The organism is Butyrivibrio sp. XBB1001, from assembly GCF_000424505.1.
GTDB lineage: Bacteria > Bacillota > Clostridia > Lachnospirales > Lachnospiraceae > Butyrivibrio.
The window spans coordinates 1-57671 of sequence record NZ_AUKA01000010.1; the positions used below are offsets into that span (position 1 = coordinate 1).

Here is a 57671-nt window from a genome sequence, read left to right on the forward strand (position 1 = left end):
ATACATCTTGTACCTGCGAATCCATTGATGAAGCATTCCATCACCGATGCCTATAGATTCAGCCACTTTTGAGACTGGCTCGCCAGCAAAGGTCCTTGAAATTAATTCAAGCTTTTGATCAGCTGACCATTCCTTCTGATGACCACTGGCTCTGAGCATCTCTGGTCCATGTAAATCCTCAAGTCTATGCCATTTACGTATCTTGCTTCTAAAACTTTCAGTAGAAACTCCTTCTGGCGTATCAGCCCATATACCTTGCCTGTGAAGTTCTACGCATTCTTTTTTAAATTCATAACTATAGCGCATGAAAATACCCCCTTACTGGATTGTCCAGTAAAGGGGGTACATATCACTCGCAGTTGGGAGGCGGCCTTTTTCTTAGTATCTCACATCAAAGCTGCGTTCATCTTCGATGATAGCAAGAGGCGTCTTATCTATGCGGTCAACTTCAATGAATCTGCCGCGGTAGAAAGTAGCGATGAACTGCTCGATGTCCTCTTCTCTACCCTGAACTTCGCAGGTTACGGAGCCATCGTATTCATTTTTGACGTAACCGGTGAGCCTGTACATATTTGCAGCGTGGGATGCGGTATAGCGAAACCCCACGCCTTGGACTCGACCGTAGAAGCAAAGTCGGTATCTCTTCATAGCTGATCATCCCCATACTCTTTAGATGTCAAAAGAGTATACTTGCCCGCAAACACTTCCTCAAGAATTCTAAGTTCCAGTTCCTGCCTGTGTTTGAAATGATCATATAGAGCCTGCTCTCCTGAAAGTCCCTTAGAGACTGCGTAAGGGCACTCATTAAAGTAGCCCATCATTAGTGGAAACCATAGCTCTTTTCCCTGATCATCGGATCTTTCCTTGCGGATGATTCCGATGTTAGCTGGAATATCCTCTGCCTTAAGGTAGTAAATGTGATACTCTTTGTCTTCGAGAACCTTCCTGATTTCCTTGTAAAATTCAAGAATCTCATCATCGGAAGCCTCTCTGAACAGGATCATATCTTCAACTGTGTTCTGGAAAAGAGAACACTCAAAAATCCCATTCTGTCCATTCCATCTGGAATATCTTCTTGTAAGTATTGTCTTAAACTCATCAAAGTCAACGCGGCCATTGTATATCTCGTACTGCTCAAGATCCCTGTGAAAGCCCGGAACATCAGTGATTATCTGAGTGTAGCAGATAATCACATGGTCATCTTCTTCATAGCTCTTTTCCCGGATCATGTCCTCAATAGAGCTGTACTTCTCAAGGATTTCCGCGTACTTGTCCTTGCTTACATATGCACACCAGGCAAGCTCTACTGGAGAGTAATCCCCCTCGCGGACTGCCTTAAAATCTGGGTGTTTCTCAGAAAGCTTACTTACAAGAGTGCTCTTTCCGCTTCCCTGCAAACCTTCTATAAAATAATTCAAATTAATACCTCCTAGTATTACATTCTATCTTTTGGTTAAATGCTCATACTCATTGTAAAACTCTACAATTTTGGGGTATCCAAATCATTTCTTTGCAACTAATACTGCATCTTTTATGTCGAAGTAGTCCGCTGTGTTGCTGCTAAATCCTGCTGCCTTCCAGGCCTGGTCAAAAGAGATTTCTTCAAGGTTCCATAGGGCACGTAAAGTTTTTCCTCATATTCAATTGCCCCGTAAATATCCTCATCGTCCAGAGGATTTGCAAACTCAAGGCTTTCAAATTTCAGGCTTCCTAGCTCATTATGATTATATATAGCCTGGCCGCAACCACTTACTGCAAGCATTAGTGCCAAAGTGGCAGCTGCTATGCTACTTCTTTTCTTTAGATTTGGGCCCTTCATTTTATCTTAATCTCCATTTTACCGTACCTCACTTTATTATCTATCATTGTACCATATTGCTAAGAGTCTCGAATAATTCAGGCAGTTCCTGCTTCATTCGGATTGGGCGTCCTTCAGTGTTGAGAAATGCATGTGATGATGTTCCAACACTCACAACTTTGCCTTCTTCGTTGGTCATTTCATAGGCAAGGTGGAGCTTTACTCCTTTGAATTCCTTGACGGAAACTGTGATGCTTACCTTATCTGAGAAGGTGGTTGTCTGCTTGTAATCGCAGGTCACCCCGAGAACAGGCGAAATAACGCCCGACGCCTCAAGCTTGGCATAGTCCCAGCCTATCTTTGAAAGGAAATCAATCCTGGCTTCCTCCATCCACCTGATGTAATTGGAGTGGTGCGTGATTCCCATTTTGTCGGTTTCATAGTACTGAACTGTATGAACATAACTCATTTTGCCTGTTCCTCCTGCCTTGCCGGCATCTCAAAAGCGCTGGATGCGCAGATTTACTGATTCTTACTGAATCTCTTTTTCTGATCCAGCTTGTAGACTACAAGCTTCCCTAGTTTAATTGTTGCTTATGTTTGTTGCTATTGTTTGTTTCTACTAATTGGTTACTTGCAGTTTTCATATGCGCATTTTTGCAAGTACACTTCTGCAAATTCCTTACTTGCAATTCCCGTAAACTCATTTATGCAAGTACATTTCACTTACACCAGATCTTCCTTGGAAATTTCAATTGATGGATAGTGCGCAAGAGTAGTCAGATCTGTGTCTACTGGAACTTCGTACTCCATGTAGAAACTCTCGGGATTGGCTTCCTGCAAGGCTTTTAGCGTACTCTTGATCTTATCTGCATCGTTTGAAACGTAGACTACTGAGACTACGCCTACCTTCTCGTCAGGGTTTGCGCGGCTTCCCTCAACGCTTCCGCACAAAATCATTCTTATGTTTTCCATAATTTCCTCCTTGAAATATATCCGCGCCACTAGCACGGATCTTTAATAGCAATTCTTTTGCACCCTATCATTCTGTCCCCGGAATCCATTACTCTTTTAGCCACTACACCCCTGTCCACAGGTTCATCCTAGCCCTGCAAGTCTTATATCATCCAGCTGCTGAGCGCTTAACGCCCCAGCCTGATATAGCAAAAGATATTCATTTTCCACGGAACTGTTGAATATAAGCAAGTCATCCGTGTTAATTGTGACCTTGACGCCATTCTCCACAAGTATCCTGATGGGATGGCTGGCGTAATCTTTAGCAAAGCCCAGCATGACGTTGCTGCTGGGGCATACATTAACCTGAATCTTATTATCCGCAAGGAATCTCATGACCTCCAACGAAGTACTTGCTCCAATGCCGTGGTGGACTTCCGAAAGTCCCAGGACTTCTACAGCTCTTTTGACGTCGCTCGCAGAGCCTGTCTCGCCCACATGCATTTTCTTGGTAAGATGAAAATCCTCAGCCCGCCTGTACAGAGGCAAAAAAGCTTCAAAGGGCTGCACATTCTCGCCTGCGCAGATGTCGATAGCTTTGAAATAGCCTGATGATGCGTACTGCGAAAGTCTGTCAGCCTCAAGAGTCGCATCACAACAGGAAGGATAAGTAAGCTCCGCCTCAAAAACTGTATCTGGGCAGTACTGCATATGAAAGCCCTCAATCGTCTTCTCAAAAGCCTCAATGCCGCCCAGCATGTCCACTTCAGCAATTCCAAAATTCATGGTAAAACGCTTTATGTTGTTGCGCCTTGCTTCTGCAAAGGCTCCTTCCCACCTGATCAAAGCACCATCAAATCCATCGCAATAGGGCTTAATTCTTGACCTAAAATAGTCCTGCATCCCGTCAAGCCCGCCAAGATGCTGCGGAGGCTTTGGAAATTCCACGCCAATCCGCTCTGCAAGCCACTCAAGCCTGCAGCCCTTCGTTGAATGATTGTGAAGATCACTCTTGGGAGCCGCCAGTAGCTTATTTATGTCATTCTCAACTAGTCCTTCTATAAATGTATTAGTCATACATACCTACTATCTGGTAATTCTCTTATTGTCGAAATCACACCGCCCCCATGACTCATTTACGGGAAGATACTTCCGCCGCCCATCATGACTCTGATGGCGCCAATCACAAACAAATGGGCTGGATAATAAATGTAAAAGAGCCACTTCATGCCCTTCCATGAACCTCTCTCGCCGTTGTACTGCTTTAAGACAAGCAGTGACAAAAGCGTGCCAAACTGCAAAAGTCCATATATCTTATCCATGAAGATGAAGTAAACAGCCACGTACATGGAAACCCAGATCAGCATCGTCAAAGACTGCTTTTTGAAATCCCCTCTGTTTATGTACAGGTAAACCGGGCACATGGCTGCGATTGTTGACCAGTCCGCAGGAAAAGAGATAAAGCAGATCGCTATGATCAAGACAATCTTAAGCCACTTTGGCAGGCGATCCGTTGTAAAGACCACCATCAAAACCACTGCCCATGCCAGCGACCACATGACACTTGTAGCATTGAACATGGTATTTGGAATAAAAGGAATTCCTCCGGCAAAGTTATATGCAAAATGAGAAATAAAAGCAAAGACAAATAGCCTTAAAATGTACTTCCCTACGTTATGAGTGTAGTGATAACCCTCAGCAATAAAGAACCACATTATAGGCGCCGTAAGTCTTCCTATCACATGTAAAAGCATTACCCACCACGTATAATTAAAGCCTGGAAATAATAGCCATGTTATATGGTCGATTGTCATGGCAATAATAGCAATCAGCTTAATCTGATTTGAATTGAGACCTCTCCTAACTTGTGACTCCATCTTTATTTCCCCTTAAATGCCCCAAAATACGGAGTTAGCTGGTCACTTTTTTGCCCCCTAAACATCCGTCCCCAGGGGTTACTGCAGATAGAATCCGCAGCTGTCTGTGGTATAGGACTTAACTGCATTTCCAAACAAATCTATCATCTCAAAAGATACTTCGCCATTTGTGACTTTGTCCCAGGCTTCAAGGACCTTTTCGGCGTAATTCCCCGGAAGCTTGTACTCATCATGAGATGCATAAATACAGTCATATTCAGATTCCATGGCAATGAGCTTTTCAAGGGACGCCTTGTATTTGTCAGGTTCTCTCTTTGCTCCGAACATGTATATATGGCCCTTTTGCACAGAATCCCCTGCAAAAAGAGCTCTCTTATTAACATCAAGAATCGCAACACTTCCCTTTGTATGGCCTGGAATATGGATTATCTTAAGAGGCCTGTTTCCAAGGTCCAAAACCTCACCATCAGAAAGCTCCACGAGCCTTACGCCTGGATATCTTGTATTCACTTCACAGCCAGTAAAATCTGCAGGATGAAGATAAATCTCAGAAAAGCAACTGGTTCCTGAGGTATGATCTCCATCACCGTGGGTATTAAGCAAAAACACTGGCTTATCCGTAAGCTCTTTTGCCAAATCCGCTGCATTAGGGCAGTTCACGCCGCTATCTATCATGACAGCCTTCTCTTCCCCAACCAGCACGAAAAATCTGACGAAACCGTCCTCAAATCTCCAGGTATTCTCATCAATCTGTATAATATCCGCCATCACTTTGCCTCCTTGCTCAGGGCTTTGTTTTCATGGTTTAGAACTACCACAAACACCACCTCAAAGATCAGCATCATAATAGCCACAATCTGCGCGGGATAGAGGCATCCCACCACCAGCGCTGCTATAGGGATGATAATTGCGAAAACCCTGTAGCCAACTGACTTGTAGAGCCATGAATAGGGCAGCAAATGTGCGCCGAACACCATGGCATATACCATGACCATTTTCGCTGGAACCGCGCTGAAAGTCCACATAACGATCAGCAGGTACAGGAACTGGTTCAGGGTAAAAAGAAATCCCACGTTGCCAAGTTCGTTGCTCTTATCGAATATATCCACGTGGATGATCTTGCCAATCAGCATAGCCAGCGGCATCAAAGGACATGAGCAGCAAAAAACTATCATGTTCTGGGTTCTGATTGGAAGGTGAAGGGCGCAGGTGATAAGTATCAAAAGCCAGATAACCACTGATGCGCCGATGAAAGGCTGTCCCTTCTTTTGTTTCTTTGCGATGTCTACTCTAAGTTCGTCTAAGCTCATAATGTCATCCTCATGCTCACAATTCCGTCGTTTTCTGCAGTTTCCTCAAAGCCCATTCGCTGGTACAGGCCATATCCCACCTGCATTACAGCTGGTTTGGTGGTAAAAGAAACTTCGCTAAAGCCCAGTTCCTTGGCTTTTCCAAGCATAGCATTCATCATCACTCTTCCGTATCCGTTACCGCGGCTCTCAGGCTTTATGAAAAGACGCTTGGCTTCGCAGTTTTCATCATCTTTCTTTTTGATAGCGATGCAGGCAACTGGCTTTTCGGCATCATACCCCACTAAGATTGCACCGCCACTATAGAAATTCTCAAGATCAGCCAGCTCCTTGTCAAAAGAGACAAAGCATCCCTCCGCTCCTTTGATCTGAGAATATTCCTTAAATAGCTCTTTTACCTCGTCTAAATTCTGATAATCCCTAACATTGAAGTTGCCCATACTCTCTCCTCCTTAAATGATTCTGCGTCTCTGTATAACTAGTTCATTATTATATTAAGGATGTCCTCAGGTGAATAGCCAAGAGACTCCTCAAAAGAAGTCCTAAGTGGTGGCCCGACAAATTTCTTTAACTGGGACCTATTCTCCACCTTGCCGCCCATCTGCTCTATGGCGTAGGTAAAGCTGTTCAGGATTCCAGGGCCTGAATCATTCAAAGTTCCGTCCAGATCAAAAAAAATATACTCATACTTCCCCATGTTGTTATCCTCACAGCTTCTTCATCATCCACCAGGCGTCGGTGTAGGTTCCGTCTGCATATTTCATATTATCCGGGAATCCACCATATTTCCTGGCCTCTTCAAGCACAGTTTCCATCATGATTCTGACAATGCCTGCTCCGCAGTACTCCTGATAAAGAGCTATGGCCACATCGCAGCCAAGTTTGTCTTTTACTGTTATTGGGCCAAATTTCATGGTATTTCCCCCTGTGATTTGAAAACTATTAACTTAAAATCACTGTGATACTCGTTCAACAATCACATGTCCCTTCGCCTTCTGGCCTGAGACGTTAATTGTGTAAGTGCCGCTTTCATTAATATTCACTTTAAAATTTGCGGATTCCATATTATCGCCTTGATAGACAGGCTCTGACTCTCCGCACTGAATGCGAAGTGAGATTTTTCCAGCTTCTTTTGTAGCAGTCACTTCAAGACTCTCACCCTCGTTAAGTTCAAGGTCATGAGAAAAAGAGGTATTGAGTGCCTCAAACTCAATATCAAAATGATCTGCATCCCCAGTTTTACTGCCACTGAAGGTTGCTCCACCATCACATCCCACCAGCACTGTTGCCATAAGCATCACTACTGTCAAACAACAAATTACTCTTTTCATACCACACTCCCCTTTCCAAAATGAACCACTAACCCCGTCCCTGGTTCACTTTTCAAACTCGAGCTTTCACTCTTCTACAGACAGTTTCCTAAACATAACAATGCTATACACTGCAAGAATCAGTATGAAGGCTGCCAAAAGTGCCATTTCAAAGGATTCTTTGCTCATAGCAAAAACACCTGCAATTTCCTCATTGCTCTTTTCAATAGCAGATAAAGCATTGTTGACACCATGGAAAACTATGCAAGGCACCAGGCTTTTTCCCTTGTAGAAAAGAACTACCAAAGTAAATCCAACAAAAACGGCAAAGATGATCTGTACCATAGTTTCAAAGAATGGCTTGCCATTAAGAAGGTTAACAATATGTCCCAGTCCAAATGTGATAGATGAAACGATAATTGCTGCTTTTACATTGTTTTTGGCCATGCCAACAAAGAGAAATCCTCTGAATATGATTTCTTCAAGAAATCCGACGCAGAGCATGCTCACCATATAAAGGATTGTTTCAGGAATAGTGTACTGGAGCTTAACTCCAAAGATAATTCCTAAACATGCCACAATGATAAGTGGTAAAAAGAACCATGCCTTCGCGGCCTTATACTTTGGCGCAAAAAGTCCGTATTTCTCTATAAGTCCATTCTTTTTGATCCATCCAAATATAAACGCTGCAAATAATACATGGAAAACCGCAGGTATTAACTTGGCTATTCCAAGGCTTGCATTTGCTGCCTCAGCAAAACTTGTTCCCACAACATAGATCACAATCATGATGATTGCAAAAGTAACTTCATTTTTCTCGTATAGTTTTTTCATTTTCCCAATACTCTTCCTTTTACCAATACTTTTTTACAAAATTTATCTTCATTTTTTATCCTCAACTATATCTGCTACGGACTAAATCGTCTTTTTCTTCATATCGTCCGTAAATCCCCACACCTGAGCCTCTATATATCTTTCCGGGCCATTTGCTCCATCAGCATTCCACTCTTGTGGCAAGCCGTATTTCTCTATTATTTCCAATATTTCTTCGTAGGTATAAACCTTTTTTCTGTATTCTTTCCCATCATTAACCCGGGGACTGAACGTGGGCATTGAGTCTCCATAGGTAAAAGAGATTTTTCTTGTATCGAGCTTTTCTAAAGGAATCACAACCACTTCCGGCTCTTCGTACCAGGTTCTTAGCCATGGGCACTCCTCTACCACCATGTAATGGGGAGATGGGATATCCATTATTATCCCTTTTTTCCTTGCCTGCTCACGGACTAACGCTTCACAATTGCTTCGCTTTACGACATAATCAATGTCCCGCTGGGCAGAAAAAGAATTTGGCCGTTCAGCCTTAATTTTTTCTAATACTGAAAAGGCCTCTTCATTAGAAAGATTTGTTAAGCTTCGAAATGGTCCGGAACGCTTGTCATAGTAATGATATAAATGCACTTCTATATCCTCTCTTCTTTTTCTTGTATCCTCTTAATCACGCAGTTTCATAGCGTCCTGCCTGAACCCGCCACATCTCAGCATATTTACCGTTCATGGCAAGAAGGCTTTCATGGGTTCCTTCCTCAGCGATTCGTCCATTTTCAAGAAGGATAATTCTGTCAGCATCTCTTGTGGTAGATAGTCTGTGGGAAATATAGAATACAGTCTTTCCCTTTGCCGCTGACTCCATAGCCTTGTTAAGCTCATACTCCGCGATAGGATCAAGGGCGCTTGAAGGCTCATCCATGATCAGGATGTCCGCATCCTTATAAAAAGCTCTTGATATGGCAATCTTCTGGCTTTCGCCACCAGAGAAATTGACGCCTTCTTTATCGAACTCCGCTGTAACCTGGGTATCCAGGCCCTTATCAAGGCTCTTGTATCTTTCCCCAAAGCCTGCTCTTTCAAGAGCGCAGACAGCCCCAAGCTTTAGCTTCTCGAAGAATGATGCATCTACATCACCATCCTCACTCTGTACCATGTTCTCTAACTGACCGGCTGCAAAAGCAGGATCTGCCATGATTACATTCTCTTCAAGATTGGCGCCATACATCTGATAATCCTGGAATACTACCCCAATCCTTCTTCTGTAATCATAGGGCTTAAACTCTTTTATGTTCTGGCCATGATAAAGAATCTTACCTTCCGTTGGATCGTAAAGGCGCATCAGGAGCTTGATAAGGGTTGTCTTTCCTGCTCCGTTGTAGCCAACGATTGCCACCTTCTCCCCAGGCTTAACCTTTAAGCTGATGTTCTTTAGGGTTTCCCCGGCATCTTCTTTATATGCAAAACTAATATTTTCAAGGCTTAAATCCGCATTGCCTTCTGGTACGGACTCCCCTTTCGTCACATCCATCTTTGGCTCATAATCAAGGAATGCCCTGATCTTTTCTATATAGAGGCTGTTTTCCTGAGCCATAGGGAAGACGTCAGCCATGTTCTGGAATCCGCGGCGCAGGCTTCCAGTTCTGTTGAAAAGAACTACCGCATCACTGTAGGCCACCGTATGAAGAACCGCAGCCTGAAACACAAGATATGTGATGTAGAGACCATCCATGATAAAGTCTCCCACCACGTAGCTGTTCAAGAAATTCAGCCACATTCTCTTTATGCCCACAGCTTTCTGTTCTTCAATAATCGCATCATTGGCTTCTTCAAATTCTTTTTCCAGTTCCTCTCCTACCACAGGGTGAAGACGGAGCTCTTTTGCATAGTCATTGAGGTAAAAGACTCTGCTGACATAATTTCTTTTCCTCTCCAAAGGATTAACCTTAAGGCGAACCTCGTAGTTCAGCTTGTTGATCACCCTTGAAATAAGGAATCTAAGAACAAAAGAAGCAAGTACAAACAGGATACCCATGGCATCCGTTGCAATGTAGAACGCACCAGTGGTTACGATAACCGTAATTGCCTGAACAATGAGGTTGCACATGGTAAGGAACCTGTCGATGGAGCTTTCTGCCTCCGCCACAGCAAGTACAAAGTCGTTATAGTACTTTGGATCATCGTAGCACGACAGGTCAATGTCCGCGGCCTTTTGGTACATTTGCTCTTTGAGAGCCTTGTAAAGCTTTGGCTTTGCCCTGTAGGACCAGCCATGAATAAAGTAACCGTCAGGAACTATCTGAATCATATTTATCAGAAGTATCACTCCGATAAACAGTAAAGCCTTCCAAAAAGGTTCATGAAATTCCGCGCAGTGAAGCACATATCTTATTCCAAGAACATGCTCAAGGAAAATGATTCCCTGATATCTGAAGCCGTCGTAAAGGAAATATATCATATATCCAGGGCAGGTTTTATAGCACAGCCTCCATAAAAATAGCTGGTTTTGTAATACTCGTTTCATCAGCAGGCACCTCCGGATATGGCTAAATAGTTCTTAGCCTGTTTGGTATACATGTCCGCGTAGAGACCATGTTTTTCCATAAGCATACGGTGAGTTCCCTCTTCCTTAACGGTCTTGTCAGAAAGAAGATATACCCAGTCCGCATTCTGCACGGAAGAAAGCCTATGGGAAATAAAGACAAGCGTATTGTCCTTACAAGTCTCATAGATATTGTCAAAAAGTGTTGCCTCAGCGATTGGATCAAGGGCGCTTGAAGGCTCGTCAAATACTTTGAAAGGACACTGCTTTACAAAGGCTCTTGCCACAACGACCTTCTGGCTCTCACCGCCAGAGAGCACAGCTCCTTCATCATCAAACTCGTTGGTCAGAGTTGTTCCCATTCCATGCTTAAGGCTCATTACCTTGTCATAAGCTCCGGAAAGCTTAAGAGCTTCTTCCACTCGCTCTGTCTTTTTTGCCTCAGGAATATTCTCTCCCATGACAACGTTATCCGTTACGGACATAGAAAACATCCTGTTGTCCTGAAATGCTGTTGCGAAAAGAGCTCGGTACCTCTTAAGGTCGTACTCTTTAATGTTCCTTCCGTTTAGCAGAATCTCTCCTTCTGTGGGATCATATAACCTGAGAAGCAGCTTAATAAGCGTGGTCTTTCCTGCGCCGTTATGGCCCACAAGGGCATAGGTCTTTCCGCCTCTGAACTCCATGTTTAAGTGTGACAATACTTCTTTGTCCTTATAGGAAAAAGAGACATCTCTAAATTCAAGGGTCTTTATCTCTGTTCCAGGATCGATTCCTTCATAATTCTCAGGAATCTTTTCCTTGTACTCAAGAAAGGTTCTCAGATATTCGATAAAGAGTCCGTTCTTGAAAAGACTTGTCAAAGACTCGGTAAATCCAATGAGAATCCAGGTGGTAGATACCATCATGCTGGTAATAACTGAAAGCTGCGCAAGGGACATACTCCCCCTCACTAAAGTGCAGAAAGCTCCGTAAATAAGAAGTCCCTCAAAGATAAAGGTAAAGGTGAACATTACATATAACCAATGAAGAACCATGGCCTTTTTGGTGTATTTCTTTGTAACATCAGCAAGGCCTGTGATTGACTCTTTATACTGACGTCTCATAAGAGAAAAGACATCCGTAAGCCTCATCTCTTTTGCATATTCAGGAAGGTACATAACTCGGTTGATATAAGCTATCCGGCGGTTATGAGGATTCATATCCTTGTTTCTGTCATAGTCGATATGACTGATCATCCTGTTAAATACGAAATTTCCGATGGCAGGGAAAATAAGGAACAAGACAGAAATCTTGTCCACCTGGAACATAAAGACAAAGGCGCATACGCCTGCTATGGCTCCAAAAATAGTGTTAAAAACAGCATGCACCGTCTCAACAAGACGAGTGTCAGCCTTCTCCATGGCAAGAGTGTACTTATCGTAGAACTCGCTGTTCTCAAAGCACTCCAGCTCTACGTTTCTTGATTTTTTGAACAGAAGCTTATACAGCTCTTTGTTGACGATTACGTTATTGATTGGAAAACGATAGCCAACAAGAAACTTGTCGTAAAAGCTCATTGCGCAGGCAACAACTGTTACAATGGCAACGAATATCATTATTCGTCCAAAGCTGTCTCCTGACTGAAGTGAATTTATAACAAAGCGCATAAAGAACGCACTATAAAACAGCCACTCAAAGTAACCCAGGAACCTGCTTATGGCCCCGTGCACCACCATTGAGGGACAAAGCTTTACCAGCAGCTTTGTCGCATATATATTGTTCTTTATGGCCCTCCCTCGGGAAATCTCCCGCTTTTTCTTTTCTTTTTTCATACCTTTCTCCACGAACTAACTGTAAGATACCCCATGCCCCAAGGGTAGAGTCAACAACTGGCCGGCTAACTGTAATTATTGATATAAGCATAAATATTATTCCAGCCACCAATGTGGTGTGAGTTCAGCAAGTGTTACTATCTTTTCGTTTTCATAGTCGAGCATGATCTCTACAGACTCATACTTTCCCTGCATCAACTGAGCCATAAATTCTCTGCAAGCACCGCATGGCGCCCCAGTCTTTCCATCTGGCATGATTGCAAGCACTCTTCTGATCTCATTTTCTCCGTTCGTAATCATATTGAACATAGCATTACGCTCTGCACATATTCCAAGGGTACTGGATGTATCTATGCATACTCCTGTATATATCTTGCCACTTGTAGACTCTATGGCCGCAGCCACACCACCAGCATATATTCTTTCAGAAAGCTCTCTTGGGTTTTGCACCGCCTTTGCTTTTTCGTATAATTCAGTCCATATCTTTTCCATTTTTTTCATCCTCCGTTAACTCTTCCATAAATTACCATTCGCACCGATATTTCTTTTAACAAAGCTATCTTCTCGATTTCTTCCCTGTCGATTCGGCTTTCCTCAATAAGCGGTAGGTATATTTGTTTCCGGACGAATCTATTGCTAACATGCTTTCCCTTCAAAAATCACCTCTTATGGTCTCAAATATAGTTTCAGCAGCCAGTCGTGAACCTGCAGGGGACGCATGTCTTCTATCTTCATAGTAAAGATCAACGTCAGGATTTCTGTGATATTCTTCCCACCATTTCTCACCTACCGGAGCCACAAGACAGCCATGCTTCTTTGCTAATCTTCTATATCTAGCGGACATTTCAGGTTGAAACTTCTCGTTATCCTCTTCAGTCCATGTCATGTAATAGCAGGGTACTGCCTTTGTCTGCCTGATCCATTCCATGAGGGTATCAGCAGCTTTCTCCATGTCCTCGAACTCGCCCATGGGATGTGCCACATGCTGTAATATTATGAAATCATAGTCTCCGAAAAGGATATTAAATCTGGTCTGCTCATTTTCCACATGATAATCAAGCCCCATGCCGCCCTTTGTAAGCATTGTAACCTGCATATCAATTCCGTTCTCAGCGCAAACGTCTTTAAATATCTTTGGCATATCATTGAAGTAGGTGTGACTATTCCCAATAAAAAGTGTTCTCATAGCTTTCCTCCGTAAATCTAGTTTATGTATCTATTCCTCTACCTCTATATTGAACACAACTGTCTCGCCGCAATCGATGCACTGATAAGGGCCATTCTTGAGATTGCCACCTCTCCTAAATGCATAAATGAAAGGATATATTGCCTGCATTGCGACCATGCAAACATTATCACTGTGTTCCTTATCAAGATCGCTGCCTACAAAGCGAATAACATCTCCGACTTTGTACTTCGGACAGCGGCTTTCAACAACCGTAACCTTTACTTTATTGTCTGTGTAATTCATATGAAGCCTTCCTCTTAATTTCACGCTTTCTTTATTCTAGTATAAAATTCTTTTTCATCTTCGCTTGTCACCTCTCCCCACTTAAGGCCCTCTGCGAAAAGATGGCTTTTCTCTTTTAACTTTGGAGAATAATCAGGATTTGCATGAACTGCATCAGGCGCGACTGCACCTGCCATATATGTCGAATAATCCATTGGAAAATCGAAATATTCCAAGACCCTTTCCCCAACTAAGACATGCGTCATTGTATATGCCATGTTAACAATTTCCTTCCCCCGAATTAGCACTGGCAGTATTTTTGATATTATTTTTATGATTATATCCAAGAAAGAAGCGGTTTACAACCAATTTTTGATTGTAAACCGCCGTAAATTTGGGTTCTCACAAAATCTTTTTTGCCTCAGTGCACCATTTAAGGTATGCTTCATAGGTCTGAATTCCGAAAGTCACTGTCAGATAGTAGTGGAGGTGATCTCTGTTATACAAATGGGCCTTTAAGTTGTCGCGAATTATCTATTTGATACATTAATGCAATACCAAAATCTTATCGTGAAAAAGTTAGCGATATAATGCGTACATACTACTGCTAGAGACAGAGAAAATAAAAAATTATAGTAGCCCGAATTTTGCCTTACTGCTAGATTTGAATAATCTTCGATTTTTTTAGTAACACCGCAACCGATTTCCTTATCATAAACTAGTATAACCGCTGCTTATTACGGCTCTAATACAAGTATTTCAAATTTGCTAGTAAAATAAGACAGAATTACTTTTCAAATCACTTTAAAAACCGCTCAAGGCTACTATAAAATCAGCTATTTTATAAAATCTAGCAGTAACACTTTTTATCGCCTAAGTAAATTTTTGATATTTTCAAAAATAAGCAGTAAAAAGTGCACCGCCAAATATTCTTCCTGTATCCAATGTAATCCTCTCTCCTGAATCTAATAAAAATCTATAACGAATTCGTATGTATATGATACATTCCAAATTCCATTTTTGTTTCAATTCAAATCCCGAGTATGATAAACTTAATCCTATATTTTATCAATAAGTAATGGGGGGCGTATGAAAACTATGACAGTATTGTACATCATCGCGGGGGTAATAATTCTTAACCTGTTATTATCCGTGGTTTTCTTTATTCTCGAAGGCAAAATAGCAAAACAGGAAGGGCGCAAAAGAGATCCCAAGATCACAACCTGGCTCTGTGCAAGCCTGGTGTTTTTCATGATAGCAGTGGGCCTTGTGGTTTTACTATATCTTTTAGTAGCAGCATTTATGGCGAGTATGTGATATGAGCGACAAGAAATTCTATAGAATACTAATTATCATAATGATTCTGGGACTTATTCTGACCTTCGCCCACATGACCTACATTTACTTTGCTTTTCAGAAATCTTCAATAATCTATTACATTTCAAAGGAGCTCTGGCTATGAAAAAGAAAATCCTGATTCTTGCCACTGCTTTGTTTTTCCTGCTTTTCAATGGCTTTTTATATGTAACTCTCACCATGAGGCTTGGCAACAACTACAGTGGCACTTCCCAGCTTAAGATGGTGGACGTAGGCAAATTCCTGCCCTTTGAGGAGGATTCAGAACTTGCCAGAACTGTTTCATCTCTCCACTTCACAAATGAGGATGACCTTCCTGTTCTGGACGGTGCTGCTGCCCTTGTGCCGGTCTATGCTTCAGTTATCGACAACATCTACCCTGAAGGCTGCGTAACCTATGAGGGCGACGTCTTTTCTGACGACAATTACTACGGGGAGAACTTTGCAGATGACAGCGTAATGCAGTATCAGAACACCATCCGCGGCTTTGACGCTCTTGTAGACGGGTCAGTAGACTTGTTTTTTACTGCCCACCCATCAAAAGAACAGATGCAGTCAGCTACCGAAAAAGGCGTAGAACTTGAGATCGTGCCCGTTGGTCTTGAAGCCTTCGTGTTCTTTGTTAATTCCAAAAACCCAGTAGACAACCTTTCTGTGGAGCAGATAAGAGGCATCTACCGCGGTCAGATCAACAACTGGCAGGAGGTTGGCGGACCAAACCGCACCATTGACCCAATCCTTAGAATAAAAGGCTCAGGAAGCCAGACCATGATGGAGAAATTCATGGAAGGGGACATGATCACAAAACGAGATCCCCTGGATGTATTCGGCGCTTCCATCGGCTACTCCTTCAGATACTATCTGTCCGGAATGATTGCCAACGACAACGTCAAAATGCTGTCCGTTAATGGTGTTTATCCAAACGCAGAAAACATCAAAAACGGCTCCTATCCTATATCTGCCAATTTCTATGTAGTCTACAGAAAAGACAATAACAACAAGAACGTAAAGCGACTTGTAGACTGGCTTTTATCAGAGGAAGGCCAGACCATGATTGAAGGATGCGGCTATGTAGGCCTTAAGTAATATAGGGTAAACTTTATTATCATATTGCACATATATCCAAATTCCATATATTTAATTGCACTTAGCTATTGGGGCATATATAATAAAGTGTGAAATATTTTATATTCTCATAAACAACCACTATTTGCCTGTCATAGCAAGGCAAATCTGGCAAAATCACATCGAGGTATAGACATGCTGCATATCAAGAATCTTGACGAAGGTCTTGAGCTTTTTAAGGCTCTTGGATCAGAAATACGAATTGAAATCATCAACATTCTCCTTAAAGAAGGCGGAATGAATATGAATGAGCTGGCTGGAAGGCTGAAGATCACTAATGGTGCCCTGACTGCGCATATCCGCAAGCTTGAGGAAAGTGGAATTGTGGTAGTTTCTGCAGAGGGAACAGGACATGGCAATCAGAAGCGCTGCTCAGTCAATCTGGACAAGATTCTTATTGATATACAGGAGCCACCTCGCGAATCCAATGTCTACACTGCAGATATCAAGGTTGGGCATTTTAGCGATTTTGAAGTTTATCCAACCTGCGGTCTTGCTTCATCCGACAAGCTGATTGGGGAAGTTGACGATACAAGGTACTTTGCCCACCAGGAGAGATTTGATGCTGATATTCTGTGGTTTACCAGAGGATTTGTGGATTATTCTCTTCCAAACTTTGTTCCTGCCGGCCAGAAGATTGATGAGATCAGCATTTGTGCAGAGCTTAGTTCTGAAGCCCCTGGTGTTAATAACGTATGGCCCTCAGATATATATTTTTACCTGAATGATATACTGCTCGGTACCTGGATCTCTCCCGGAGATTTCGGGGATGTTAAGGGAATCTTTACTCCTGATTGGTGGTTTCCTAACTGGAACCAATATGGTATGCTCAAGATGCTGGTTATAAACCACAAGGGCACCTTCATCGATGGTCTGAAGATTTCGGATGTGACTATAGATAGCTTATCTCTCACCTCCAAGAGCAGCATCAAATTAAAGCTGGAAGTTCCAGAAAATGCCGAGCATGTTGGTGGCCTTACTATTTTCGGAAAAGGATTTGGCAATTACAATCAGGACATCAATGTCAAGATTGCCTACAGCCCAATAGAGTAAGCATATTCATGAAAAGAAATATCACAATCGGAATTCTGGCCCACGTTGATGCCGGAAAGACTACCCTTTCGGAGGCACTTCTGTATACCTCCGGAGCAATCAGAAAACTTGGCCGTGTGGATCACAAGGATGCATTCCTCGATAGCTACGAGCTGGAGAGATCCCGCGGCATCACTATATTCTCCAAGCAGGCAATGTTCCAACATGGTGACACAACCTTCACCCTTTTGGACACTCCTGGTCACGCAGATTTTTCTCCTGAAATGGAGAGAACACTCCAGATCCTTGATATGGCGGTACTTATCGTCAGCGCTGCTGATGGTGTGACCAGCCAGTTAAGGCTTCTTTGGAAGCTTCTTGATCACTACAAGGTTCCAACAATTCTTTTTGTAAATAAGATGGATCAGCCAGGCGCTGACAGAAACACAGTTTTGGACGAGGTAAAAGAAAAACTTGGAAATAACTGTATCTCTTTCATGTCTCCTGAGCTTCAGGAAGAGCTTGCTGTCTGCGACGATGATCTTCTTGCGGCCTTTCTTGAGGGCAAAGAGATAACATCTGCTGATATCAAAAACCTTATAAATAGTCGTAAGTGCTTTCCTGTTCTTTTTGGCTCAGCTCTCAAACTTGATGGAGTAAAAGAGCTACTGGATATCCTTGATGAGTACGCCATGGTCCATACTGACATACCAAGCGCAAAGTTAGCCCCAAACGCTAACAGTAATCTTGCAGCAAGCTCTGCTTCTATGCCCTTTGCTGCCAGAGTTTATAAGATAAGCCGCGATGCAACAGGAAACCGCCTGACACATATCAAGATTCTCTCTGGTTCTCTAAAAGTCCGAGATGTGATTCGAGGGGAAAAGATAGACCAGATAAGGCTTTACTCAGGAGATAAGTTTGAAGCGCTTCCTGAGGCAACTGCAGGCATGGTTGTTGCAATAAGCGGCCTTTCCACCACAAGAGCAGGTGAAGGCCTTGGAAGCCTGGAAGGCCAGGCCCAGGCTGAGGTCATACAGCCAATCCTCTCCTGCTCGCTGATTCTTCCAGAAGATGTAGACGCAATCTCCTTTTATAAGAAAATCAAGGTTCTGGAGGAGGAAGAGCCCATGCTCCTTCTGTCCATCCACGAAACTACAGGTGAGATCATGGTTCAGGTCATGGGGGATGTGCAAAAAGAAATCCTGCATCACCTTATCCTTACCCGCTTTGGAATCGAAGTAGGCTTTGGCCCCGGCCAGATTGTATATAAAGAAACTATTGCAGGCCCTGTGGAGGGTGTTGGCCACTTTGAACCTCTAAGGCACTATGCTGAGGTTCATCTTCTGTTAGAACCAACAGAGCCTGGAAGTGGTATCTCTTTTGACAACAAATGCAGCACTGACGAATTAAATCTCAACTGGCAGAGACTTATCCTGACTCATCTCCAGGAAAAGAAGCATGTCGGAGTACTGACTGGATCTGAGATTACAGATATGAGGATTACTCTTTTAACTGGACGTGCCCATGAAAAGCATACTGAAGGCGGTGACTTCAGACAGGCCACCTACAGAGCTGTTAGACAGGGACTCATGGAGGCTCAGTCCGTGCTTCTTGAGCCTGTTTTTGACTTTAGGATTGAGGTTCCACAGGAAAACGTTGGAAGAGTGTTGTCCGACATTCAGAAAATGAATGGCACTGTAGGACTTCCGGAGCTTGAAAATGGCAAATCAATTGTGACTGGAACAGTTCCTGCCGCCTGCATTTATGATTATGCCCAGGAACTTAAAAGTTTTACAAAGGGCGAGGGGGTGTTATCCACAAGTCTTAGTGGATATATGCCTTGCCACAATACTCAGGAGGTTCTTGAAGAAAAAAACTACTACCCCGAGCTTGATACTGCCAATCCTGCATCTTCTGTATTCTGCTCCCACGGAGCTGGAACAATTGTGCCCTGGGACCAAGTGCGCTCCCATATGCATCTTGATACAGGTTGGACCGCGGAAGGCGGAGTTGGTGCAAGGACTGACCTTGTGGATAACATTGATATGGAAGCCCTTAGGAAATTGCAGGCAAAGAGCACCAAAAAGACTACTGATGAGCGTAGTTTTGAGGAGATTGAGCGAGACCTTCGCTTTACGGAAAATGAGCTCAAGGATATATTTGAAAAGACTTATGGGACAATAAAACCAAGGTATGTTGAAACCGAGGAAGACAGACGCCGCTACGCAGCTCAGGACGCTCAGAGGGCGCGGGAAGCAGCAATTGCAGCTGGACTACTTGACCCTGATGAGGGTGCGCCAGATGTTTCTCTTTCTGCCAAAAAGCAAAACAGCAAAAAGGAGCAGCGCCTTGTAGAGCGCCAGAAGGAATATCTTCTGGTTGACGGCTACAATGTTATCTATGCCTCAGATGAATTAAAGGCGCTTGCAGCCCAGGATCTGAAGGCTGCAAGAGACTCTCTTGTTGATATACTTATAAACTTTCAGGGTTACAGAAAAGAGAATGTAATTCTTGTTTTTGATGCCTACAGAGTAAGAGGCGGCACAGAGCACATGGAGGATCATGCTGGGCTGACCGTAATCTACACCAAGGAAGCTGAAACTGCGGATCAGTACATAGAAAAAGCCGCTCACGAAATCGGCAAAAAGTACCGGGTAACCGTAGCCACATCGGATGCCATCGAACAGGTCATCGTCATGAGTGGTGGAGCCATCCGCCTCTCCGCCCGCGATTTCTGGGAAGAAATAAAGCGCACCTCCGCCATGATCAGGGAACACCTCTAACGCTCCGGAGCCCGAAGGCAGCTTTTTACTCACGCCAGTTCCCGTAGTGCTCGTCACTGACAAATGCAGATTTTCTTAGATGTTTCCGCAGTTTTTCTTTTAATGCGCATGCTGCAGCGTAAACTTGCAGGACGGAAAAGAACATTACAATAAAAAATGCCATAGCCCGCAATGCGGGCGTTACAAGAAATGGGGAATCAATTCTCTCAAGCTAGCTTGGAGAGATTGATTCCTCATTTCTTTATGGCGCAAGCGCCACATGGCATTTTCTTAGATAAGATAATTAGCCGTCCTGCTTCAGACAACGCTTCGCATGCGCAGGAAAAACTGCCATGGAAACATTAGAAAATCGCATTTGCCATCTAAGACTTGCATAGGAAACTGGACGCCTCGCAAGCGCTGCCCTGGTGCGAGTTTTGAACCGTAGAATTCTTATGCATCTTTCAAGAGCGGATGTGGGTGGTTATGAAGTTATCGTAGGATGGAAAAAGTGTGGACATGAGGTTTTTGTGGAAAAAGGTCATTGGCTCATGGTTTGGGAACACGTAGATCATTCTCCATATGTAGATTGCGATTGTGGCAAGAGCCGTTAAGATTAAGAGTGGGCGAAGGGCAACTAGGCTCTTTCCCTGGATATAGCGCCTAAAGACCACACTGATCAGTGCGATGAGCCAGAGGGGATATACAGGATTATAGAAAAAGGCCCTTATGGGATGGAGGGTAAAAAAGCTAAAGAAAGCCCTCGTCATTCCGCAGCCAGGGCATGGAAATCCACAAAATAAGACTACAGGGCAAAAACGGTGGAAAACTATGGTCATGATAGCCCAGGCGCCAAAGATAAGAGACAGTGGCACAAAGTTTTTCTTTAAATCCACAGATATTCTATTTAAGGTGCTTCTTAAAATATCTCCCATTCCAGCTAACTTCCTTTAATTTATGATTCCATATATTTTTGTGTAATATATAACTGCTTATTTTATCATTGCTTAAACGTTTACAAAAATATCACATTTCCGTATAATAGTCTATGTGGTATTTTTACTAACACATTATTTCTTTGAGGAGGGAATTTAATGGACACTAACAACATGAATCAGAACCAGAATCAGCAGCCTATTTACACACAGCCTGTAGGTCAGCCCGAGGTTGAGACTCCAGTATCTGTAGGGGATTGGGTACTCACAATTTTGCTTATGTGTATTCCATGTGTAAACATTATCATGCTCTTTGTATGGGCATTTGGAAGCAGCGCTCCCAAGTCTAAATCCAACTGGGCTAAGGCTCAGCTCATCTGGGTACTTATTGGTGTAGTATTTACAATCATTTTCTATGTTGTATTTGGTGCTGCGCTTCTTGCTCAGTATGGTGGATACTAATTCTAGCATTAGACAATTAGTCTCATATGCAGCATTTGTAAATTAAGGCAAAAATTCAATGTTTTTTATTTGTTGTTACCCTTTTTGCCTTATTTTGAGGTGTTTTTTCACCATCAAATTTAATAAAGTTACGAAATGTAAAAAGCTGTTACCCCTAATATTTCAAAAAGGGGTAACAGCTTTGTTATTATGCGTTGTGCTCAGCAAGATACTCGTTCAGGGCATCAATGATCTCTTCGCTGTCGATACCGTGAACAGCACATGCCTCAGCAAGTGACTCCATCTGAGATGCTGGGCAATGGATGCATCCCATTCCGCACTCCATAAGGAACTGTGCTGCAAGTGGATGCTTAACAATAATATCGCCAACAAGCATATCTGAAGTAACAAGCTCTCCTGAAGCAGCCTGATCCTTAACTTCTTCGCTCATATTACTATCCTCTCTTTCCTCTTCACTTCCAAAGAACAAATCTTTTAATGTTCCCATTCTCTTTCCCTATTCAACTATATGAGTATGAACTACTCTTTCAAGCAATTCAATATTAGATTGTGCAAAATTTATTCTACTATCATGTATTCGATAAATCAAGAGGCTATAACAATAAATCTTGCATAAAGTAACAATGATCAGCTAATTAAGCCTACATTTGCTCTAAACAACTTATACATTTCCTCAGGCCTTAAGAGTACTGCCTTCGAATGTATAAAGCCTTGAATCTCCAGTTCTCATGATCCTGATATCCTGATCATAGCCAGTTCCTGCAAAACTAGGATTAAGGGCAAAACCGTGGCTAATAAGTGAGGCACCTGTTGCGCATGCCTTCTGCTCTTCGCCATTCATAGGAACCATCTTGTCCATCACATTGTGGATAATTCCATCCTGCTTGACATGAACTGGAGCAACTGCATTAACAAGGCTTCCAAAGTCCTTGAGTCTAAGTGGAACCACGCGGTTTGTAATATTGTAGATTTCATCTGCATCAAGGCCAACACACTTAATCTTCCTATAGTCGTTATTGGGCCTGCTACCTTTTTCAACAGCAAAAGCCACTGCCTGTGACTTATCCTTACTAACGATCATATAGCCATAATCTGGAAGTCTGTAATAATCTCCAAACTGGAAGACCTTTCTCCACTTCTTGTAAAATTCTACCTGGTCAGATATCACTTTTTTATCTGAATCTGACATCTCACAGAGATTCAGCTCGTAGCCAAAGCAGCCTGGACAGGCCACTTCAAACCTTGTCTCAAGAGGAAGGCTGTTAAGTGTCTGATGGTTAGGAGTTGCAGAAACATGTGCCCCTACTGTGCTTGCAGGATAGCCATAGCTGTATCCTCTCTGAATATCAAGTCTGCAGAAAGCATCTGTATCATCGCTGCCCCAAATCTGTGGGAAGTAGGACAAAATACCAAGGTCAAACCTGTTGCCACCAGCAGAACATCCCTCAAAGAGTATTTCAGGAAAGCTCTCTGTAAGCTCCTTCATGATGCGATAAAGGCCAAGATAGTATCTATGCTGGAATTCTCCCTGTCTGTCTGCAGAAAGGTCCTTAGAGAACCTGTCTGAAAAGATCCTGTTCATATCCCACTTTACATAGGACACGTTTCCTGCGGAAAAGACCTTCTTCATAGCATCTATTACATAGTCCTGAACATCAGTCCTTGATAGATCAAGATTCATCTGATTACGTCCAGTAGAATGTGGTTTGCCAGGCACTGTCACAGCCCAGTCAGGATGCGCTCTATAAAGATCACTATCCTCATTGACCATCTCAGGCTCAACCCAGATACCAAACATCATACCAAGTTTATTTATCTTATCAGCGAGCTCCTTGATACCACCAGGAAGCTTTTTCTTGTTCTCGTACCAGTCTCCAAGGGATCTCTTGTCGTCATCACGCTGGCCAAACCAGCCATCATCCATTACAAAGAGCTCAATTCCACATTTCTTAGCCTCTTTGGCCAAGTATAAAAGAGAGTTCTGTGTAAAGTTAAAATATGCTGCCTCCCAGCTATTTATAAGGATTGGTCTCTCCTTATCTCTCCAGGAGCCTCTTACAATGTGCTTTCTCACAAAGTCCTGCATTCTGATGCTCATGCCGCGATAGCCTTCATCAGAGAAAGCCATAACAGCCTCTGGAGCCTCAAATTTACTGCCAGGAGTAAGAAGCCAGTTAAAACCTACTGGCTGAATTCCAGCCACAAATCTGCTCATATTCTTGCTGTTAGAAGAAAGAGCTTCGTAGTGGTTGCCACTATATACCAGGTTAAAACCAATACATTCGCCATGGTCTTCACCGGCATCAACATCACTAACAATAACAAAAGGATTAGATCTTGAGCCGGACTCTCCGGCAGCAAGTTCCTCACAAACAACCTTGCCGCCCGTACAAACTGAAGTGTGCATGCCCATTTCATCTGCCCATCTGCCATGGAAAGATGTAAGTTTAAGGGCTGGTGTATCAAAATCAATCTGTGTACTAAGAAGTCTCTCGACTCTGACATCTACGTCGCTATCATTATAAAGAGTAGCACTTCTTGTTATGACATCGCTGTCAGCAAAGACAGTATAGATAAGTTCAAGCCTTGTGCCATATCCAGAATCCTTGAGGATTACAATAAGTTCTTGTGTCTTATCAGTATTAGCGCCACTTTCTGAACCTGCAACAGCTAAAGCGCCCGAATCATCATAGGATGACGGAAGTGTCTCAAGTGCCTGCCTGCCATCAATTACTTTAAAGCTATCATATAAAAAGTCAGAGGTTGTATTTCCATCTGCGTAGGTAAGCTCTATAAGCGGTTCTCTGATATCTCCTTTTCCAAAAGAAGACATCTCAAGGCCCAGCATTTCAAGAAAAACTTCAGGATGCTCGGCAGAGTAATTATTCATATTACCGCCGCCAAATTTATGGCTTGGCCCTATAGCGTTTGTGATGCTAAGAAGCCCATCCTTGCCAAGCTTAAATGCCTCCTCAAGGTTGCCACTTTCAAGGGCTCTTTCATAAGCCTTTTCTGAAATTATTGATTTTCCAAAATGAATATGTTCAAGATGTCCTGAACCTGTTTTTCTAAAAAGATATGATGTATGCCTTGTCTGCAGCAAAAATAGATTTCCATCTGCATAAATCATTTATATAAACCCTCCAATAACATTAAACTCTCTATTAGGCCTTAATTCCATTGATAAGTACATTTATCATCATATTAAGTGACTCTTCGTAGCTATACTGAGAGTTAGCCAATTCTTCTGAACTTAGGAACTTCTCAATAGCTCCCTCTACCATAAGCTTTATAAGCTCTATAGGAACTCTTTTTATAAGTCCCTCATCCATAGCCTGATTAAGGAGCTTAACAGTTTCTCCCCAGTCACTTTCAACCTTCTCGGCTATCTTCATGTATACCTTAGGATACTTTTCTTTTAACTGATAAACTCTTCTGAAGTCAATGTTCTTGTAGTTATCAGGAAGGCAGACAATGAGCTTGGAAATTTTTTCTATAAGTCCCAGGGACTCATCTGCCAGTATTTCAGCCTCTTTCTTTTTTACAGCAGAAAAACCATAATCTACAGTTGCAAAGAAAAGTTCATCCTTGTCATCAAATTCTCTGTAAATTGTCTTCTTGCTGATATGAAGCTCCTTGGATATATCATCCATTGTAAACTTCATTCCCTTCTGGTTGAACTGGTCAATAACCGCGTCCATTATGATCTGTCTTGTCTCTTCCATGCATGCCCTCCTGTAGCTATTGCTATCTCAAACCATCATAAACTCTGTAAAAAGAACTCCAAAGCCGCCGCAAACTATCTGGCGACCAGCCTGTATACTTCATAAATCTTACGCAAGTACAGCCTTCAAGTATTCCCAAACATTAGCAGCAGACTTAACTGATAACTTCTCAGATGCTGAATGAATATCCTGCATATCAGGTCCAATTGAAATGCAGTCAAGATCATCTATCTTCTCACTTAAGATTCCGCACTCAAGTCCTGCGTGAATTGCCTGAAGAAGTGGCTTCTTGCCATACATCTTCTCATATACAGAAACCATGTGGTCACGAAGTTCTGAATGCTGTCTGTACTTCCAGCCTGGATACTGGCCGCTAACGGTAACTTCAGCTCCAAAGAGTTCTCCAATTGTAAGGAGTTTACCAATAAGTACATTCTTGGAACTCTCAACACTGCTACGAACAGACTGTTCAAGTGTTACGAGATTTCCCTCTGTCTTGATGATGCCAAGGTTAAGGGATGTCTCCACAAGTCCCTCTACCATAGCGCTCATAGCCTGCACTCCATCTGGCATGATACTGATCATCTTGGCAAGAGATTCTGTTGATGTAGCTGAAAATGCATCTACAGCCTCGTTTTCTGAAATCTTGTCAAAAGAAATATTGATGTTATCATCCTTGCCCTCAAGCTCGCCCTTAAGCTCTGCAAGAGTATTATTTACTATATTTCTGGCTTCATCCACTTTGTCATTAGCTACAACAAACTCAAGGCTTGCTGTTCCTGGAATTGCGTTATCTGCTACTCCCCCTCCAATGCTAACAAGATTAACTTTTATAGCCTTGGAAAGGTTATTTAGAAGCCTTCCAGCGATAATATTGGCATTTCCTCTGCCGCACTTTATCATCTCGCCTGAATGGCCGCCAAGAAGCCCTAAAATGCTTGCCTTGCATAAAGCTCCAGTCACTGACTCTTTTGCCATTGTGACCTTGGAGTAAACTCTTGCTCCACCAGCACAGCTTGTGATGAATACACCTTCCTCTTCGTTATCAATGTTGATCATCTTCTTGCCTTTGAGGCCTGAAAGGTCGATAGCAGCTGCGCCATACATTCCTGTCTCTTCATTGGTAGTGATAACAACCTCAAGTGGTGGATGAGGAATATCCTTGGAATCAAGAAGTGCCAGGCAATATGCTACTGCGATACCGTCATCGCCGCCAAGGCTGGTGCCCTCTGCCCATACATATTCGCCATCTGTTGTAACTCTAAGTCCCTCGGTCTTCATATCTATATCGCAGTCGTCATTCTTGACAGCTACCATATCCATGTGTCCCTGAAGGATAACTGGCTCTTTGTCCTCGTAGCCTGCTGTTCCAGGTGCCTTGATGATGACGTTGAGCTCGTTGTCCTGAGTAACCTCTAATCCTCTCTCTCTTGCAAAAGAAACAATGTGGTCGCTAATCTGCTGAAGATTGCCAGAGCCATGTGGTATATTGCAAAGCTCCTCAAATCTTGTAAATACTTCCCTAGGTTGTAAATTCTCAAGTGCCATGATCTCGCCTCCAAATATGTTCTACATTCTATCAAAACTAAAAATATTAATACTAGTTGATCTCGATAATAAATAATATCAAAAGGGGTATCAAATACTCGATACCCCTACATTTTATCCTATAAAAACTATTAATACAATAAAAGTTTCCAGAATAAATATCATTCTGGAAACTTTTTATATTCTTGTGAAAATCTATTAAGCGATCTTCTCTTTTGCAAGCTCTGCAAGTGTCTTGAATCCGTCTGGATCGTTAACTGCAAGCTCAGCGAGCATCTTTCTGTTGATGTCTACGCCAGCAAGCTTAAGACCATGCATCATGTTGCTGTATGAAAGGCCATTGATTCTAGCTGCAGCGTTGATACGTGTGATCCAAAGAGATCTCATGTCTCTCTTCTTCTGCTTACGACCAGCAAATGCTGATGTAAGTGCTCTCATAACTGACTGCTTAGCTACTCTGTACTGCTTTGATCTTGCTCCTCTGTAGCCCTTTGCAAGCTTTAATACTCTATTGTGCTTCTTCTTGGCATTTAATGCGCCTTTAACTCTTGCCATCTTAATATCCTCCTAAAATAATCAAATAATACTGGTACTTCTAAAACTAAAACGCGAACTAACTGACTACCTACGATTAAGCGTAAGGAAGAATGCTCTTCATAGCCTTTACATTAGTAGCGTCAACGAGTCCAGCATGTCTAAGATTTCTCTTTCTCTTTGTGGACTTCTTTGTTAAGATGTGGCGCTTATACGCTTTGTTTCTCATGAGCTTGCCTGTGCCTGTAACCTTGAATCTCTTGGCAGCAGCTCTCTTTGTCTTCATCTTTAACTGCATAACTGAATCCTCCTGTGAATCTAAATAATTTTCTCTGCTATATAGACCAGATTGCTCCAAACACTAAATGCAATCCATAAATAGCATATCTATTTCCAACCAATAAATTGGTGAAAATCAATTCTTCTTCTCTGTAAGGAACATTGTCATACTACGTCCCTCAACCTTAGGCTGCTTCTCAATAGAAGCTACATCGTTAAGTGCCTCAGCAAAGTCTGTAAGGATGTGAACGCTGGCACCCATATGAGCCATCTCACGACCGCGGAAACGAAGTGTAACCTTAACGCGGTTTCCCTTCTCAAGGAACTTTCTGGCAGCATTGACCTTAGTATTCAGATCGTTAGTATCAATGTTAGGTGAAAGTCTGATCTCTTTGATCTCAACAGTCTTCTGTTTCTTCTTGGCTTCCTTCTCCTTGCGAAGCTGCTCATACTTGAACTTGCCGTAATCAACAACTCTGCAAACAGGTGGCTTAGCTGTAGGAGCGATCATAACAAGATCTACACCCTCATCATCTGCAACCTTTCTAGCATCCTGGATAGACATTACTCCGAGCTGCTCTCCGTCGATACCGATAACCCTTACCTCTTTGGCTCTGATCTGATCGTTAATAAATAATTCGCTAATGGCCTTATACCTCCAATAATACGTATGCACTCAGTGCATAAAAAAAGTGGACACATCGCAATGTATCCACCTGAAATCAAATCAAACACAAATAGAAATTTGTATCTAAAAGATATTAACGCCTGCTAGCTAAGCCGCAGGGTGAGAGCGGATACTCTGCTTTGTTTTCAAATACTGACATAATATAACACAATTACAAGTATAATGTCAACACTTATTTCTTTTTCCTGTAAAATAATCAAGCAAATTGCGCGGACCAAGGCTCATAAGTCCTGAAGTCTCATCATGAAAATAGAATATTCGTCATTCTGATAATCAAGATCAGGTGAATTCTCTCCACCACCATTAGTACTGCGCTTTATCTCAGCGTAGAACTCCTCACCCTGATTGACTATATCCATCACGGTCATAGGAAGGCCCTTGTCAGTAGCTATCTTGCAAAAATCTGCTATAGGATTGTCTGATTCTCTGGTTCTAATAAGAGCCTCCTTAAGCTTTGGATTCTCTTTTGCCATATCAAGAAGTTTATCCAGCTTATCTGTTATCATCATAGCACGCCTCCTATATATACTTCTTTACCACAAATTCTTACTGACAGCAAGATTTTTTGGATCAATCCATTCCAAACAAAAATGCAAGTGCCGAAAATATAATCGGTATAAGACATACTAGTTTTTTCTTATTATCCGAGTGTATTCCTTTTGTAATGCTTTTTTCTCAAAAGAGGTATAACCCTTAGCATTAATATCCCTTATAGCAAACAAAAATGAATAGTTCTCATCAAGTGCCTGATTTACTGTTTCATAGAGCTGTGTTGATTCTTTGAGGGCATCTATCTGTTCATTGTATTTTGCTCTATTGCTCATATAAATCGCGCTGTTCACAGCTTTTCCTATAGTTCCTATCCTGGGAATCGTATCATCATTAACTCTTTTACTATTCAGGCTAAATGTATAAACATGTCCGTCTCTGACAGCTAAAAAACCATGTATACAAAGACTTCGCATATAATTCCCACCAGCAAAAAATGCAAATCCTACAAAGAATGCAACCGTAGCAGCTATGAGCATCACTATACCTCCATCAGTAAGGCTTCCTCTGCTAGTCGTAAAAAGCTTTATGTTGAGGATCATATAAAGTGTCGGTAAAACAGCCATCGCAGCGCCAAACACCATTTCTATGTAGGCTATAGGCATAACCCTGTCAAATAATAATATTTTTAATTTATTGTTTCCCATATCTTGCATAAGTAAATATTTCTCCTTATTAAATAGTCTACACAATATACAAACATCCCAAGAATATTGCTGCAAAAAAGATTTGCTTTTTAAAAAGAAAATTGCCTGCCGCAAAAGCAGCAAGCAACAAAAACTATCTGTTTCTAATGTTTGACAATGGCCTGAAAATGGTCATTCTACCTGTCCAGCCTACAATTCTGGTCAGTATCACGCCTAGGAGAACTCCGCAGCTGTCAATCATCACATCTCTCTTCTGAGGGCTGCGTCCTACGGTAAAAGATTGATGGAATTCATCAAGGCCTGCAAAGGCGACGCAGAAACCTCCTGCAAAGAACACAAGCCATAGCCCTCTTACGCCAAATACGTAGAGAGGAAAAGCTACTGAAACCGCCAACAAAAAGTACTCTGTAAAGTGGGCCGTTTTCCTGATGTAAAACTGGGATTTTTCAGACAACTGACTGATTTTCTCGCTGCTCCAGCCCTTGTCAAAAACTTCATTGGCTACAGTAAATGCCTTGACGCCTACCTGATAGCTGAGCTGAGAGCTGGTGGCTCCGTCCTGCTCTGAAAATGAGAATATCAGGATCATCATTATGATTGCGGGCACAAATGACAGTGGCTTTAATACAAACCGCAATGTTTGCTTTATATACATCCAAAAATATTTCATAACCTACAATTACTCATTACTGTTTTCTATAATTTTGTATTTCCTTACTTCTTTATTTATTCTTTTCTATGCTGTTTTTTTCAGTTTCTCTATTTTTTCCAGTTTTGTTTCTAGACTTATTCTTATCCTTCGACTTTGTTTTTCCCTTGGATACTGGCCTTTCCTTGGCTGCCGCAGGATTTTTGCCACCCTTTTTTGTAGTCTTCTTGGCAACACTGTAGCCGAACTTTCCAAGTTTCTCGCCCAGCATAAAGTATTCGCCGTGGGAATAAGCTACAAGTTTGGCCTTGCCAAGGTCGAGTCTTCCCTTGTCGTCAAGGAGCTTATCATCCACAGAGACAGAAACCACTTCAGCTATGAACATGTCGTGGGTTCCAAGTTCTACAACCTGCTTAACCTTGCACTCTATGTTAACAGGGGACTCTTCGATCCCGGGAGCAGAGATTTTCTGAGACTTAAGTGGAGTCAGCTTCATCTCTTTAAACTTGTCTAAGTCGCGACCAGACTTTACTCCGCACCAGTCCGCTGCATAGGCAAGTTTCTTGCTGGTAAGGTTCACCACAAACTCACCTGTATCCCTGATGATATCGTGAGAAAATCTCTCCTTGCGGACAGATATAGAAAGCATGGCAGGATCACTACAAATAGTGCCTGCCCATGCTACAGTTATTATGTTTGGAGTCTCGCCCTCTCTGCCGCAGCTCACCATTACTGGTGGAACCGGATAGAGCATATTGCCAGGGCGCCATACCTCTTTTGCCATATCTAATAAAACCTCTTATTATAGCTCTTTTACAGCCTCTTCCATCTCAGAAATTGCCTCGCCAAATACAGCAAGAGCAGAATCAATAGGAGCCTTGGTTGTAAGATCAACACCTGCAATCTTAAGAAGGCTTACAGGATCCTGTGTGCATCCGCTTGATAAGAACTTCTTGTACTGCTCAACTGCAGGAGTACCCTCTTTAAGGATTCTGTCTGCAATAGCAACAGCAGCTGCAAAGCTTGTAGCGTACTGATATACATAGAAGTTGTAGTAGAAGTGAGGAATTCTGCACCACTCCCAGCCAATCTGAGGGTCAGAGATCATATCTTTTCCGAAGTAATCCTTGTTAAGGTTAAGATATACATCGTAAAGAGCCTCTGCTGTAAGTGGAGTTCCAGCCTCAGCCATCTCGCAGGTCTTTCTCTCAAACTCTTCGAACATAGTCTGGCGGAACATTGTTCCCTTGAAGCTGTCAAGGAAGTGATTGATGATAAATGCCTTCTCTTTAGCATCCTGTACGTGATCCTTCATGTAGTGATAAAGAAGAACCTCATTAGTTGTGGATGCAACCTCAGCTACGAAGATCTTATAATTTGCATCAAGAATGTTCTGTGTCTTGTTAGAATACCAGGTGTGCATTGAGTGTCCCATCTCGTGAACAAGAGTGAACACATCATCAAGAGTATCGTTATAGTTAAGGAGCATGTAAGGGTGTACATCGTAGGTACCGCCTGAATATGCGCCGCCTCTCTTACCTTCATTCTCAACAACGTCGATCCATCTGTTGTCATAAGCCTCTTTTACCACCTTGAGATAGTCATCGCCAAGAGGTGCAAGTGCCTTTAAAGAGAGCTCTTTGGCCTCCTCATAGGAAACCTTCATATCAAAGTCAGGGAGCATTCCAACGTATACGTCGTACATGTGGAGCTCGTCAACACCAAGGAGCTTCTTACGAAGTGTTACGTATCTGTGCATCTTGTCCATGTTGTCGTGGATTGACTCAAACAAGCTGTCGCAAACAGCAGGAGAAACGTCGTTGCCATCAACTGCTGCCTCGAAAGCAGAATTGTACTTACGAGCCTTGGACTCGAAGATACGGCCCTTAACTTCTCCATCGTACATGGCAGCCCATGTGTTGCTGAATTCCTGGTATCTGCCGTAGAAAGCCTCGAAGGCATTCTTTCTAAGCTCTCTGTCCTTGGACATCTGAACTGGTACGAATCTTCCGTTTGAAAGAGATACCTCTTCGCCCTTTGAATCCTTGACTGAAGGGAACTTAAGGTCGGCGTTTGAAAGCATTCCGTAAGCCTTCTGTGAAGCACCCTGAACCTCAGATGCGCTGGCAAGAAGCTCTTCCATCTCGCCTGAGAGCATGTGATTCTTAAGTCTTCTGATCTCTTTTATCACTCTCTTATACTTGGCAAGGCCCTCGCACTCAGCGTAGAACTTATCAAGCTGGTCATCTGTAAGCTGAAGGATCTCAGGATTGATGTAAGCTGTCTTCTCAGAAGCGCCCACAATTGCTGACATTGCACGCTGCTGAAGTGACTGATACTTGGAATTAGCTGTATCCTGATCTTCTCTCATATGAGCATAGCCGTAAACATTGTCTGTTACGTGCTCAAGTTCCTCATAAAGAACGAACATGTCAAAAAGAGTCTGTGCGCTCTCTGAAAGTTTTCCTTTATATGAAGCAATCTTATCTGAAATCTCTGATATTCTGTTAAAATCAGCCTCCCACTTGGACTCATCGGCATAGATGTCCTCTAGTCTCCAGGTAAGTTCAACTGCGACTTCGTCACGTTTTGGTAATCTGTCCTGCATAAATAAACCTCTCTTATATGTTATTTGCCATTTACCGCCTGGATTTGGCCTTTTCGTCCCATCAGGGCAAAATCCGGCGGATATCTCCATCTCCTACAATAACTGGCATAAGCCTTGAGCCCTTTACTCCAAGCTCAGAAAGCTCATTGTCAATTTTCTTTTCAGAAAAGTCGTAGGTGTTTAAAAAGACGCTTTCCATGCCATTTTTAAAGGCTACACCCACGTCGCTGAAAATATCATTTCCTATCATAACACACTTCTCATAAGATAGGCTGTTTTTTGTTAGAAGACGCTGTAAAAATTCTTTCTGTGGCTTTTTTATGCCCTGATCTGAGGATATGAATATGTCATCGAAGTAGTCTGTAAGTCCTGAATCCGAAAGCTCTTTTTCCGTAAATACTCTCTGGGCATTTGACAAAAGATATATGCCCTTACCCATTTTCTTTAATTTATCAAGAGTTTCTGTGACTCCCTCGTATACCACAAGCTTATCTCTAGAGGCTTCTCTGAAAAATATGCAGAGGGCGCGGATTTGATTATTACTGCAGTCCTCGTGCACCAGTCTTACCCAAACCTTTTCAATCCTGATCTCAGGGAACTCGACTCCGCTTTCTTTTGCCAGGTTCTTCTCTTCCTCAGCGCAGATTTCAAGATATCTCTGCCTGAGAGCCTTTGGGGTATATTCTACTGCGAAGTTTGCTTTCAGGTAGTCCGTCATCTTCTCCCAAAGGGTAGGATCCTCCTCATCGGTGTGGATATCGATGAGGGTTCCATATAAATCAAAAATGTAATTTTCGTACTCTTTCATAACGTTTCTCCTCAACTATTTACAGTCTGACTCTATGGCCTGTATTCTGGCTGCTTTATACTTCATTTGACTACAACTATGCCATAGGATGGAATTGAAAGCTGAGTTCCGCTCAGGGAGCTGGTTTCATCGCCAACATTTAGCTGGTAGGCAAGCTCTGGGTTTGTTCCTGTGCCGCTCCACTTGGAGAGGTCGATGGTCTTGGTCTCGTCAGAGTTATTTATGAGGATCAAAAGAGCTGCCTCTCCATACAATGGATCTTTTGCCCCAAGTACTGTATGCACACTTCCATCCATCCCTATGTTCTCGCCGCTTTCATTGAATACAATATAATCATTTGAATCGGAGGAGAGGCCGGAATTTCTATATCGCACAAAGGCTCCAACCTTATCCTCTGCCAAAACGTCAATTGGCTGAGTCTTGCCTCTTGCTATAACAGGGAATGTATTGCGCAGGCGGATTGCCTTTTTGTAATAGTTGTAAACAGAGTCACTATCTGCCATCTGAGCATCAAGGCCCTGACAAGTTATTTCAAAATTGTCCATATCTTTTGGGCCCTGGCACATTCCGGCAGGACCAGCTATAGCCTTTTCTTTTTCAGATAAAGAGCTGACATCATACTCTTGTGACTTCTCATTTGTCCACTGCATGGGCGCGCGCTTGTTCTCGTCCTTGCCAGAGCCGTTCATGCCAAGTTCTTCGCCGTAGTATATGAAGGCATTGCCGCCCATAAGGAGATTCAGCGCCCCAGCCATCTTTATCTTTTCCTTGGAGCCTCTTCCAACGTAGTAGCCGGCAGATCTTGCCATATCATGATTTGTATAAAATGGCGCATCGATGTAGTTTTCATTGTTATCGGCAAAAGAGCTCTCGGCATCAGCCATGGCCTGTATAAAGCTCTGAGGAGACTTCTTGCCCCTTGCCACAGATGCGATCAGGCCTTCACTTCCAGAGAAGTTAAAGTCAAAAAAGCTGTCTATTCCGCTCTTGTAGTACTCAGAATAGGTAGAAATATTGGTCCAGGCCTCAGCAACTATATATGCGTCCGCATTCTGAGCCTTTATGGTATCGTTAAGCCAGGTCATGAACTCGATATTCTTGGTATCGTTATCCGTGTAATAGGAAGTAACAGCATCAAGCCTGAAGCCGTCCACGCCCTTTTCAAGCCAAAAGTCTGTGATCTTGGCAATTTCCTCTTTTACCATATCGTTGTCAAGGTTAAGGTCAGGCATTCCAGACCAGAAGCGGGCTTCGTAGTACCAATTTGTTCCAGCGAGCTTCTCAAAGCCTGTCTGCTGCTCATTGGTGAAATTGTAATAATATAAATATGGGCATTTTTCCTGGACTTCCGGCACTGGCGCCATAGTTTCTCTGTCTGTGTAAATTGTCTGGAGATCAGGATTATCCCTCAGAAACTGCGCAGCTTCCTTGAACCATGGATGCTGGCTGGAAGTGTGATTTAAGACCGTATCAATTATGACCTTCACACCCCTCTCGTGGCATTTTGCCAAAAGAGCTTCAAAGTCCTCCATTGTCCCATATTCAGTGTCAATTGCCATATAATCTGTGACATCATATTTATGGTAAGTTGGTGAAGGTGAAATTGGCATAAGCCAGATTTCATTGCAGCCAAGATCAGTATCTGTGCTGTCATCCCCATCGTTAATATAATCAAGCTTGTCAGCTACACCCTTGAGGTCTCCGATTCCATCCCCGTCACTATCGTAGAAGGAATATACGAAGATTTCATAGGTGGTGCGATACTTGTCATCGAGGATGTTGATGGGAGGAAGGGTTTCTGAGTTATTTAAACTTGCTGGATTTCCCTCACCATCTGTGGTGGTTGTGGACGCAACCTGATCTGTGGACTCTGACTTGTCTGTAGGCTCTGCAACGTTCTCATCTGTTATTGATGTCTGCGCCTCTGTTTCATCAGATGCTGCCTTCTGCCCGCAGGCTGTCATTGTCATCGTAAGCGCTGTTACAGCAGCTACTGTCTTTATAGTTTTATTCCAAAAATTCTTCCTGATCATACTTCCTCCACGTATCAAAGAAAACTTCAATATTACTTGTTTCTCTTGTATCATTTTCTTACGAAACCCGCAGCGAGTGCGGGTTTCTATTTGAAGTTACCAAAATGCATGCATATTTGCAGTTTTGCAGTCTTTCTGTAACTGTCATTAAGCAATCTCAGTGTAGCACATCGCCTCAAAAAAGAAAACGTTTTCCAATATTCACAGCTCTACTCTTGTTCCCGAAGCACGATTAATCAATCATTAAAATACTATAAAAAATTCCTTTACAACCCTATATCACTATGCTATACTAACTTTCGTCGGTGCATGAGGCCGATATCAACTGAATAAAGGGGAATCATACAATGGCTAGTATGCCGGTCTCCAAAACCGCTCATGCGGGTTCGAATCCTGCTTCCCCTGCTATTTTAAAACCTGAAAACAATTTGTTTTCAGGTTTTTTTGTTTTAGTCCCAGTTCTAGTTAGACCCCCTCGATGTAGGTGCATCGAGGGGGTCTAAATTTAAGTATTATGGCAATTCAATTTCCACTACTTCAGCGTTTTCGTAGTCGCTGGTTCTTATGAAGAGAGATCTGATTTCTGAAGTATCTATGATTCTCTGGAAGCAGGATGATGATGCGCCTTTTTTCATTGAATCATCTGTGAAATATGATGAGCCTCCATTTGATAGGTACATGTAATTGGAGCCATCCTTAAGGCCAAGTCCTGAAAACATAGGAATTCCGTTACAATCTTCAATCTGCTGAAGGCTTCCATCTATTTTGTAATTAACAATAATTGAGATAGGTGTTACTTCAATAGTTTCAATGGTGCACTCTGTTCCAGGAACAGCCTTGTTAACCTCAATTGTCTTGGCGTTGCTGACTGTAGGAAGATTCATATCAAAGTTCCATTTGCCCACCACGGAAGGAACAAACTCACATTTATCTGCATATATGCCCAGCTCCTGGAACTCTACATGAAGAGTTTTTCCAAGCAAAGTATCTGATGCATCCGCTGTAGAGATCATTAGATTATACTCAAGGTCACCATTCTCATCCACATAACGGAGCTTTAGCTCTCCATTTTCTGTAAATTCCATAGGAGAGCCATCTTCATATACTGCCATGCCCTCTTCATTTGGATAAGTTCCATCAAAAAAGCTACTTGTACCATTTATATAATAAGACTCCTCACCAGAAGCATCTGTTAGATTATAAGTAAGCTCAGCACCAGGTTCTTCCATTTCGTTTACATTAAGGCCTTGAACCTTAAATGAAATAAATGCGTAGTGAGAATCAGCAATTACAGTCTCAGGAGCAATTGAAACACCCTGATCTGTGACCTGATAGGAAGAATAATCTGTTTTCTCGGGGTAAACAACTGCCTGTCCCTGTTCAGTCAGAGTCTGTTGCTGCTGGCTTGTAGATCTGACAATTCCATTCATTCCTCGTCCCCAAAAATGATGGATTGCCGCTGCGGCAGTAACTGTGGCTGCTGCAAACAAGGCAATGCCTATGCATGCTGCCAGAGGAAAGCTCTTTTTGATATGAACAATAGTTCCGCTATTAGAATTATTATATGTATTTGCTATTATCTTATCGTCAATGCCGTTCATTGCCTGTAATAAGTCTTCTGCTCTCATGATGCTAAATACCCCTCCTTTACCAATCTGCCCTGCAATTTCTTACGAAGTCTGCTAAGTGTAACGGTAACATTATGCCTGGTCATTCCATATTTTCTTGCGATGCTAGAAATATCTTCAGCATAGAAATATCTGCTTGTAAAAATGTATGCATCCCTTTGTCCGAGTTCATTTACAAATGCCCTGATTATATTAGATAATTCGTTTCGCAGCACGGAATGCTCAACGTCGTTGTTATCAGGAATGCATTCATCAAGCTCTTCTAATATTTCATTAACAACTCCGCCGCCCCGCCTTACTCTTTTACTTGCGTAGAACATATTTAGTGCCAGATCTCTGGCAATCTTCCCAATAAATGCCCTTAGGATCAATGGTTTTGCTGGAGGAATTCTTTTCCACATTTTCATATATGTGTCGTCAAGACATTCCTCAATGTCCTGAGCATTTTGCAATATGTTCTTAACTATTGTTTTGCAGTATTTCCCGTATTTTAAGTTTGTTTCCTCTATAGCTCTTTCATCCCGCATAAAATACAGGTTTATTATGTCTTCGTCTTTCATACGTGCTCCCTTCTTGGTTTTTGTAAGCGCCTTACACCTATATAGCCAAGAAATGATTAAAAAAGTCACATCATAAATGCAATTTTTTATTATACCGCTAAAATGGAATCGAAAAAGACTCCACCAAGATGTTTCAAGCATCCTGATGGAGTCCTTTTATTCTTTCCGTGAATTCTTTTTACTTATTTATCCCACTTTGTGTGAGCGCCCTTTACTTCTGGGAGCTGTTCAAGGTTTGAGCAGATAGTCTCAAGCTGCTCATATGAGCCGTCCTCAACTGTGAATATGAAGAAGCCTTCGTAAGGGCGTGCCTTATAGCTTGCGTCTGAAACGCTTTCTACTGAAGCTACAGCGCTGCTGATATCAACATTCTCATCGTTAAATTCAACAACGAACTCATTCTCTGTCTCAAGCTCAATCTGAGCCTCTACAAAATTACTTCCACAACCTGTAAGTAAGAAGCTTCCTATAAATACTGATGCAACAAGAAGTTTAATGTTTTTCATAAATATTATCTCCGTCTAAACAAATTCTAAAAAAATTATTAACTGTTTCCGATGGGGGACAATATATCAAATACTTTTTTACTTGTAAATAGATAATTTAAAAAAACAAAAATTCACTTATGGCAGGAAAAAATGAAACAAAAAGCCTTCCAGGATTCATGGGATTAGGGAGCAATTTACCAAGAAGAATTGTGCACTACGGAAACTAAAATTTTTCTGGCAGTTTACTATGGCAGGCATTAGCAAATCAATTTTATACGATTATCTTTCATAAAATCCTTGACATTTTGTTAGCCGTATGTAACAATCCTTGTTAGTTTTTGCTAACAAGTTAATAAAGGAGGAATGACATGAAAAGAAAAATTTTATCAGTACTTACAGCGCTTGTAATGACAGCAAGCGTTACAGCATGTGGAGCATCTTCTTCCACTGTAGAAAACATAGATGAGGCATCAATCTCTTCAGAGAACGCATCAGCTGAGGTTACTAACTCAGAAGCTACAAATAGTGATACCGCCGATGTTTCTTTTCCCTTAACTATTGAGCATGCTCTTGGCTCAGTAACAATTGAGGACAAGCCAGAGAATGTGGTAGCAATTGCCTGGGGTAATCCTGATGTGCCTCTAGCACTTGGAATTGTTCCTGCTGGTGTATCAGAGGCAAACTTTGGACCAGTTGACGAGAACGGACTTCTGGCATGGACAGCCAAGGGCTTTGCTGATCTTGGAGTAGAGAATCCTAATGTATTTGATGATACAGATGGATGGGACTACGAAGCTATTGCAGATTGCAATCCTGATGTTATCCTTGCAGCTTATTCAGGACTTAGCCAGGAAGATTACGACAGACTCTCTGAGATTGCTCCAGTAGTTGCATATCCTAGTGTTGCCTGGGCTACAACATGGCAGGAAGAGACAGTTAATGACGCTGCTGCCCTTGGCCTTGAAGCAGAAGGAAAAGCTCTTGTTGAAAATACAGAAAAGCTTATCCAGGAAAAGCTAAGCGCTTACCCTGATCTTGCAGGCAAGAAGGTTGGATTCTTCTGGCTTAGCGAGGATGACCTTGGTTCTTTCTATATTTATACAAACAATGATCCAAGAGCTGCTTTCCTTGGAGATCTCGGTCTTGAGACACCTGAAAGCGTACTTAATCTCATAGAGGATGAGGATGCTTTCTATGTAACAGTAAGTGCTGAGAACGCAGACCTTTTAGATGATGTGGATATCATCATTACCTATGGCCAGGAGTCACTTATAACTGCAATGCAGAATGATGGAAGATTCTCAAAGATTCCTGCAGTTAACAACGGAGCCTTCGTATTACTTGATTCAAATGATGTTCTTGCAGCAGCAAGCACACCAACTATTCTTTCCATACCTTATTGCATTGATGATTATCTGAAAGCGTTAAATGATGCAGCAGAAAAGATACAGTAAATCAAAAATCTTAATATTTTTAGTCATAGAACTAATCATTGTCATACTGAGCGTTCTATTCTCTATTGCTTATGGCAGTAAGAATATTCCGCTAAAAGATGTGGCGCATTACCTTTTAACCATTGGAAAAAGCAGTGACTCTTTTGAGGCGGCAGTTATATACGCCAGGATACCAAGGACTGTCTTTGGCATTCTTGCAGGTTCTGCCCTTGGAATATCAGGAGCACTTATGCAGGCCATCACAAGAAATCCTGTTGCTGATCCAAGTATTCTTGGAGTAAACACAGGGGCTTCTCTTATGGTTGTTATTGGAATTGCTTACCTTAATATTTCATCAGGCCTTGGCCTTATCGGTCTTTCTTTTGCAGGAGCCATACTGACCGCCCTGTTCGTCTATGGAATAGCTTCCTACGGATTTGGTGGTGCAAGTTCCCTTAAGCTTGCCTTGTCGGGAGCTGCCGTCAGCACTGCCCTTGGAGCCCTGGTCAACACTATAATGCTCCCAGACTCACAGGTCATGAAGGAATTTCGTTTCTGGCAGGTTGGAAGTATCGGCGGTGCTACCTGGAGTGACATAAAGCTTGTGGTGCCATTTGTCATTGTGGGAATAGGTATGTCTTTTATCATGGCATCTCCCCTAAATGCAATGGCTCTTGGAGATGAAATGGCTGTATCCCTTGGCGTCAAGGTAGGCTTAGTCAGGGCTTTTTCTGCACTAGCCGGAGTTATGCTCTGTGCCGTGATCACAGCAATTGCAGGTCCTATCGGCTTTGTGGGCCTGATGCTCCCCCACCTTATAAGGCAGCTCCTTGATAACGACATGAGGCTCATAATCCCCTTTTCAGCCCTTGGCGGTGCAGGACTGCTTGTCATTTCTGACGTTTTGGGAAGAGTCCTTGGACGCCCTGGGGAACTGGAAGTTGGAATTATAACTGCTATTTTAGGAGCGCCAGTATTTATCTGGATCGTGTGGAAAAGTAAAGCAAAGAGTATGTGAGAAATACTATCAAATGAACAATACAGAAAGATATATCAAGAAAATATATAAGAAATCATACTACCAGAACCTTTTTTGTGCAGGAGTTCTGCTACTTGTCATAGTAGTTCTAGGAATCCTTATGATGACTCTTGGAAACACAAACTACTCCCTCTTAGAGGTGATAAAGGTTCTTGGCAGTAAGGACACATCTGGTGCGGCCTACACCATAAAGACCTTAAGGCTACCCAAGCTGATAGTTGGAGGCCTTGCCGGTTTTTCTTTTGGAATTGCAGGTCATACCTTTCAGAGCCTTCTTAGGAACCCTCTGGCAAGTCCAGACATTATAGGAGTTACATCAGGTTCCTCTGCGGCTGCTGTCTTTTGCATTCTGATCCTTGGTATCAGCGGGCCTTTCGTATCAGTCTTTTCAATAGCGGCAGGTCTTTTGATCACAGCAATGATATTTGTGCTCTCAGGTAGAGGTAATGCCTTTGGAACCAAGATGATTCTCATAGGTATAGGAATGCAGGCGGCTTTAAATGCACTCATTTCCTGGATGCTGCTTGTTGGTTCAGAATATGATGTTGGAACAGCACTCAGATGGCTAAGAGGAAGTCTTAACTCTGTTACAGTTTCAGACATTCCAATGATCCTTGTGACTACCATTATCTGCGGAGGACTACTTATTATCTGTAACAGATACCTCAGGATCATGCAGCTTGGGGATGAATATGCTACAGCTCTTGGCGCTCCTTTAAATCTTGTCAGGATCTGCTGCATGGTATGTGCTCTTTTCCTAACCGCTGTCGCAACCGCAGCAACAGGGCCTATCGCGTCCATAGCTTTTTTGTCTGGCCCAATTGCAGTAAGGCTTACCAGAAATGGCAAGAATGCCCTGATAGTTGCAGGTTTTATTGGAACAATCCTTGTATATGCTGCAGAGCTTGCTTCCAAGAACCTATTTTCAACCAAGTACCCGGTAGGAGTTGTCACAGGAATCCTCGGAGCACCGTATTTGCTGCTGCTCCTGCTGCGCCTTAACAAGAAGGGAGAAAAGATATAATGAATTTTTCTGCTGAAAATATATCTGTCGGTTACGAAGACAGAACAATAATAAATGACCTTGATATTTCAATTCCAGAGGGAAAGTTTAGCGTTATCATAGGCCCCAACGGATGTGGAAAGTCAACTCTTTTAAAGAGCTTTGCAAGACTCCTAAAGCCCCAGAAGGGAAACATTATGCTGGATGGCAAGTCAATTTATGAGATCCCTACTCTCTGCCTTGCCCGTCAGATCGGACTTCTCCCTCAGTCACCACTTGTTCCAGGCAGCATTACTGTGGCTGACCTTGTTTCAAGAGGGCGCTTTCCATATCAGAACTTTTTAGGCCAGCTTACAAAAGCTGACTACAGTGCCATATCAGCGGCCATGGAAGCCATGGGAATTTTAGACCTTGCAGATAAGCCTGTTGAATCTCTTTCAGGAGGACAGCGCCAGAGAGTATGGATCGCGCTGGTACTTGCTCAGGATACAGATATACTGCTTCTTGATGAGCCTACAACTTATCTTGATATCGCTTATCAGGTGGAAATTCTTGATTGTCTTGAGAGACTTAATCAGATAAAGAAAACGACGATTGTTGCTATCTTGCATGATATCAACCTGTCTATCAGATATGCAGATCACATTTTTGCCATGAAGGACGGAAAACTCATAGCAGAAGGTGCTCCAAGGGATATTATCACTCAGGATCTCATGAAAAAGATATACGGTCTGGACTGTTCTATAATCACAGACCCTGAGACTTTAGAACCTTATATTATCCCCAGGAGCAGCGTTATCAAAGTTGCCTGCTGATCAAACCTTTTCAGGTTCTGGATAAGAAACACCAAAGGTTTCTACAGTAACTGTTTTCATAACCTGATCATTTACAGGACGGTCACTCCAGTCAGTGTCTGTCTCTGCAATCTTGTTTACAACTTCCATACCCTCTATAACTTTACCAAAGGCTGCGTAATCTCCATCGAGATGAGGAGCCTTTTTGTGCATGATAAAGAACTGAGAGCCTGCTGAATCAGGGATGTTGGTTCTAGCCATAGAAAGAACTCCCTCAGTGTGCATGAGGTCATTCTTGAAGCCATTTGATGAAAACTCACCCTTGATCTCGTAGCCTGGGCCGCCCATTCCTGTGCCTTCTGGATCTCCGCCCTGGAGCATAAAACCTCTGATAACTCTGTGGAAAATAAGTCCATCATAGAAATTCTTGTTGATAAGTGAAATAAAGTTATTAACTGTGTTTGGCGCGATTTCTGGATAAAGCTCAGCCTTTATAACATCGCCGTTTTCCATTGTAAATGTAACTACTGGGTTCTGTGCCATTATAATTCCTCCTTAGAAAAGACCGTTTTTGAAGTCAGTTCATTATAGCATATCTTGGAAGTCATTATTTTAGTTTTATTTAATATCATTCATGCTTCTGTCAGGGGCCCATGATATTTGAACTGAAGTCGGCGAAAAGCGCGCCGCTATTGATGTGACTGATGCACAAATCAATAATTCCAATTCTTTGCATCACCTAACCTTGACCTAGTAATGCAAAATAAGCTAATTCACTACTCTTGCATCATTCTCTAGCGCTTGAGTAATGCACAGATCAATAATTCTAGTTCTTTGCATCACTTATACTTGACCTAATAATGCAAAACAAGTTAAATCACCACTCTTGCATCATTCTCTAGCGCTTGAGTAATGCACAGATCAATAATTCTAGTTCTTTGCATCACTTATACTTGACCTAATAATGCAAAACAAGTTAAATCACCACTCTTGCATCATTCCCTAAAGCTCGAGTAATGCACAAATCAATAATTCTAGTTCTTTGCATCACTTAATCAAGCGGAGCGTTTTTTATGATATGATTTCGGAGAAATTTCATCATAAAAAGAACCGGCGCAGAATTACTGCACCGGCTCCCATTATTTAGTCTGTAATTACTATCTGCAAACTTATCAGTTTAAAGAATATTCAAAAGAACTTCCTACCTGGCCAACGCCGATAGAACCGAATTCTACGCTTGATCCGTTTGCGATATGAGCGTTCCAGTCAACTGGTGTGATCACATAGTAGTCACCATCAGTCTTAACATTTACGTTCCATGAAGAATCGATGTTGATCTGATTCTTGTTGACCTTAAGTGTCCAGCTATTAACATCACTTCCTGTGCTGTTAACGATCTTGTAAGCTACCTGATATCCTGACCCCCAGCTGTTGATAGAGTATTCAAGCTCAAGTCCTGAAGCAACAGGAGTTGGTTCTGGCTGTGGTTCTGGATCTGTCTGACCCTGATTAGGATCTTCCTGCTGGCCCTGGCCGCCTTCTGATGAGCCACCGCCCTGCTGTGATCCAGCATCAGTCTTTTCAAACTGCCACTGCTGGTTAGCGCCGCCATTGTAAGTCCACTGTACTACATTTGTGCCATCAGCTGTCTTCTTCTCATAGATATCAAGATACTTGCTGGCATTTGAGCACTTTGTACCAATAGTGTATACGCCGCTTGTTGAAGTTGTCTTAACGATGAACTGCTGAGCATCTCCGCCATATCCCTGATATGTTCCGATATTAGCTTCGTCAACATCTTCGCCGTTAGCTACATCAAGCATGATATTTCCAAGAGCACTTGTGAGTGTGATGTAACCATCACCCTTATTTGTCACATACCACTTCTGACCATCAACACCTGTTCCTGTGCTGATAACTACGCTATTCCAACCATCAGCCTTGTTGCCCTCAACTGTAAGGTACTTCTGAGAAGCTGGATTCTTGATGTAGTACCAGCCATCTGCGATATTTGCAGTAGCGTTCTCATTTACAACTGGTGAAGGTGTAGGTGTAGGATCTGGATTAGGATTGATCTCAGGTGTGCTTGATCCGCCGCCTGCTGTAGGCTGTCCAAAGGTTTCTGTGTAAGCCTGGATTACCTTATTGTAAGCCTGCTTTGGACTTCCTGGTCTTGAGAAGAGAAGTGGAGCAGAGTTGCTGATCCATGTTGTCTGATCTGAAAGTCCCCACCAGGTAATACTTGTGATCTTACCGCCGCTCTTCTTTACATTGTTGATGTTCTTAAAGAGATTATATGCATAGGTAGCCATATCTGAATCACCCTTGTTGGTGATATCCATCTCTGTGATCTGAACTTCAAATCCTGCATTTACAAATGACTTAAGTGCTGTTGTGTAGTAATCAACTGAAGGGAATCCGGTTCCAAGGTGAGACTGCATACCAACACCTGCACAAACCTTCTTGCCCTGGTTAATGTAGTTAACAAGCTTGATAACGTTGTTAACTTCCATGTATGTGTTGTAATCGTTGTAGAAGAGCTTAACTGAATCTGTGAGCTTGAAGTACTCAAGAGTCTCATAAGCGTAGTTAAATGCCTTCTTTACATATGGAGCATTTGTTCTGTTGTTGCCATAGATTGCTTCCCAACCTGAGTTGTTAGCGTGGATAACTTCGTTGGCAACATCCCATGCATATACAACTGATCCATACTGGCTGTTATATACATGGTTCATAACTGTCTTTACATACATCTCAAGACGCTTGTCCATTGTGGACTGATTTACAAATCCGCCATTTCCTGAATAGCCATTTCTAAAGAACCATGATGGAGTCTGTGAATGCCATATAAGTGTATGTGCTCTCATCTTAAGGCCGTTCTGATAGCAGATCTTCATAACTTCATCAACTGTATTGAAGTTAATCTGAGGAACGTACTGCTCGCTATATCCATCTGGAATGTAGTAGCCTCTGCTCTTAGCATCGTTTACAGAGATAAGTCTTGCACTGCCGCCAAGAAGAGCATCTGGCTTCATCTCATTCTCAAGTGTGATTGAGTTGTAGTGTGTCTTAAGGAATGCAAGCTGGCTTGCATCTCTAAGCTGATAGAGATTGATACATGTTCCTGAGTAGCCGTACTGAACACCATAGGTGTTGCGAAGGTTAGCTTCTACAACCTGTCCCTGATTTCCTGTGTTGCCCTGGTTGCCGCCCTGGTTTCCACCCTGGTTGCCACTCTCAGATGAGCCTGATCCCTGGCCCCATGAAAGGTAATCAAGATATGCATCCCATGTTCCATCATCAGATGTAATTGTAAGTTCTACGTTCTGAACTCCTGTGCCATGAGTTACGTCCTTAAGAGTAAACTCTGCAGGATACTCATCGCCATAATAGAAGGTTCCCTTCTCTTCTCCGCCAATCTTAAGAACTACCTTGGCCATTGTGCTGTTATTAGAGCAAGCACGAAGAGTTACGTCATGTGTTCCATAAGCAAAGTACTGATCAAAGCTTACAGTATCACCGTTAGCATAAAGAGCTACACCATCAAATGGGCTGCTGATAAGACCTGCATACTGGCCAGATCTTGTCATTGATTCGCACTCAACCTTGCTAACGTTCTGAGAAGCTTCGTTTCCACCCTGGTTGCCACCCTGATTGCCGCCTTCGTTGCCGCCTGCAGCTTCACCAGTTGCAGATGCTTTCCAGTAATCGAACTCAAAGTTTCCATTGAATACGAAGCAGATGTTCTTGACACCTGATACATTCTTCATTGTGCCAGTAAAGTCTGCATTCTTGCCATTTGTGTTTGAAAGGTTGATTGTTCCAAGAAGGTTTCCTGAAGGGCTATTTTCTCTAACCTGAACAGTTCCTGATCCTCTGCTGTTTACATTAACAGTGATTGAGCCAAGTCCCTTAGAGAAGTTAACTCCCTTAACCTTTGTGTAATCGCCATTTGAAATACTTCCAACCCATGCTACACCATCGCCATTACCAGAAACAGTAATACCGCTCTGAGTAAACATTGTCTCAGCCTGCACTGCCTCATAAGGGTTAACATATGAAAGCTGTGATACACCAGACATTGTAGGTGTAAGTGCGCTGATCTTGCCGCCTGATACATTGATCTTATCAATCTGAGTTGTTCTGTAGCCAAGGCTCTTTCCGATAACCTTAGACTCTACAGATCTTGTATGATAAGCCATGTAGTAGCTGCCCTTGAATTCAAAGATCATGTGGTGGTTGTTGCCTGTTGAACCTGAGAAGAATACTCCAGGGTTCTTCATGATCTCGCCCTTATATGTGAAAGGTCCCATAGGGCTTGAGCTTGTCATATACTCGATTGCTGCATTGTTGAAACCATTTGCGCAGTTCCAGTTAGAGCAATATGAGTAATAATATGTATTTCCAATCTTATTGATTCCCGAATCTTCGAAAAGATAAGGAGCATCAATTGTTACAGCTGAGCCGGAAACAGAAGTCATGTTGCTTCCAAGCTTTATAACTCTTGCTGTCTTTGGATGTGCAGCCTGTCCATTTGGAACGCCGCCACCAAAGTAAAGATATCCAGTTCCATCTGAATCTACCAGTACAGCAGGGTCAAACATCCAAACAACTCCGCTTGCTCCTGGTGTTCTTCCATCTACAAGTGCTCTTCCGTTAGGATCTGACCAAGGTCCTGTAGGTGAATCAGCTGTCAAAACGCCGATGCCGCCACCGCTGTTAGCAAAATAAAGGAAGAACTTGTCTTTTCCATTAATCTTTTTGGTTGCAAGACATGGAGCCCACGAATTTGAAGCCCATCTAGCAGCTCCGCTGCTACCTGCAATCTTGAAGCTGCCATGATCTGTCCAGTTGACCATATCTTTGGATGAATAGCAGTTCAATGTGTTGATCTTACCGTAGGTGTTCTCGTTGTTGCCTGCAAATTCCTGAGTATCATTAGTGGTATAAACGTAAACAGTATCGTTATACACAAGTACACCAGGATCTGCGCCATAATTCTGTGTTACAAGCGGGTTATTCTCGTTGTCAGCCTTAACATAGCTGCCATTTACAACAGAGGCCGCCTGTACATCCACACTATTTCCGATAACTGCTCCCCCAAACAGCATGAGACATAGTGCCAACGCTATACGCTTTTTCATACTTGACCCCTTTCCATATACAATTTGTGCAACTGCTCGAGCACCCTCATTCTAACAATTCTACATAGGATAGACTTCTCATTAATTGCGCCTTTATTAACTATTATTGCGAATTTTGTAACATTTTGCTTAATATTTTCTCCGTTTCCATAAAACGATACACATTTTCGTAATTTTACCTCAAAAATCCATCATAGTTTCCACCACTTTTATGCACTAATTCTATTTTCAAAAAAGCAAAAGCCGCAAAAGATACTAATTATTAATATCTCTTGCGGCTTATAATAATATTTGTTTGAATTCTATGTTCAATTGGCAAAAATTACATTTTTATTACAAAATCAGATTACATTCAGAGGAATCACTTCAGCCAGCCCAAAGGAATATATAAGTACCTCTTTTACCTTCATATTAGTTGTCCTCTCAAGAGCCTGCTTATAAAGATCAAGCTGAATGCTGTATCTGCTCACAAGTTCTCCAGCTTCTTTTACCCTGTCTGTCTTATAGTCCAAAAGAACTATCTCTCCATTTTCCACAAACCAGGCGTCGATAATTCCCTGAATAAGCACCATCTCATCCTCAGGATACTTCTCGTTTAGATCTTTTGCGGAAATCCCCATCATGAAAGGTTTCTCTCTGTATAGATCACCCCTTCTAAAGGCTTCTCCCATACGCTTCCCAAGGTCGGTCCTTAAAAAAGCTTCGATATCAGGGCTGTATACGCAGGATAGGTAGTCTTCTGGGATCATGCCTTTTTTAACCTGCTGACCCATCCAGGCGTAGATGCGCTTGGCCACGGCAGTTACCTTCTGGCCACCCTCTGCGTCAGTTCTTGCACGTTCCATGAAATCTTCATCCCCGTAGATGTCCTTATCAAGAATCTCCATGATTCTATGGTAGGCGGTACCTCTGTCAGCGCCGGTGAGCTTCTTTTCTTTTTTCTTCGACAGCTCCTTTGCTGCAATCTCAGAATCTTTCTCCGTCCTATCTGTCTCTCTTGAACTTACTGAAACTTCTGCATCTTCTGATAATTCTGTGTCTCTCAAGTGTTCAATAAAATCAACCTCGTCATCCTCCGCCTCTTCCACAAAGGCTGCAGAATTTGTAAAGGCCTCACCCATCTCCTCCAGCTTATGCTTTTTAAGCTCCGTAACTGTAGTCTTTGTAAAAAGGCCCTTCAGATTCTCAAAGGCATATTTAGATTCAAATTTCACTTTTAGCCTGTCAGCTATTTCCTCATCAAAGCTAAGGATATTATCCTCAAGCTCTTTTTGCCTATTAATGCCAAGCATATCACTTGTCAGGATATCCGCTATGATATCCTCATCATTTAAGAATATAAAGTTAAAGGCTGTGTCTGCACCTTTTTTTTCTATGTATTCAGAAAACTGCTGCGGAGCAAAGCCAAGCCTCTGCGCTGCATCAGCAAAGGAAGGATGCCTTACAAGTGCTGATAATATGAGGTCAAAATAGCTGCCTGCTCCCGCCCTTACAGAATAAGGAAGAAGTCTGTCATCTCCAGCAAGCACAGGAAGTTTCTTAACTACTCCTCCAATCTTATCAAAAAGATTTTTAACAGAAGCCGTTAGGATCAGCTTGTCCTTGGCTCTTGTCAGGGCTACATATAAAACCCTGAGTTCCTCTCCAAGGCTATCTAAGGTCATCTTGTCTGCGATTATGAGTCTCTTAAGAGTGTCGTACTTTACTCTTAAATCCGGATCAATGCATTTAACGCCAATTCCAAGATCCATATCTGCGATAAGATCACCCTTAGTATCCATGCGGTTAAAACTCTTGGTAAGGCCCGATACGAAGACTACCGGGAACTCCAGACCCTTACTCTTATGAATACTCATAATGCGGACTACGTCAGCGTTTTCATCTATTATTCCGGCTTCGCCATAATCTACCTGCACAAAGCGCATGTGCTCAATGTATCTTACAAAGTGAAAGAGTCCCTTAAAGCTGGTCTTTTCAAAAGAAAAGGCTCTTGCAAGAAGTTGATCGATATTAGCCTTTCTCTGGTTGCCACAGGGCATTGCCAGACAATAGTTATCAAAACCTGTCTTTTCAATAATATACTCAAGAAGCTCATGAACAGGAGTATATACGGATAATGTTCTTAAATCTTCAATAAAATCAATAAAGTCTTCCGCTTTATCAAGCACTTCTTCGCTTCCTGCAAGTGTCTCCCTGCTCTCTCCTTCTCCGGCTTCCACTATCTCTTTTATCCCATAGTAAAAAGAATCCTCTAAGCAGGCTCTTTCGTCGGAATCTGCAAGTACACGAAGCCGTGCAAGTTCCTGATCATCAAAGCCTCCAATAGGGCTGTGCATTACACTAACTAATGGGATATCAAGGCTTGGGTTATCCACAATTGTAAGAAGATCCAGTAGAACTGAAACCTCGTAGGCATCAAAGTAGCCGCTCTTTGACTCAATATAAGCAGGTATTCCCTGTTCTTCCAAGACTTTCTTGAAGGTATCATCCCATCCAGACACAGATCTTAAGAGTATGACGATATCCTTGAATCTTATGGAAGAATCCTCTTTCATCAGCTTATGTATGCGCTCTGCTATAACAAGGGCTTCTTTTTCCTTGGGATCATAATCTGCAAGAAGGTCATTGTCACTGGCGCTGTCAAACATTATAAGTTCAGGAGTTATATCAAATCCGGGCTCTTCGCATTTGGCGCCTGGAACAAGTCTTGCATCCTGGTCGTAATCTACGCTTCCAAGGTCAGTGCCCATGATCTTCTCAAAGATATAGTTGGTGGCAAAAAGGACTTCTTTCCTACTTCTAAAGTTCATGTGAAGGTCAATTCGTCTGTCTTTTACCCCAGCATCTTTACTATAGGTAGAGAGCTTTTCCATGAAGATCTCAGGCCTTGCAAGACGGAATTTGTAGATACTCTGCTTGACATCGCCAACCATGAATCGCTCAGACTTATCAGGGGTCTCGCCTGAAATAGATTTAAGGATAAGTTCCTGAACGTTGTTACTATCCTGATACTCATCGATCAGCACTTCTTTGTAGTAGTCCCTGTACTCAAGAGCTACCGCAGAAGCCGTGCACATATCAATTATTTCCTGGCAGGACTTGCCCTTAGTTTCTTCCTCTGCCGGATGGTCCACCAGTATCTGCAGGGCAAAATGCTCCATATCTGAAAAATCTATGAGCTGACGCTCTCTCTTTTTCTCGTCAAAGAGCTGTTTGTACCTGATAGTCAGACGGCATAGCTCTTTTACCGCTCTGTCGCAAAGCTTCATCTGATCAAGTATTGTTTCTGAAGGAAGAGCAAAATAGGTCTCTACCAGCTTACCCAGGTCATCCTTGACGCTGGTGCGAAGGTCCTTGACGTACTCTCTTTTATCCGGATTTACACTATCATCCTTCTTGGAAGGAAGCCTTCCGAAGCTGTTTCTGGCAATGCGAAGCCCGTCAAATAGCTGGTCGTAGGTATCATACTTCAAAGCCGCTTCAACACTGGCTTTTTCCCCATCAAGCATATCTCCATACATGTATGGTCCATCGCTCTCACAGCAGATTTTCTCTGCAGCCTCGAGGTTTTCCACCATCTCTTTTACCTTGGTCCTGGTCATGTCTATGCAATCGATAACCCAGTCAAGCTCATCAAAACAGGCTCCATCAAGCTGATAATCCCTTGCTCTTTCGTTTATCCAATCCTCTGGCCAGGGCATACTCATGGAAAATCTGTAGAGAGATGAGATGTAGCTTTCCACCTTTTTGTCGTTGCTGCCGGTACTAAAGTAGTCCATGCAAAAGAGAAAGTCGCTGCCTTCTCCTTCCTCTTTTGCCCTTGCATACTCCTCTTCCAGCATTTCCTGCATCACATCTTCCTGAAGGAGCCTTAGTTCTCCGTCATCTCCAACTCTAAAGGAAGGGTCGACCCCTATTGCATTGAAGTTATTTCTAAGAACATATTGGCAAAAAGAGTCAATTGTTGTTATCTGGGCATTGTGGATAAGAGTTTCCTGTTTCTGAAGGTGCTTATTATCTGGCTCTTCCATGAGCTTTTTCTGTATAGCCGCTGTTATCTTTTCCTTCATCTGGGACGCTGCTGCCTTGGTAAAGGTAACTACCAGAAGGTGGTCGATATCGCACCCTTCAAGCACCATCTGGATTATGCGCTCTACCAAAACAGCGGTCTTGCCTGAACCCGCTGCTGCCGATACCAATATGTTACAGTCTCTTGCATCTATGACTGATTGTTGTTCATCTGTAAAACTTATCCCCATTGTGGTAAATCCGCCTTAATTATTTCATTCTGCACTGTCACTTGTTTTTTCCTCAAAAAGCTCTCTGATATTCTCAAGAGCCCTGCCTCCAGCCTTCTCAGATAAGTCGAGCTTTCTTGTCTTGTATCCTGAAAGCCTCTCGTCATAGCCGCATATTCCCTTGTACTCGCAGAAAGTACAAGAATTTCTATCCCCAGATTCGTATGGGTTTACTGCGATATCTCCATTTAAGATCCGGCGCCCAAACTCTTTTATCTTGGTATTTACGTACCTTGAAACCAGCTGGTAATCTCCACTTGATATAGTGGAGGAATTAGCGGTAAGTCCCCCGCTCTTGGTGTAAGCCACTGGAATTATGTCAGACTTTGAGGAAAGTCCCTCATCAAGCCTCTGGATAACATCATCGCTGTCACTTACAAGTCCTGTCATTTTAAGTTCGTTCTTGATGGCCTCGTTGATTTCCTCAGGGCCCATACCCTCTTTTCCATCAACCATAGGGTCATCTACATGGTAATAAAGAACTGCTGCCGGAATGACCTCTTTTCCACCAGATAACTTTTTCTGGGCTGCCACAGCGACGTCCATATACATAACAAGCTGAAGCTGAAGACCATGGAAAAGAGCTGCCACATTGAATTTCTTTTTGCCTGACTTAAAATCTATTACCTTGACGTAAACATGGTCCTCATCCCTACAAAGATCTATCCTGTCAATCCTGCCGTGGAGATTCATCTGCTCCCTTATATGATTCTCCTCATCCTCAGAAAGAGTAATGTTGATCTCATCAAGGCTACCGGCTTCTCTAAAGTCCATTTCCACGAAGGCCGGATTAAATCTGCCCTTGCTGATCTGGTACTTGAGAACGCTAACAGTCCTAAGAAGTATTCTGCGGATTCTTTCTATCATGAACTGATTGCGGGTATTGCTAAAAAGAATGGTATCTCCGTAGCTTTCCACGCATTCTGCGAGAGCTTTATCTAGGATTTCCTCTGATTCCTGGCTATTAATACTTCTCCAGTCAAGGTCCTTCTCCATGATTTTAGCGGTATATTTCTCCAAAACTTCATGGAATACATTTCCAAGATCTGAAACGTCAAAGTCGTACTCCTGCCTCTCCTCCAGCCTTAGGCCATACTTGATAAAATGTGCATAGCAGCAGGAAGCAAAAAGCTCAAGCCTACTGACACTGTTCTCAAGATTGGCACCATAAAGCGTAAGAGCGAGGGCTTTTGATAATGGCTTATTCTCGTAGTGCCTAAAGGCTGCCTCAATAAGCTTTTCTATGTAGGTGTTCTTGGTGTCATCTACGTCTCTTAAAACATGCATGAGGGCGTAAAGATTTTTCTTTTCCTCATCAGGAAGGACTCCCAAAGCGTACTGTCTTAGCATGTCTGAGGCGTTTATAAGGCTATCCCCTGCTGCCACGTTCTGGCTTTCAAAAGAGCCCTCTTCCGGCCTTTGGATTTTTAGCTCCGGAAACATATAGGACACCTTAGGGATCAAATAGGCTGGCCTGTGGGATTTTCCGTCGCTTCCAAGCTCAGAGTATGACAAAAAGAGCTTATCTGTGGGCTTGGTCATGTTCATATAAAGGTAGAGCCTCTGGATGTACATCTGCTGCCTTGGAGTTGGGGCAAGTTCAACGCCTGTTCCAAGGTCCACCAGAAACTGCCTGTCTATGTCAGAGATTATTCCGCCGCCTCCTACATTTGAGGGAATTGCGCCATCCACAACTCCCAGGAAGAACAACAGCTTTATTTCTTTAAGCCTTGTTCTCTCCATGTCTCCAACTATGATCCTGTCTACATCCTGAGGGATTGTTCCAACCTCAATATCGCCAAAACCAACGTTTAAGATGTCTCTATACTCTGAAAGTGTAATCTCATCTGAGCCAATAAGGTCTCCTATCTGCTCTATGAGTCTTACTACCTTGTCGTAAACCTGTTCAAATTCCTTGGCCTTTCTGGTATCCCCCTTTTCAAGGAACATATCTCTATAGGCAAGGAGTTTTTCGCTGCAGGCATTTTCAGAGATAACAGTTAAAAGAGCTTCTGAAATCTCTTTTGCTGTTGCCTTTTTAACCTTGGTAAGTGGCTGAAGCTGGGTGCTGATGTGGCTTCTCATATCTTCAAGTTTTGCCATGATAGCCACATCGCGCTCTGCCTCAGGGCTTCCCTCTTTTACTTTCTTTTTAAAGCGGGCAGGCATGCGCCTTGAGAATCTGTCATCCCACTGTTTCTGTCCCTTTATTCCAAGGGCTCTTACATAATTGTCCAGAAGATCAGTATCCTGCCTGGTAAATGAGGTCATACCACTTCTCATATAGTGGAATACGTCTTCATACCTGTAGCCTGAGATCACGATTCCCAGGGCACTTGTAATGTACTCGATAAATGGATTCAACATAAGGGATGTATTCTGATCTATATATACAGGTATCCCGAATCTGTCAGAAGATTTAGCCAGGAGTTCGCTATATTCCTCAAGGGAGCCGCATACTATGGCGATATCTCTGTAAGCATATTTGCCGCTTCTGATGGCGTCAGATATCTTGATCATAGTCTGGCGCACTTCTGTCTCAGGTGTCTGAGCTTCATATATTTCAATGCCTTCCGGCTCCTTGTCATATTTTTTGGCATTGTATCTAAAAAGATTTTCCTCAAGAAATGACAATGACGGATTGCCTTCAAGTCTTTTCACATGCTGATCTTTTATTATGATATCCCCGGACCTGTCCCTTAAAGTTCTCCAGGTGTTAAAATCAGGCAGGCTTCCAACGCTCTTCATTTCCTCCTGCTGGATCTTGTACTCCAATCTTTCAAGGTCCATTACTGTCTTTTTGCTCAGCATAAAGAGTTCCTGCTCTTCGAAAGCAGGATCGTAAGGATTCTCATTTGGATCAATTGTAACTGTGACAATTATCTCTTTTGCCTGCCAAAGGAGCTTTTCAATAACTCTGTACTGAATTGGGGTAAAGCCTGTAAAGCCGTCAAAGACGATGACGCTGTCCTTTAAAAGTTCTGACTTTGGGATGGAGCTACAGAGCATATCAAGGGTTTCCTCTGTAGTTATATATTTTCCGGAGATATAATTGTGGAATTCTCTGTATAGAAGGCGCAGGTCCTTTATTTTGCTGTTTAGTGCGCCTCTTATGGAGCTTTTTTCCTCAAGGACAGAAAGCTCTTTGTCTGTGATGCCATACTGCATAAACTCTGAGATTGTGGACTTTACTTCATCTATATAGCCCGGTTTGTGCATGTTAGGGCCGATGACTGGGAGTTTGTCCCCGAGAATATCTGATACTCTGCGGAGGATAAGGCTCTTTCCCACATCATCAAGCACAGAAAAAGAGCTAAGGCCTACTTCCTCAAATATTCTGTGAGAAAGTCTGCCAAAGCTCAGTACATCGATGTTCATGATGGCGTGGGAAGGGTGCATCCTTACTACATCCTTCTGCGTCTGCATTGTAAACTGATCAGGAACTATGATGATAAAATCTCTATCTTTTTCCTGAAAGCTTCTATCTATGATCTCCCCAAATACTGTGGTGCTCTTCCCCGCACCAGATGCCCCAAAACAAAACCTTAACATTTCTCTAGTCTTTCTTTTGCAAAATTTGCTGCCTGAACTCGTCGTTGATCTCGTCAGCATATCTGCAGCAGGAGATATACTTCCATCTGTCATTATAATAGAAAGGAAGTATCATGTACATCTGCATTCTGCCCTCATCTCCCGGAATTGCCGAATGGAAGTATTCTACAAGATAATCCCGTTTACACTTATCTACCCGGTCTCTCACCGTTGTCATATCATAGAAGTCCTTGAATTTCTGGCGCTCTTCCGGATATAGATACAGATCCGCGTACATACTGACAGCTTTGATAGTATTCCGCTCAACGTCAGCAACAGGAAGCTGAGCTCCATTTAAGAAAATGTTATCCGCAGTTCCATCCTCGTCAAAGAGATCCACTCTGAAATACTGTCCCAGAACGTGGGCCATAGCCACGTGGATGTTGTCAGCAAGCCTCTGTTCGTTCTCGGAAACAGAAAGATTTCGTGGAACTACAATAAAGGCAGCTTTGTTTCCTTCTCTTACAATTAATTTAACCTTGGCTATAACCACATTTCCATTGATTATGACATCTACATCGCTGATGTGATTTGGATTACTTTCCGCTTTCACAAAAGCTTTGCGCATTGTTCTTGTCTCAGCAAGTTCGACTCCGCTAGTCCTTTTGTTGGCTTCTTCAAATCCATTTATTGAGACGGAGTGAAGAAACTCTATATATGCTTCGTTTGCATATATAAACTTCATGTCTTCGTCGTTAAGCTCCATTATGGCAATCGGTACGTCATTACGCACTTCCATATCCTTGGCTTTTAGAGGTGCACTTCCCAGCAAATTCACTTCGCCAATTTCGTGGTAGTACTTTTTGTACCTGATATCTTCGCACTTTTCGAAGGAAAAATCATCAGGCTTAACGAACTCATCCAAAGGGGTAGGCTTGCCAAAAAGGTAGCCCTGCAGCTTCTCACAGCCTATCTTCTTAAGAAAATCGTACTGTTCCTGAGTTTCAACGCCCTCTGCCAGAGTGTGCATTCCAAGCTCCTTGGCCATGTTGACTATTGTTGCCAGGATAACCTTTGACTTCTTGTTGTTTTCAAAGGATCTTAAGAAGTTCATATCAATCTTAAGGACATCAAAATCGTATACCTTAAGGTTGTTTAAAGAGCTATAGCCTGCGCCAAAGTCGTCCATCCAAACCTGGTAGCCGTCATCACGGAATTTCTTTATCTGCTGTCCCAGGAAATCTTCTCCAGAAGCGATGGCACTCTCGGTAATCTCTATATTAAGCAGGTAATTTGGAATTCCATACTTTTCCCGGCATTTATCTATCTCTGCTTTTATATCGCATATCTCAAAATCAAGTCTTGAAAGGTTAACAGAAACAGGCACTACAGCCATGTTATACTCTATGTCTTTTTTCAGGTCACGACATACATCCTCTATGATGTACATATCAAGCTTGTGGACAAGATGTACTTCTTCCAATACTTCCACAAATATTGCAGGAGATATCATGCCATACTTTGGATCTATCCATCTTGCCAGAGCTTCATATCCACATACCTTTCCAGTAAGGGCGCGGACTTCCTTTTGGTAGTAAACCTTGAAATACTTCTGTTTAAAAGCATTTTCGAAGTTATCTATTACATATTGCCTTAGTTCATTTTTCTTTTTAAGGTTATCATCGTAAAAATTGATGTCTTTGTCGTATAACCTGATAATGTCATCGCAGGCTATCTTGGCCCTGTCTACCATAACAACCGGGTCAGACTCGTCTCCTGTTGAAAGATATATGCCTGCTTTTATACGCATCTTAAGGCCCTTCTCATGAATGTGAGAAGCTTCCTGGATTAGCTTTATCTTTTTTAGTAAGGATTCTTCCTCCATGGAATGGGCGAGGATGATGAACTGATCACCGCCAACTCTTGCGATCAGATCATTATCAAAAACCTTCTGAATCTCCTGGGCCATGCCCTTTAGAAATTCATTTCCTCCAGCAAAGCCGTATTGCTGGTTAAAGGCTTTGAAGTTCATGACGTTTAAATAGATGATAACGGAATAGGTTTTGCCGCTTATATTTTTGTGCTCGGTAAGAAGACGCAGGATTCCCTTGAGGTTTAGGAGCCCTGTGAGCT

The 57671-nt window shown here is 42.5% G+C and carries 56 protein-coding genes, 1 tRNA gene and 1 pseudogene (1 of these 58 running past the window's edge); 12 read left to right on the forward strand and 46 right to left on the reverse strand.

Annotated features, from left to right (window positions below):
- The 23 genes and pseudogenes from G631_RS0109900 to G631_RS21635 form a co-directional block, all read right to left on the reverse strand.
- Nucleotides 1–306: transposase (locus G631_RS0109900; protein WP_026489308.1), on the reverse strand; the 306-nt coding region annotated here is incomplete at its 3' end.
- Between the two features lie 72 nt (nucleotides 307–378).
- Nucleotides 379–648, reverse strand: coding sequence for an acylphosphatase (locus G631_RS0109905; protein WP_026489309.1), 270 nt, complete (start codon nucleotides 646–648; stop codon nucleotides 379–381).
- Nucleotides 645–1418 (reverse strand): hypothetical protein, encoded by a 774-nt coding sequence (locus G631_RS0109910; RefSeq protein WP_026489310.1) that lies wholly within the window; start codon nucleotides 1416–1418, stop codon nucleotides 645–647. The genes G631_RS0109905 and G631_RS0109910 overlap by 4 nt, the downstream gene beginning before the upstream one ends.
- Before the next feature lie 113 nt (nucleotides 1419–1531).
- Nucleotides 1532–1819: a hypothetical protein gene (locus tag G631_RS0109915; protein WP_026489311.1), complete on the reverse strand. Its 288-nt coding sequence runs from the start codon at nucleotides 1817–1819 to the stop codon at nucleotides 1532–1534.
- 43 nt (nucleotides 1820–1862) lie between these two features.
- Complete coding sequence (locus G631_RS0109920) at nucleotides 1863–2267, reverse strand: acyl-CoA thioesterase (RefSeq protein ID WP_026489312.1); 405 nt, start codon at nucleotides 2265–2267, stop codon at nucleotides 1863–1865.
- Nucleotides 2268–2524: 257 nt separating this feature from the next.
- Nucleotides 2525–2773, reverse strand: coding sequence for a hypothetical protein (locus G631_RS0109925; RefSeq protein ID WP_026489313.1), 249 nt, complete (start codon nucleotides 2771–2773; stop codon nucleotides 2525–2527).
- A 123-nt stretch (nucleotides 2774–2896) separates the two neighbouring features.
- Nucleotides 2897–3829: a hypothetical protein gene (locus G631_RS0109930; protein ID WP_026489314.1), complete on the reverse strand. Its 933-nt coding sequence runs from the start codon at nucleotides 3827–3829 to the stop codon at nucleotides 2897–2899.
- Nucleotides 3830–3888: 59 nt separating this feature from the next.
- Nucleotides 3889–4629 (reverse strand): TraX family protein, encoded by a 741-nt coding sequence (locus G631_RS0109935; RefSeq protein ID WP_026489315.1) that lies wholly within the window; start codon nucleotides 4627–4629, stop codon nucleotides 3889–3891.
- A 78-nt stretch (nucleotides 4630–4707) separates the two neighbouring features.
- The gene (locus G631_RS18785; RefSeq protein ID WP_051197114.1) at nucleotides 4708–5397 is read right to left on the reverse strand and encodes an MBL fold metallo-hydrolase; all 690 of its coding nucleotides are present in this window, start codon (nucleotides 5395–5397) and stop codon (nucleotides 4708–4710) included.
- Nucleotides 5397–5939: a DUF7010 family protein gene (locus G631_RS0109945; RefSeq protein ID WP_026489316.1), complete on the reverse strand. Its 543-nt coding sequence runs from the start codon at nucleotides 5937–5939 to the stop codon at nucleotides 5397–5399. The genes G631_RS18785 and G631_RS0109945 overlap by 1 nt, the downstream gene beginning before the upstream one ends.
- Nucleotides 5936–6379: a GNAT family N-acetyltransferase gene (locus tag G631_RS0109950; protein ID WP_026489317.1), complete on the reverse strand. Its 444-nt coding sequence runs from the start codon at nucleotides 6377–6379 to the stop codon at nucleotides 5936–5938. Before G631_RS0109950 ends, G631_RS0109945 begins: the two co-directional genes overlap by 4 nt.
- Before the next feature lie 38 nt (nucleotides 6380–6417).
- Entirely contained in the window at nucleotides 6418–6636 is a 219-nt protein-coding gene (locus G631_RS0109955) for an HAD hydrolase-like protein (RefSeq protein WP_026489318.1), read from the reverse strand.
- Between the two features lie 10 nt (nucleotides 6637–6646).
- Nucleotides 6647–6814: pseudogene (locus G631_RS0109960) on the reverse strand (GNAT family N-acetyltransferase); the annotation flags it as partial.
- A 78-nt stretch (nucleotides 6815–6892) separates the two neighbouring features.
- The gene (locus G631_RS0109965; protein WP_051197116.1) at nucleotides 6893–7270 is read right to left on the reverse strand and encodes a hypothetical protein; all 378 of its coding nucleotides are present in this window, start codon (nucleotides 7268–7270) and stop codon (nucleotides 6893–6895) included.
- 66 nt (nucleotides 7271–7336) lie between these two features.
- Nucleotides 7337–8083: a CPBP family intramembrane glutamic endopeptidase gene (locus tag G631_RS0109970; RefSeq protein ID WP_026489321.1), complete on the reverse strand. Its 747-nt coding sequence runs from the start codon at nucleotides 8081–8083 to the stop codon at nucleotides 7337–7339.
- 81 nt (nucleotides 8084–8164) lie between these two features.
- Nucleotides 8165–8500, reverse strand: a complete 336-nt coding sequence (locus G631_RS21365; protein WP_242829088.1) for a hypothetical protein — start codon at nucleotides 8498–8500, stop codon at nucleotides 8165–8167.
- Nucleotides 8501–8744: 244 nt separating this feature from the next.
- Nucleotides 8745–10598 (reverse strand): ABC transporter ATP-binding protein, encoded by a 1854-nt coding sequence (locus G631_RS0109980; RefSeq protein WP_035789639.1) that lies wholly within the window; start codon nucleotides 10596–10598, stop codon nucleotides 8745–8747.
- On the reverse strand, nucleotides 10598–12430 hold the full coding sequence (locus G631_RS0109985; RefSeq protein ID WP_035789641.1) for an ABC transporter ATP-binding protein: 1833 nt from the start codon (nucleotides 12428–12430) through the stop codon (nucleotides 10598–10600). The genes G631_RS0109980 and G631_RS0109985 overlap by 1 nt, the downstream gene beginning before the upstream one ends.
- A gap of 96 nt (nucleotides 12431–12526) precedes the next feature.
- Nucleotides 12527–12922: a cytidine deaminase family protein gene (locus G631_RS0109990; protein WP_026489325.1), complete on the reverse strand. Its 396-nt coding sequence runs from the start codon at nucleotides 12920–12922 to the stop codon at nucleotides 12527–12529.
- Between the two features lie 160 nt (nucleotides 12923–13082).
- Nucleotides 13083–13616 (reverse strand): SGNH/GDSL hydrolase family protein, encoded by a 534-nt coding sequence (locus G631_RS18790; RefSeq protein WP_035789659.1) that lies wholly within the window; start codon nucleotides 13614–13616, stop codon nucleotides 13083–13085.
- Between the two features lie 30 nt (nucleotides 13617–13646).
- Nucleotides 13647–13901 (reverse strand): TIGR04076 family protein, encoded by a 255-nt coding sequence (locus G631_RS0110005; RefSeq protein ID WP_026489326.1) that lies wholly within the window; start codon nucleotides 13899–13901, stop codon nucleotides 13647–13649.
- A gap of 20 nt (nucleotides 13902–13921) precedes the next feature.
- A complete protein-coding gene (locus G631_RS0110010) occupies nucleotides 13922–14158 on the reverse strand; it encodes a hypothetical protein (RefSeq protein ID WP_026489327.1) in 237 nt (78 codons plus the stop codon).
- Between the two features lie 124 nt (nucleotides 14159–14282).
- Nucleotides 14283–14387, reverse strand: coding sequence for a hypothetical protein (locus G631_RS21635; protein ID WP_196803850.1), 105 nt, complete (start codon nucleotides 14385–14387; stop codon nucleotides 14283–14285).
- 582 nt (nucleotides 14388–14969) lie between these two features.
- Here G631_RS21635 and G631_RS0110015 point away from each other — a divergent pair.
- The 5 genes from G631_RS0110015 to G631_RS0110035 all read left to right on the forward strand — a co-directional run bounded on the left by G631_RS0110015 (nucleotide 14970) and on the right by G631_RS0110035 (nucleotide 20176).
- Nucleotides 14970–15197 (forward strand): hypothetical protein, encoded by a 228-nt coding sequence (locus G631_RS0110015; RefSeq protein ID WP_026489328.1) that lies wholly within the window; start codon nucleotides 14970–14972, stop codon nucleotides 15195–15197.
- A 1-nt stretch (nucleotide 15198) separates the two neighbouring features.
- On the forward strand, nucleotides 15199–15342 hold the full coding sequence (locus G631_RS20935) for a hypothetical protein (protein WP_155833913.1): 144 nt from the start codon (nucleotides 15199–15201) through the stop codon (nucleotides 15340–15342).
- The gene (locus G631_RS0110025; protein ID WP_035789642.1) at nucleotides 15339–16322 is read left to right on the forward strand and encodes a PstS family phosphate ABC transporter substrate-binding protein; all 984 of its coding nucleotides are present in this window, start codon (nucleotides 15339–15341) and stop codon (nucleotides 16320–16322) included. The genes G631_RS20935 and G631_RS0110025 overlap by 4 nt, the downstream gene beginning before the upstream one ends.
- Before the next feature lie 174 nt (nucleotides 16323–16496).
- Nucleotides 16497–17414: an ArsR/SmtB family transcription factor gene (locus tag G631_RS0110030; protein WP_026489330.1), complete on the forward strand. Its 918-nt coding sequence runs from the start codon at nucleotides 16497–16499 to the stop codon at nucleotides 17412–17414.
- 8 nt (nucleotides 17415–17422) lie between these two features.
- The gene (locus G631_RS0110035) at nucleotides 17423–20176 is read left to right on the forward strand and encodes a translation factor GTPase family protein (protein ID WP_026489331.1); all 2754 of its coding nucleotides are present in this window, start codon (nucleotides 17423–17425) and stop codon (nucleotides 20174–20176) included.
- Between the two features lie 443 nt (nucleotides 20177–20619).
- On the opposite strand, the gene G631_RS21640 is transcribed toward G631_RS0110035, so the two are convergent.
- Nucleotides 20620–20994 (reverse strand): DUF2752 domain-containing protein, encoded by a 375-nt coding sequence (locus G631_RS21640; RefSeq protein WP_442855807.1) that lies wholly within the window; start codon nucleotides 20992–20994, stop codon nucleotides 20620–20622.
- Here G631_RS21640 and G631_RS21375 point away from each other — a divergent pair.
- Entirely contained in the window at nucleotides 20885–21109 is a 225-nt protein-coding gene (locus G631_RS21375; RefSeq protein ID WP_026489332.1) for a hypothetical protein, read from the forward strand. The two genes, G631_RS21640 and G631_RS21375, sit on opposite strands and share 110 nt — an antisense overlap.
- Before the next feature lie 140 nt (nucleotides 21110–21249).
- The gene (locus tag G631_RS18795) at nucleotides 21250–21552 is read left to right on the forward strand and encodes a hypothetical protein (RefSeq protein ID WP_196803851.1); all 303 of its coding nucleotides are present in this window, start codon (nucleotides 21250–21252) and stop codon (nucleotides 21550–21552) included.
- Nucleotides 21553–21739: 187 nt separating this feature from the next.
- On the opposite strand, the gene G631_RS18800 is transcribed toward G631_RS18795, so the two are convergent.
- From G631_RS18800 to G631_RS18815, 14 genes are all read right to left on the reverse strand, one after another.
- Complete coding sequence (locus G631_RS18800) at nucleotides 21740–22039, reverse strand: DUF1858 domain-containing protein (RefSeq protein WP_026489333.1); 300 nt, start codon at nucleotides 22037–22039, stop codon at nucleotides 21740–21742.
- Between the two features lie 186 nt (nucleotides 22040–22225).
- Nucleotides 22226–24682 carry an alpha-galactosidase gene (locus tag G631_RS0110055; protein WP_026489334.1) on the reverse strand — a complete coding sequence of 819 codons (2457 nt, stop codon included), beginning with the start codon at nucleotides 24680–24682 and terminating at the stop codon, nucleotides 22226–22228.
- 34 nt (nucleotides 24683–24716) lie between these two features.
- Nucleotides 24717–25277 (reverse strand): TetR/AcrR family transcriptional regulator, encoded by a 561-nt coding sequence (locus tag G631_RS0110060; protein WP_026489335.1) that lies wholly within the window; start codon nucleotides 25275–25277, stop codon nucleotides 24717–24719.
- Between the two features lie 108 nt (nucleotides 25278–25385).
- A complete protein-coding gene (locus tag G631_RS0110065) occupies nucleotides 25386–26825 on the reverse strand; it encodes an aminoacyl-histidine dipeptidase (RefSeq protein ID WP_035789644.1) in 1440 nt (479 codons plus the stop codon).
- Between the two features lie 198 nt (nucleotides 26826–27023).
- A complete protein-coding gene (rplT, locus tag G631_RS0110070) occupies nucleotides 27024–27380 on the reverse strand; it encodes a 50S ribosomal protein L20 (protein ID WP_013280184.1) in 357 nt (118 codons plus the stop codon).
- Nucleotides 27381–27456: 76 nt separating this feature from the next.
- A complete protein-coding gene (gene rpmI, locus G631_RS0110075) occupies nucleotides 27457–27657 on the reverse strand; it encodes a 50S ribosomal protein L35 (protein WP_026489337.1) in 201 nt (66 codons plus the stop codon).
- A gap of 117 nt (nucleotides 27658–27774) precedes the next feature.
- Nucleotides 27775–28314 carry a translation initiation factor IF-3 gene (gene infC, locus G631_RS0110080; RefSeq protein WP_081671313.1) on the reverse strand — a complete coding sequence of 180 codons (540 nt, stop codon included), beginning with the start codon at nucleotides 28312–28314 and terminating at the stop codon, nucleotides 27775–27777.
- 233 nt (nucleotides 28315–28547) lie between these two features.
- A complete protein-coding gene (locus G631_RS0110085) occupies nucleotides 28548–28835 on the reverse strand; it encodes a hypothetical protein (protein ID WP_026489339.1) in 288 nt (95 codons plus the stop codon).
- Nucleotides 28836–28952: 117 nt separating this feature from the next.
- Nucleotides 28953–29531, reverse strand: a complete 579-nt coding sequence (locus tag G631_RS0110090; RefSeq protein WP_026489340.1) for a hypothetical protein — start codon at nucleotides 29529–29531, stop codon at nucleotides 28953–28955.
- A 124-nt stretch (nucleotides 29532–29655) separates the two neighbouring features.
- Nucleotides 29656–30177: a VanZ family protein gene (locus G631_RS0110095; protein WP_242829090.1), complete on the reverse strand. Its 522-nt coding sequence runs from the start codon at nucleotides 30175–30177 to the stop codon at nucleotides 29656–29658.
- 67 nt (nucleotides 30178–30244) lie between these two features.
- A complete protein-coding gene (locus G631_RS18805; RefSeq protein ID WP_051197117.1) occupies nucleotides 30245–30955 on the reverse strand; it encodes a flavin reductase family protein in 711 nt (236 codons plus the stop codon).
- Between the two features lie 18 nt (nucleotides 30956–30973).
- Nucleotides 30974–32779, reverse strand: a complete 1806-nt coding sequence (gene pepF, locus G631_RS0110105; protein WP_026489342.1) for an oligoendopeptidase F — start codon at nucleotides 32777–32779, stop codon at nucleotides 30974–30976.
- A 61-nt stretch (nucleotides 32780–32840) separates the two neighbouring features.
- Nucleotides 32841–33587: an HAD family hydrolase gene (locus G631_RS18810; protein ID WP_051197119.1), complete on the reverse strand. Its 747-nt coding sequence runs from the start codon at nucleotides 33585–33587 to the stop codon at nucleotides 32841–32843.
- Nucleotides 33588–33649: 62 nt separating this feature from the next.
- Nucleotides 33650–35620, reverse strand: coding sequence for an alpha-amylase family glycosyl hydrolase (locus G631_RS18815; protein ID WP_051197120.1), 1971 nt, complete (start codon nucleotides 35618–35620; stop codon nucleotides 33650–33652).
- Between the two features lie 333 nt (nucleotides 35621–35953).
- On the opposite strand from G631_RS18815, the gene G631_RS0110120 reads away from it, so the two are divergent.
- Nucleotides 35954–36025 (forward strand) — tRNA-Trp (locus G631_RS0110120).
- A gap of 107 nt (nucleotides 36026–36132) precedes the next feature.
- Here the strand turns inward: G631_RS0110120 and G631_RS18820 are convergent.
- The 3 genes from G631_RS18820 to G631_RS0110135 all read right to left on the reverse strand — a co-directional run bounded on the left by G631_RS18820 (nucleotide 36133) and on the right by G631_RS0110135 (nucleotide 38314).
- Nucleotides 36133–37248: a DUF4179 domain-containing protein gene (locus tag G631_RS18820; RefSeq protein WP_051197122.1), complete on the reverse strand. Its 1116-nt coding sequence runs from the start codon at nucleotides 37246–37248 to the stop codon at nucleotides 36133–36135.
- Nucleotides 37245–37808 (reverse strand): sigma-70 family RNA polymerase sigma factor, encoded by a 564-nt coding sequence (locus G631_RS0110130; protein ID WP_026489343.1) that lies wholly within the window; start codon nucleotides 37806–37808, stop codon nucleotides 37245–37247. The genes G631_RS18820 and G631_RS0110130 overlap by 4 nt, the downstream gene beginning before the upstream one ends.
- 182 nt (nucleotides 37809–37990) lie before the next feature.
- Nucleotides 37991–38314, reverse strand: a complete 324-nt coding sequence (locus tag G631_RS0110135) for a hypothetical protein (protein WP_026489344.1) — start codon at nucleotides 38312–38314, stop codon at nucleotides 37991–37993.
- 350 nt (nucleotides 38315–38664) lie between these two features.
- Here G631_RS0110135 and G631_RS0110140 point away from each other — a divergent pair, with 350 nt between their 5' ends.
- From G631_RS0110140 to G631_RS0110155, 4 genes are read left to right on the forward strand one after another with little or no spacing between them, the layout of a single operon-like run.
- On the forward strand, nucleotides 38665–39750 hold the full coding sequence (locus G631_RS0110140) for an ABC transporter substrate-binding protein (protein WP_026489345.1): 1086 nt from the start codon (nucleotides 38665–38667) through the stop codon (nucleotides 39748–39750).
- A complete protein-coding gene (locus G631_RS0110145) occupies nucleotides 39725–40747 on the forward strand; it encodes a FecCD family ABC transporter permease (protein ID WP_026489346.1) in 1023 nt (340 codons plus the stop codon). The genes G631_RS0110140 and G631_RS0110145 overlap by 26 nt, the downstream gene beginning before the upstream one ends.
- A gap of 13 nt (nucleotides 40748–40760) precedes the next feature.
- On the forward strand, nucleotides 40761–41792 hold the full coding sequence (locus G631_RS0110150; RefSeq protein WP_026489347.1) for a FecCD family ABC transporter permease: 1032 nt from the start codon (nucleotides 40761–40763) through the stop codon (nucleotides 41790–41792).
- Entirely contained in the window at nucleotides 41792–42586 is a 795-nt protein-coding gene (locus tag G631_RS0110155) for an ABC transporter ATP-binding protein (RefSeq protein ID WP_026489348.1), read from the forward strand. Before G631_RS0110150 ends, G631_RS0110155 begins: the two co-directional genes overlap by 1 nt.
- Here G631_RS0110155 and G631_RS0110160 read toward each other — a convergent pair whose 3' ends face one another.
- The 5 genes from G631_RS0110160 to G631_RS18835 all read right to left on the reverse strand — a co-directional run.
- Nucleotides 42587–43108 carry a peptidylprolyl isomerase gene (locus tag G631_RS0110160; protein ID WP_026489349.1) on the reverse strand — a complete coding sequence of 174 codons (522 nt, stop codon included), beginning with the start codon at nucleotides 43106–43108 and terminating at the stop codon, nucleotides 42587–42589.
- A 629-nt stretch (nucleotides 43109–43737) separates the two neighbouring features.
- Complete coding sequence (locus G631_RS21380; protein ID WP_242829091.1) at nucleotides 43738–47709, reverse strand: endo-1,4-beta-xylanase; 3972 nt, start codon at nucleotides 47707–47709, stop codon at nucleotides 43738–43740.
- Nucleotides 47710–48050: 341 nt separating this feature from the next.
- A complete protein-coding gene (addA, locus tag G631_RS0110175; protein ID WP_026489350.1) occupies nucleotides 48051–51968 on the reverse strand; it encodes a helicase-exonuclease AddAB subunit AddA in 3918 nt (1305 codons plus the stop codon).
- A gap of 24 nt (nucleotides 51969–51992) precedes the next feature.
- Complete coding sequence (locus G631_RS0110180) at nucleotides 51993–55559, reverse strand: PD-(D/E)XK nuclease family protein (protein ID WP_026489351.1); 3567 nt, start codon at nucleotides 55557–55559, stop codon at nucleotides 51993–51995.
- Nucleotides 55560–55563: 4 nt separating this feature from the next.
- Nucleotides 55564–57671: the 3' portion of a bifunctional diguanylate cyclase/phosphodiesterase gene (locus tag G631_RS18835; RefSeq protein ID WP_051197125.1), read on the reverse strand. The gene runs 49 nt beyond the window's last position; the window shows 2108 of its 2157 coding nt (coding positions 50–2157); its start codon lies off the right edge, out of view; the stop codon is at nucleotides 55564–55566.

Excerpts from the sequence above, each read along its gene's own strand:
- G631_RS0109905 (WP_026489309.1), bottom strand. The coding sequence starts at position 648 with ATGAAGAGATACCGACTTTGCTTCTACGGTCGAGTCCAAGGCGTGGGG.
- G631_RS0109915 (WP_026489311.1), bottom strand. The coding sequence starts at position 1,819 with ATGAAGGGCCCAAATCTAAAGAAAAGAAGTAGCATAGCAGCTGCCACT.
- G631_RS0109920 (WP_026489312.1), bottom strand. The coding sequence starts at position 2,267 with ATGAGTTATGTTCATACAGTTCAGTACTATGAAACCGACAAAATGGGA.
- G631_RS0109925 (WP_026489313.1), bottom strand. The coding sequence starts at position 2,773 with ATGGAAAACATAAGAATGATTTTGTGCGGAAGCGTTGAGGGAAGCCGC.
- G631_RS0109930 (WP_026489314.1), bottom strand. The coding sequence starts at position 3,829 with ATGACTAATACATTTATAGAAGGACTAGTTGAGAATGACATAAATAAG.
- G631_RS0109935 (WP_026489315.1), bottom strand. The coding sequence starts at position 4,629 with ATGGAGTCACAAGTTAGGAGAGGTCTCAATTCAAATCAGATTAAGCTG.
- G631_RS18785 (WP_051197114.1), bottom strand. The coding sequence starts at position 5,397 with ATGGCGGATATTATACAGATTGATGAGAATACCTGGAGATTTGAGGAC.
- G631_RS0109945 (WP_026489316.1), bottom strand. The coding sequence starts at position 5,939 with ATGAGCTTAGACGAACTTAGAGTAGACATCGCAAAGAAACAAAAGAAG.
- G631_RS0109950 (WP_026489317.1), bottom strand. The coding sequence starts at position 6,379 with ATGGGCAACTTCAATGTTAGGGATTATCAGAATTTAGACGAGGTAAAA.
- G631_RS0109955 (WP_026489318.1), bottom strand. The coding sequence starts at position 6,636 with ATGGGGAAGTATGAGTATATTTTTTTTGATCTGGACGGAACTTTGAAT.
- G631_RS0109965 (WP_051197116.1), bottom strand. The coding sequence starts at position 7,270 with ATGAAAAGAGTAATTTGTTGTTTGACAGTAGTGATGCTTATGGCAACA.
- G631_RS0109970 (WP_026489321.1), bottom strand. The coding sequence starts at position 8,083 with ATGAAAAAACTATACGAGAAAAATGAAGTTACTTTTGCAATCATCATG.
- G631_RS21365 (WP_242829088.1), bottom strand. The coding sequence starts at position 8,500 with ATGGATATCCCATCTCCCCATTACATGGTGGTAGAGGAGTGCCCATGG.
- G631_RS0109980 (WP_035789639.1), bottom strand. The coding sequence starts at position 10,598 with ATGAAACGAGTATTACAAAACCAGCTATTTTTATGGAGGCTGTGCTAT.
- G631_RS0109985 (WP_035789641.1), bottom strand. The coding sequence starts at position 12,430 with ATGAAAAAAGAAAAGAAAAAGCGGGAGATTTCCCGAGGGAGGGCCATA.
- G631_RS0109990 (WP_026489325.1), bottom strand. The coding sequence starts at position 12,922 with ATGGAAAAGATATGGACTGAATTATACGAAAAAGCAAAGGCGGTGCAA.
- G631_RS18790 (WP_035789659.1), bottom strand. The coding sequence starts at position 13,616 with ATGAGAACACTTTTTATTGGGAATAGTCACACCTACTTCAATGATATG.
- G631_RS0110005 (WP_026489326.1), bottom strand. The coding sequence starts at position 13,901 with ATGAATTACACAGACAATAAAGTAAAGGTTACGGTTGTTGAAAGCCGC.
- G631_RS0110010 (WP_026489327.1), bottom strand. The coding sequence starts at position 14,158 with ATGGCATATACAATGACGCATGTCTTAGTTGGGGAAAGGGTCTTGGAA.
- G631_RS0110015 (WP_026489328.1), top strand. The coding sequence starts at position 14,970 with ATGAAAACTATGACAGTATTGTACATCATCGCGGGGGTAATAATTCTT.
- G631_RS20935 (WP_155833913.1), top strand. The coding sequence starts at position 15,199 with ATGAGCGACAAGAAATTCTATAGAATACTAATTATCATAATGATTCTG.
- G631_RS0110025 (WP_035789642.1), top strand. The coding sequence starts at position 15,339 with ATGAAAAAGAAAATCCTGATTCTTGCCACTGCTTTGTTTTTCCTGCTT.
- G631_RS0110030 (WP_026489330.1), top strand. The coding sequence starts at position 16,497 with ATGCTGCATATCAAGAATCTTGACGAAGGTCTTGAGCTTTTTAAGGCT.
- G631_RS0110035 (WP_026489331.1), top strand. The coding sequence starts at position 17,423 with ATGAAAAGAAATATCACAATCGGAATTCTGGCCCACGTTGATGCCGGA.
- G631_RS21375 (WP_026489332.1), top strand. The coding sequence starts at position 20,885 with ATGGGATGGAGGGTAAAAAAGCTAAAGAAAGCCCTCGTCATTCCGCAG.
- G631_RS21640 (WP_442855807.1), bottom strand. The coding sequence starts at position 20,994 with ATGACCATAGTTTTCCACCGTTTTTGCCCTGTAGTCTTATTTTGTGGA.
- G631_RS18795 (WP_196803851.1), top strand. The coding sequence starts at position 21,250 with ATGGACACTAACAACATGAATCAGAACCAGAATCAGCAGCCTATTTAC.
- G631_RS18800 (WP_026489333.1), bottom strand. The coding sequence starts at position 22,039 with ATGGGAACATTAAAAGATTTGTTCTTTGGAAGTGAAGAGGAAAGAGAG.
- G631_RS0110055 (WP_026489334.1), bottom strand. The coding sequence starts at position 24,682 with ATGATTTATGCAGATGGAAATCTATTTTTGCTGCAGACAAGGCATACA.
- G631_RS0110060 (WP_026489335.1), bottom strand. The coding sequence starts at position 25,277 with ATGGAAGAGACAAGACAGATCATAATGGACGCGGTTATTGACCAGTTC.
- G631_RS0110065 (WP_035789644.1), bottom strand. The coding sequence starts at position 26,825 with ATGGCACTTGAGAATTTACAACCTAGGGAAGTATTTACAAGATTTGAG.
- rplT (WP_013280184.1), bottom strand. The coding sequence starts at position 27,380 with ATGGCAAGAGTTAAAGGCGCATTAAATGCCAAGAAGAAGCACAATAGA.
- rpmI (WP_026489337.1), bottom strand. The coding sequence starts at position 27,657 with ATGCAGTTAAAGATGAAGACAAAGAGAGCTGCTGCCAAGAGATTCAAG.
- G631_RS0110085 (WP_026489339.1), bottom strand. The coding sequence starts at position 28,835 with ATGATGATAACAGATAAGCTGGATAAACTTCTTGATATGGCAAAAGAG.
- G631_RS0110090 (WP_026489340.1), bottom strand. The coding sequence starts at position 29,531 with ATGCAAGATATGGGAAACAATAAATTAAAAATATTATTATTTGACAGG.
- G631_RS0110095 (WP_242829090.1), bottom strand. The coding sequence starts at position 30,177 with ATGTATATAAAGCAAACATTGCGGTTTGTATTAAAGCCACTGTCATTT.
- G631_RS18805 (WP_051197117.1), bottom strand. The coding sequence starts at position 30,955 with ATGGCAAAAGAGGTATGGCGCCCTGGCAATATGCTCTATCCGGTTCCA.
- pepF (WP_026489342.1), bottom strand. The coding sequence starts at position 32,779 with ATGCAGGACAGATTACCAAAACGTGACGAAGTCGCAGTTGAACTTACC.
- G631_RS18810 (WP_051197119.1), bottom strand. The coding sequence starts at position 33,587 with ATGAAAGAGTACGAAAATTACATTTTTGATTTATATGGAACCCTCATC.
- G631_RS18815 (WP_051197120.1), bottom strand. The coding sequence starts at position 35,620 with ATGATCAGGAAGAATTTTTGGAATAAAACTATAAAGACAGTAGCTGCT.
- G631_RS18820 (WP_051197122.1), bottom strand. The coding sequence starts at position 37,248 with ATGAGAGCAGAAGACTTATTACAGGCAATGAACGGCATTGACGATAAG.
- G631_RS0110130 (WP_026489343.1), bottom strand. The coding sequence starts at position 37,808 with ATGAAAGACGAAGACATAATAAACCTGTATTTTATGCGGGATGAAAGA.
- G631_RS0110135 (WP_026489344.1), bottom strand. The coding sequence starts at position 38,314 with ATGAAAAACATTAAACTTCTTGTTGCATCAGTATTTATAGGAAGCTTC.
- G631_RS0110140 (WP_026489345.1), top strand. The coding sequence starts at position 38,665 with ATGAAAAGAAAAATTTTATCAGTACTTACAGCGCTTGTAATGACAGCA.
- G631_RS0110145 (WP_026489346.1), top strand. The coding sequence starts at position 39,725 with ATGATGCAGCAGAAAAGATACAGTAAATCAAAAATCTTAATATTTTTA.
- G631_RS0110150 (WP_026489347.1), top strand. The coding sequence starts at position 40,761 with ATGAACAATACAGAAAGATATATCAAGAAAATATATAAGAAATCATAC.
- G631_RS0110155 (WP_026489348.1), top strand. The coding sequence starts at position 41,792 with ATGAATTTTTCTGCTGAAAATATATCTGTCGGTTACGAAGACAGAACA.
- G631_RS0110160 (WP_026489349.1), bottom strand. The coding sequence starts at position 43,108 with ATGGCACAGAACCCAGTAGTTACATTTACAATGGAAAACGGCGATGTT.
- G631_RS21380 (WP_242829091.1), bottom strand. The coding sequence starts at position 47,709 with ATGAAAAAGCGTATAGCGTTGGCACTATGTCTCATGCTGTTTGGGGGA.
- addA (WP_026489350.1), bottom strand. The coding sequence starts at position 51,968 with ATGGGGATAAGTTTTACAGATGAACAACAATCAGTCATAGATGCAAGA.
- G631_RS0110180 (WP_026489351.1), bottom strand. The coding sequence starts at position 55,559 with ATGTTAAGGTTTTGTTTTGGGGCATCTGGTGCGGGGAAGAGCACCACA.